The organism is Paenibacillus sp. PAMC 26794 (assembly GCF_000316035.1).
Classification (GTDB): Bacteria; Bacillota; Bacilli; order Paenibacillales; family Paenibacillaceae; genus Paenibacillus.
On record NZ_ANHX01000076.1, the window covers coordinates 57,672 to 115,342 of the forward strand.

The window sequence follows — 57,671 nt, forward strand, 5'->3', positions numbered from 1 at the left end:
TCATCATTATTAACCACCGTAACGGATACGAAACACTGTATGGTCATTTGAACAGCATTGGCGTTAAGGTTGGACAAGTGGTTGAAAAAGGTGAGAGTATCGGCGTTATGGGCAACACAGGTCGTTCGACCGGAACACATCTGCATTTTGAGATTATTAAGAATGGAACGGTAGAAAATCCGTTAACGTATTTGAACTAATATAGAGCTTAAGGAGAGCAAGGTTGGCTATAATGCTGGCCTTGTTTTTTGCTGCTGTAAAAAATTTTCAGATGAAAGACCTTTCAAGCCTCTGATCGGGATGTGACGGTGCTTCAGGTATGTTAAACTAGAGAGTATAAACAACAAACTAGAGAAACAAATCAAGCAGGCTTGGTACAAGCTAAACATAGAAGAGAGATATAAACGCTAACGCGGATTAAGCTGGATATAGGGGTGAACTTAGCCGATGCAGGGGAAGATTTTGGTGGTGGACGATGAACAGCCCATCGCGGACATTCTGAAGTTTAATTTGGAAAAAGAGGGGTACGAGGTCATCTGTGCATTTGATGGCATTCGTGCGGTTGAACTGGCGTTATCCGAGAAACCCGATCTGATGCTGCTGGATCTGATGCTCCCGGGCAAGGACGGTATGGATGTATGTCGTGAGGTGCGTGCTCATCTGGAGATGCCGATCATTATGCTTACCGCCAAGGATGGCGAGATCGACAAGGTGCTCGGATTGGAATTGGGTGCGGATGATTACGTGACGAAGCCATTCAGTACGCGTGAGCTGCTTGCACGGGTGAAGGCACAGATGCGCAGAAGGCAAAAGCTTGCGATTACGGCAGAAGCGCACGAAGACGAAGAGAAGCAGGTCATGCGTCTGTTTGATTTGGCTTTTGATATGGACATGTATACAGCTTATAAAGGCGGGGAACCTCTCGATCTGACTCACCGTGAGTACGAACTTCTCTATTATATGGCGAAGCATTCCGGCAAGGTTATGACACGGGAACATCTGCTGCAAGCGGTGTGGGGATATGAATATTTCGGCGATGTACGTACCGTGGATGTTACGATTCGTCGTCTGCGTGAGAAGATTGAGGAGAATCCGAGCAAACCGGAAACGATTCTGACACGCCGCGGGCTCGGTTATCTCGTGCGCAGTGCCAAAAGCGTGGGGATATAATGGGCCGATTCGCGCGATTCTCGTTCTTCCGAACGATTCAGGCGAAATTGATCATTATCTATGTACTGCTGATTCTGATTGCGATGCAATTAATCGGCGTTTATTTTGTGAGCGCGATGAAGAACTCGCTTACGAGCAACTTTACGGAAGATCTACAAGCTCGTGCGGAGATGCTGTCGGTTCTCGTGGGGGAGACGATGGCGGGTGGAGAAGCAGAGGCGGGCGAGGACAAAACGGAAAATCTGCGTGTGCTGGTAAACAACCTGTTCAACATTAACGGTGCCGAGATTCAGGTGTTGGATGCTAGCGGCAAAGTACTGACGACCTCGCTAAGTTCACATTCGGATTATGTCGGGCGCAAAAATACCCAAACCGTTGTCAGCCGTGCGCTGCAAGGCATTCGGGACAATGAGGAATATATCGTGGACGAGGATAATGTTCGCAAAAAGGTCGTCGCCAAGCCGGTGCTGTCCGGCGGCAAGATCATTGGTGCGGTCTACATCGCGGCATCCATGAACGAGCTGTATTCCACGATGGAGGGAATCAACAAAATCTTTATCTCCGGCATTTTGATTGCCTTGGTGCTAACGGCGGTACTTGGCGTGATCTTGTCCCATACGATAACGCAGCCGATTAAGGAAGTGACTCGGAGAGCGACAGCGGTCGCAGAAGGTAACTTCGATCAGCAGACACCTGTATTTGGCACGGATGAGATTGGTCAGCTCAGTCGGGCTTTTAACTATATGACCAGTAGGCTTCGGGACGCACTTTCACTGAATGAAGAGGAGAAGGAGAAGTTGACTTCCATTCTGACGAATATGAGTGATGGTGTGGTGGCTACGGATGAGTACGGTAAAGTCATTCTCGTAAACCGTCGTGCCAGCAGCATTCTGGGTATGCATCCTGCAGATATTGAAGGAAGACACTTCGCTATATTACTCGGTATTGATCCGGAGGATGCGGAAGCTCTCGCGAGTGGTTTCACAGGTTCAACGTTGTTGCAGATTGCACCCGCAGGACAAGAAGAACCTGTGGTCATTCGGATGACGTTCACACCAGTTCATCGACGTGAACGGGGGATCACGGGAACGATTGCCGTACTTCAGGATGTTACGGAGCAGGAAGAGCTTGAGGCATCCCGGCGTGAATTCGTAGCCAATGTATCCCATGAACTGCGTACACCACTGACCACGATCAAGAGTTACGCGGAAGCACTGGATGACGGTGCACTGGAAGATCCGCAGCTTGCCGGTCGTTTCGTGGGTGTTATTCAGAACGAGACGGAGCGAATGATACGACTGGTTACGGATCTGCTGCATTTATCGCGGCTTGATTCCAAAGAGGCCATGCTACGTAAACAGCCAACCGACATTCTGGAAATGCTGGAGGAAGTGACGGATCGATTCTCGTTCCAGATGCATCAGAAGGATATTCAGCCTGTGCTGTCTGTAGAGAATGATATTCCGGCTGTTCCACTGGATCGTGACCAGATTGATCAGGTCCTGGATAATGTCGTGTCCAATGCGCTGAAATATACATTGGAAGGCGGCACCATTACGATTGCGGCTAGACGCAGTGATGAACATGCACTTGCCATCTCGGTATCGGATACCGGAATGGGTATCCCACAGCGCGATCTGGATCGCATTTTTGAGCGGTTTTATCGGGTTGACAAGGCTCGTTCCCGCAGTATGGGAGGCACAGGGCTAGGACTGTCCATTGCCCGGGAAATTGTGAAGGCACATGATGGCAGCATCTCTCTGGAGTCTGAGGTAGATGTGGGCACGACAGTAACGTTCACACTGCCGATGCGTGAGAAAGGGGGTGAGCACCGTGAAGGAACGGATTAAATCCTTGGTGCTTGCTACTCTCGTCGTTGCCAGTCTGGTACAGAGTTATTTCCTGATCTACCGTTTGCCCGGAGGCGGGGATTCCATCGTGACGTCAGAGACGAACTATGTGAAGACGGAAAATATGGGTCAGGAACGCAATATTGAAGAATTGATCTTCCCCGATCAGATGATTATTCATTTGGGCGAGGATAAACATACGGTGTTTTACCCTGGCAATACGTTCTATCAGTTGATCTATTCACGGTTACAGGGGCGGGCGTTCGCTGATTTTCAGCGCCGCAGTGTGCAATCGGTGAACTGGGATCAGGTTCGTAAGGAGAATCCTGGGTTTGAGCTATCGTTCAAAGAGGGTATTCCCGTAGCATTGTTACAGCGGGTGATGAGGCTCGGGACGGATTCCTTATTCCAAGGGGAGACGATTAACCGAATCTCGATCTATACGTCCAAAAATGAAACGAAGGCCCACGCGCTGTTCTTCAGCGCCAAGGGAGACGTGGTATACGAAGCAACGCAGGCGGACCTGACAGTACAAGACGTGCAGCAGCATGTTGACTTTGGTACGAACTGGACGCCATATACCTTGATGGATGGTGGGTATTATATCCCGGCGGAAGCTCTGGAGACGATTGAGGCGGATGTGCCAACAGGACAGTTCACTGTGGAGCAGATGCAGCGCAGTCTGTTCTTCGATCCAAGCATGACCCGGAACATACGGGAAAAAGATGGGTCGGAGATTTACACGGATAGTAAACGTAGTCTGCAGGTAAAACAGGAACAGCGCTGGATCAGTTACACCGATCCGGCGGCACCGCCTGCGGGACAGATTGATCCTGCCAAGGATGCGTTGTCTGCAGTTGATTTTGTGAATCAGCATGGTGGCTGGAAAGGCAGGTCGCGCATGATGCTGGAGACCGCCGACAGCAAGACAAAGCTTGAATTCCAGCAGTACTACGGCAGCTATCCGATTATGGATTCCATGCAATTCCGCTTCGGCACGATTAGCATGGAGATGCAGCAGGAGACGGTATCCAGTTATGAACGATCACTGGAATACCTGAACGAAGGTGCAGAGACGAAGAAATCGGTAAAGTTGCCTGGCGGAGAAAAGCTGAAGGCTCTTATTAAAAAGGTCGCAGGTGAGAATCGCCAGGTCGTGGACGTGTACCCGGCATATCGTCCTTCTTCGATTGAGGACGGACTGAAGCTGATCCCGGTATGGGTGATCCGCTTTGGCAATGGTGAGGAAACTACCGTATCTTGATAGGTTATAGTCTTTGAACCAAAGAGTAGCTGTACTTTATCACTACGCGTGCAGAATAACCTTCCGGTCTATAGATGTAACTGCCCAAGTGGGATGATAGGTTCCCATGAGCAGCGGGCTAACGGCTAACGAATCTGACATGCCTTAAATGCCGAATTAGCCTAGAGTGCAAAATCTAACGAACCTCAGCGACGTTATTCCGGCAGAAAACGGGTAAAAATCGATAGAAAGCCTATAAATGATTGAAATAACTTCTCTCAGATTCGTTAGATTACAAACTTGCGGAAAATGGAGCAAATAAGACGTGTGGAGTTCGTTAGCGAGCAGGCTAACGTGGATAGAGATCAATTTTCCAAGAGTGTTTGAAAGTATTTTAGACAGTTAAGTGAGAGAGGTGAAAGTTTTGGATTGGGGACGGGCGAAAAATGTGTTGATCTATGCCTTTCTGCTGCTCAATCTGGTGCTGGGATACCAGATCTGGATGGATGCGCGAGAGACGGCCGGAGCCAATCTGGACTTCACCTCACTGGCAGATAATACACAGCAGGCGATGGAAGAGAAGGGCATTCAGGTGCTGGCTCCGATTCCGAATGAAACGCCAAAGCTGCCGAAGTTGTCGTATGAGTTCATTGAAGAGGACAAGGCTGGCGTAGATATGGAGCTGGAACAGCCTGTAGATAGCAAGTTGATCTTCTCGCAGAGTGAATTGGAAGATGCATTGCAGCGTGAGATTCCACAGATCGGGACATACCGGCTGGATCAGCTGATGGCCGAGGATGGGGCTTTTGTGCTTCACCCACTCGTGGATGGCAAATGGCCGCTCTTCAATGTGAGTCTGGAGCTATTCTACAGCGACCAGAAAATAACGGGTTACCGTCAAACTCCAGTGCGGATTACGACCGCAGAGGAGAGCGATCAGCAGGTGCTTCCGGCGTCGAAGGCGCTGGGAACGCTGATCGAGAACTTTTTGCCAAATGATGCAATTGTCAAAGATATTCAGCTGGGCTATTACGGCCAGTTGTTCAATTCAGATATACAGGTAGCGATGCCGGCATGGCGGTTCGTGCTAGAAAGTGGCGAAGTGTTGTACGTGCAGGGCATCAGTGGGGATGTATTCAGTCCCAAGACAGACAAACCAGGGGAGTAATGCGTTATGGGGATATATTTTACCGTGTTATCCAGCGGTTCGACAGGTAATGCCACAGTCATACAGCATGGGGGCACCTCTCTCATGATTGACGCGGGTCTTAGTGCGAAGCGATTGGATGCACTGTTTCAGGAAAGGGAGATTTCTGGGGCAGAACTGGACGGGATTCTGGTTACACATGAACATTCCGATCACATTAAAGGACTAGGCGCGATGTCTCGGAAATATAATTTACCAATCTACGCGAATCTGAATACGTGGGCGGCACTGGAGAAGTCGGTTGGGGCGATTCCAGAGGAAAACCGGAGGGTATTTGAGACGGGTGAAAAGCATGATTTTGGGTCACTGCGCGTGGAATCCTTCGGGATCTCGCATGATGCGGCTGAGCCGGTAGGGTACACATTCGATGATGGTACGGAGAAGCTGTCTGTTGCAACAGATCTCGGGTACATGAGCGACAAGGTTCGCGATGCGATCTCCGATTCTGACGTGCTGGTGCTGGAGGCGAATCATGATGTCGAATTGCTGCGTATGGGGCGTTATCCGTGGAACACCAAGCGCCGGATTTTGAGCGACATTGGGCATTTGTCGAACGAAGCGGCAGGGGCAGCGCTTAGTGAACTGATGAACGGACGCATCAAGCGCACGTATCTGGCACATCTTAGCCGAGATCATAATATGATGGACTTGGCGAAAATGACCGTGCGCGACGCGATGGAGAGCCGTGGTTGCTTTTATCAGGATCATGAGTTCAAGCTCTGTGATACGTATTACGACCGTCCTACGCCATGGGATAGGGTGGGTGAGCCATAAAGCTGTCCAGTTCGGCGGCTTTGCGCTCGACTTCCTCGCGGGTCAGGATGCCTTTATCAATAAGCAGTTCAATGATGGTGCTGAGTGCAAGGGTATTACGATAGTGTTCATCTTTGAGATCGGCCAGCTTGGCCGCCATATGAACTTCATCCATAGCTGTGAGTGTACGTGTGCGATCCATATATATCCTCCTCTATGAAGCTTCGAATTGTCTTTTACTATTATTGTAGTCAGGCTGGGTGGAAAACATTCCTCTTTTTGCCGCTAACATTTGTGTGATGAGACGTGTATGCTGAACCTGTGACTATGCAGGGGTGAAAAAGTTCTTCAAATTTGCCAAAATGGCGCTTAGCGGACCGGATTTTGTGGTGATAGATACTATGGACCTTTATTGTTAAACGCGTTATAGCGGAAATTTGCTTTAATTTTCGTAAATATGCAACTTTTTGTGATTTGACGTGTTTAGTATATGAGGAGCATTGTGATTTTGGCTGTTTTGCGTGTGAAATGGCATGTCATAGAATGCGAGAGCATGATTGATAGAGTCACTGACAGAATGGCGTGTCCGTTCTGTTGTACATAGACGCTGTATCTTGATTTGAACCCGGGATGCGGCGATATGCAAGACCATTTTATAAAAATGCAAAAAAGCATGGGAAACGAGAGGTTATTTACGGTACGCACGTAACGAAAGACACAGAACGAGGCTGGAGAAGCGAAGCGATCGCCTGAAAGCTTTCTGAAAGAAAGCTACTTCGGAAGCATATGCTATGAACAAATTTTACCTAGGAAAAAGAAATAAAAAAAATTTGTGAGTAACAGCGATCGGAAGCTCGGCTGTGGCTGGAGTGGGGTAACGTAAGAACACCATCGTTGAACCATGCGACAACTTAGGCGGCAGTCAGGGTCTTGATGCGTGACAACGAAGGGGAGAGGATCACGATGGGATTGTTTGGAGACGATTTTTATTCAACCAAAGTATCAAGACGCGCCGAACCTGAACAGAAAGGCAAACTTCAGATTATCCGCCCTGGAGGCAGAGCACGTGGACGTGACCGCTGGAGCAATCCGCGCAGATCGCGTACGGGAATCAGTTCCACAGTGAAGGTAGCTGTGATTAGCTCGGTGATCAGCTCCATCGTGACCGTCATGCTGTTTAGCTTCATCACACAGCCCGCTTCGTTACCGCTGGCTAATGCTACAGGTAATGGTGGTGGAGGCGGTGCACAGACAGCGCAGGCAGCTGATCCATACGACCGGATTATCCAGGCAGCAGCACACGTTCGTCCTTCCGTGGTGAGCATTGTGAACCATAAAACGGGTAGCAGTCTATCGATGGAAGATTCCGCGCTGGGCTCAGGGGTCATTTTCAAGAAGGAAGATGGCAAGGCCTACATCATGACCAACCACCACGTCGTGGAGGGTGCGAGTGATCTGGAGATTGTGACCGTAGATGGGAAGACACACAAAGCGAAGCTGGTCGGTAAAGACCGGGTAAGTGACATTGCGGTACTATCTGCAGAAGATAAAGGGCTAGGTGCAGTGGCGGAGATTGGTGATTCCAGCAAACTTCAACGCGGTCAAACGGTGTTGGCAATCGGGAACCCACTTGGTCTGGGCGGTACGCTGACATCCGGTATAGTCAGTTACACGGATCGTATTTTGCCTGTATCGATTAATCAGGACGGAGTGTACGACTGGGAGCAAAACGTGATCCAGACGGATGCGGCGATTAATGAAGGTAATAGCGGCGGTGCTTTGGTGGACTTGAACGGCAAAGTGGTCGGCATTAATACGATGAAGATCTCGGATACGGGCGTTGAAGGTCTTGGCTTCGCGATTCCGATGAACGAAGTGATGAAAACAGTAGATTCCCTGCTACTGAACGGCAAAGTATCTCGTCCATACCTGGGCGTGTACACGGTTGATCTGAGCAACCCTTATGCACCATTGGATGACGAGCAGCGCAAGGATCTGAAGCTGCCATCTCACGTGGATAGTGGCGTGGTTGTGCTGGAAGCATCGGGGCCGGCATCCGAAGCAGGTATGAAGCTGAATGATGTTATTACAGAGTTTGACGGGCAAAAAATTACCTCCACGCTGGATCTGCGGAAGTATCTGTACGATGAGAAGAAGATTGGGGACACGATTGAAGTGACCTTCTACCGGGATGGGAAAGCGGAGAAAGTATCGGTGAAGCTGACGGATAAACCAGAGTAAGGGGAGCCTAACGAGCCCATACTGTTGCACGGATTGAAATAGGGAATGCTAGAAGAGTGATCAGATCAACTGACCACTCTTTTTTAGTTATAATGGGTGGACGTGCTCATTCGACAGTAAATGAGTAGATCAACCATTTTTATATTCTCATGATCAGTTAGACCCGGAGCCAAAGGAGCAGATACATAAGACTAGGGCTGTGGTAAACTGTTGTCAATATGTTGGAGACGGTCGCTGATGCAATAACATCTGTATGTCGATCTGATTTTATTTCAGAATGGAAGGGGTATTTCTAATGAAACATTTGAAGAAAAAGATGCTTGGGGGAACGAGCTTGGCGCTGTCGCTGTTTGTGCTGTCGGCCTGTGGATCGGAGGTAGCTACGACAGGAGCATCTGTAGATACAAGTGCTCTGCAAGAGAAGATTGCAGGGCTTGAGAAGAAACTGGTGGAGCAGGGAGCCAAGAGCGTTGAGCAGGAGCAAAAGATCGCAGCACTTGAGACCAAGTTGAATGAGCTGAGTACAAATGTGATTGCGGTGGGTGAGGCTGGTGGTCAGACGCCTGTAGCATCGGGAAACAACGGATCGGCCGGGAAAGGCGATGGGGTACTGATTACCTTTGCCCAGTATGAGAAGCTTGAGGTTGGCATGTCGGTGGGAGATGTCATCGAGATCCTCGGCGGCGAAGGTGAAGCACTGAGTGAAGCGGAGAATATGGTGGTTTACAACTATAAAGGTACAGCTGGCAATGGTGCCAATGCGGTTATAGCTTTTCAAGGTGGGAAGCTGTTGACGAAGGCGCAATCGGGATTGAAGTGAAATTAGTAATGGATTTGAAGAGAAAATCTTTGGAATGAATTATACTCCATTGTTATATGAATTTAAATGGGAGCCAATCAGAAAATTCTGGTTGGTTTTTTTTGTTGTTTTTATAAAGTCTGTGAGTAGCGGGGAAGTTATTAGAAATAGATTTTTTTGAATAAATAACTTGACACACGCAGTTAGTTGTAACTATAATAATTACATCGTATAAGTTGTAACTAAAGTAGTTACATATAATGCTTTGAAGGGGGATTATGATATTAAAATAAATGTTAGTCGAAGCAATTGTACAACCAGACTATAGGGCGGTTTAATAAATCAACAAATTAGCTGCTAGATACATTGTTATGGATGAACGGCGGCGACATATAGAGAGGGAGATCAATTAAATGTTTACTAAAAAATCATCAATGGGCGTTATGCTCGTTCTATGTTTCATGTTAATTCTGAGTGCTTGTGCGGGTACAGCAAGTAAAACTGAAAATGCCGAAGACTCTTCATCCAATGCTGCTAGTGCTGGAAATACAAAGAGCGAGGAAACAAACACACCAGCGGTGGAGCTGAAAGTGACCACCTATAATCCTGGGGAAAACAGCATTTTTGGCGTTTCATCAAACCTGATTGAAGGTCCAACTGAAATCGTGCTCGTTGATGCGCAGTTCCAAAAGAATGATGCCGAGCAATTGGTCAAAATGATTAAAGATACGGGTAAAAAACTGACCACCGTATATATCAGTCACAAGGACCCGGACTATTACTTCGGTCTATCGGTAATTCGTGAGGCGTTCCCTGATGCGAAAATCGTTGCGACTCCAGCAACGGTGGAAGGAATCAAGGAAACAATTCAAGTGAAGAATGACTATTGGAATCCGATTCTGAAAGAAAATGCACCAACTGCACAGATTGTTCCGGACGTCCTTGAGGGTGCTCAATTGACTGTAGATGGAGAAGCCGTAGAGATTATGGGTCTAGATGGTTCCGATCCGTCCCATACATTCCTGTGGATTCCTTCCATTAAAACTGTTCTTGGTGGCGTTCCTGTCTACGAAAATTCGCACGTATGGATTGCAGATAACCAAACGCCAGAGAGCCGTGACTACTGGCGCCAACTGCTGGACCAAATTATTGCATTGAATCCAGAGCGAGTGATTCCAGGTCATTATCTGGGTACCAGTGCCGGGGATATATCCAGTGTTACGTTCACCCGTGATTATATTGCTAAGTTTGAAGCAGAGGCAGAGACAGCCAAAGATTCTAAAGAACTGATTGCAGCTATGGAAAAAGCATATCCGGACTTTACGAATACAGGCGATCTGGAGACGAGCGCTCAGGTAATTAAAGGCGAAATTTCTTGGCCTTAAGTATAACGATGGACTTTTGGAAACGGTATAAGTAAAGGGCGAACATCCTTATCCTGTTAAGTGGGAAGGATGTTTTTGCTGTCATTAGGCGTGTAGGGGTTTCTTTTCGGCGGCAGGTGTGATAGAACTGAGAAGTGGCTATCCTGTAATGGGATACGCGGTTGTGAATCGGGAACATAGCTGGTTACAGAAAGGATGCTTAACGGATGTACGTTGTATGCAAAGAACACGTGGACATTGCCATCGACATGTTTGTCGATGAGTATGAGGACGCTCCAGATATCGTTGATCTGAAGGAGACGGAATTTGCCGACTGGGACCCGCCTGCGAAATGCGCCGAGTGCGAACAGCACGCGGAATTCCTCGTCGTTTAGCGTACTGTAGGACTTAGATGGCCGGAGGCGTGACTTAAGGTGGCGCTTCGGGCTGACTTTCCATCCGGTATGAACATCACAGCAAGAAGCCAAGGAGAGCGTGATGAGCGCTCTTTTTGTCTTTGTGTGGGGAATTGGTGGTGGTTGTTAGGCAGCGTGGAGCTGGGCGGGGGTCTTAGGGGTTAACGTGGGAGTAGGCGAGAATAAGAGAAGATTAAGGTAGGTAGGTGCCGAGTTCCGAGTTGGGAGGGAGCTCAGGTTGTAGCAACCGGGGTGTGTAGGTAATAGAGATCGAAGTCGCTGGGGCATTGGGAAAGTGACGTTGGGTAACAGCGATGTGGGTAGGGACATGGGTTGTGGCGGGGCGGGACGGAGCGGAGTAACTCTAAAGAACCTGACGGATCTTATTCGTGGCAAATACCGCCTGGTTGAAATCTAACGAATCGTAGACCTAAGCTTGACCCACAATACTTTCCAGAAAAATGGAATATAGCTAAAAGTGTTCAAACCGAAATGAAGACGGTATGATGAGAGGAAACGAAACTAAGGGTAGGCGATTAGGCATGTCCACAACACGATTAACTTCCTCTTTACTCCAACCAAATTTTCAATTCTTTCGAAATATGCGCATCCGATGTGGAAGAACGTTAAATCGGTTCATCCGAACGATGCAGACGTTGTTTAGTCATCCAGAGGCATCCATTGCTGAAGCCAGTAAGAATGCAGCGGAAGCGAAAGCCATCTACCGTTTATTACAGAATCCGCAGTTGACCGAGGAAAACGTGCTGGAATCGTATCGGACAGAGACGCTACGTCAGATGAAACAAACGGAAGAGTCCGTGTTTTTGTGCGTCCAGGATACCACTGAAATTAAATACGGTAATCGAGAAAAAACGCCAGGACTTGGCGCCTACAATCGCAAGCAAACCAAAGGCTTGCTTGCGCATTCCGCATTGGTGCTTACCCCGTCCGGCCTCCCGCTTGGCCTCTTACATCAAAAAATTTGGGCACGGGATCTGGCGCTCAAAGCGGAACGGAAGGTCAGCCGCCCTTACGAACAGAAGGAAAGCTACAAGTGGACTGAGGCCGCAAAAGCCAGTGTGCTCGGCCTCCCAGCAGATATGAAGCTCATTCACATAGGGGACCGGGAAGCCGATTTCTTTGAATTTTTATACCACTTGCATGTTGATGAACAGTCCTATGTCGTAAGATCCATGCAAAATCGGATCACCGAAGCAGAAGGACTTTTCATGCAGGACGAAGTGCGTAAACAGCCTTCCTCCGGGCAGATTACCGTTTCCCTCCCGCGAGATACGCGAAGTAGTGAAGCCGCTCGGGATACGACGCTGGAGATTCGTTTTCTGACGGATACGGTACATGTACCGGCACACCTGAAACAAAAAGGGGCTGCGTATTCGCCTCTTCCCTGCACCCTGATTCATGCGTTGGAAACCACACCGCTGGAAGGCGAAACACCGATTGAATGGTTTCTGCTCACGAATCTTACCGTGGCTACGGTAGACGATGCTCGTGAAAAAGTGGCATGGTACGTCCAACGTTGGAAAATTGAGCGGTTCCATTACATTTTAAAAAGTGGTTGCGAGATCGAAAAATTACAGGAGCGTGACGGTGAACGATTGCGTAAACTCATCCTGTTCTATTCCATAATCGCTGTACAACTCCAACAGATGACCTATCTCGTTCGGCAAAAGCCTGACGCTCCATGTACTTCGTTCATGGGTGACGAGGAATGGAAGGTTCTTTACCGTGTGGCCAACAAAACGAAAACACTCCCGTCCAAACCACCTACCCTGCGAGAAAGTGTGATCGCACTCGCCAAACTCGGTGGCTTTTTTGGGACGCAAAAGTGATGGCGATCCAGGAGCGAAGGTTCTTTGGAGGGGCCTTCAGGCCTTCCGTACCATCTTGGATAACTATCTTTATTTACTGTAAATTATTCCCTTCGTTGTGGGTCAAGCTTAGATCGTAGACACGTTATATTGCTGAAATGGCCTCGAAAGTGGTGGGGAGTGCTCGGTGGGTGCGGAATAGCGTGTTTCAGATTCGTTAGATTTTAAAGTAGCCGAAATGGGGCTGAATAAGGTGTGTGGGATTCGTTAGAATTTGGAGAAATGTGTAGTATAGGTATAATACAGTTGGAACGAACGATGCTATGAAGCATCTTACTTATAGATGATGTCGCAAGACGATATAGAAGGAGTGTTCATTATGTTTATTCAGATTATTGGCGTAGGCAAATTGAAGGAAAAATATCTCACGCTGGGCATACAGGAATATGCCAAGCGGCTCGCCCCGTACATCAAGTTTCAGATGATCGAGGTCGCAGACGAAAAGGCGCCCGATACCCTGAGCGAAGCTGAGGTTCGGGCGGTAAAAGAGCGCGAGGGCGAACGCATCCTCGCGCATGTGAAGAGCGAGGCACATGTTGTCGCGCTCGCGTTGGATGGCCAGCTCTGGAGTTCCGAGGAGCTGGCATTGGAGATCGACAAGCTCGGCACGTATGGGACGAGCCATGTCGTGTTTGTCATTGGAGGAAGCCACGGGCTCTCCGATGAGGTGTTGCGCCGCGCGAAGCAGCGCTTGAGCTTCGGGCGCATGACCCTGCCGCATCAGCTTATGCGGCTGGTGCTGGTGGAGCAGATTTATCGTGCAGTGAAGATAAATCGGGGGGAACCTTACCACAAGTGATGGTAAAGGAAAAGTTTGAGATGACTATACCTTTTCGAATTGTATTACAATGGAAAGGTATATAGTGTTGCTTCCTCTTATAATATGAAAATATTTGAAAAAATTGTCCAAATAATTAGCTGGACTGTTTGGTTATATAAATCTTGTTACATTTCTTTTTAAAGCAACATCCGTCTAACAAACGGGTGTTACTTTTAGTTTATATTTTCTGCAATCGAACATTTATCGCCTTCCATGACTGAGTATTTTTCTTTTTATCAAACGAGCGTATACTATCAAATACTACAGTATCATTCTCCTTTATACTGGAAGGTAATTCTGATTTATAACAAAAAATAGCTTCGCTGTTCGGTAAATATATAAAACAAAAAGGTTTTTCATTTTTGCCAATCCGTACATTACCAATAAGATCTATTTTTTTAGGATTAGTAGGAATAGTATTATTTACAATTGAATTGCTACTAGAAGTAGAATTCCATACCTCTCTACATAATTTTAAAGCCTCGAATAGGCTCTTGGGCTTACTATCATTACCTATTTCCTTATTGAGGTCATTTATCTGAGAAAGTAATTCTTCTGTGATTTTCCATTCCTGTTTTTCTCTAACATAGAGAGTTAAATATAAATGATTTCTGGAATTTTCAAGGTTGTTGTTTTCTTTGGAAAGGGTACTTATGTCTAGAAAAAGTGTCACCATAGATTCAATTCTAGGGTTACTTGCAGCAGCTTGATACATTAATAACAATGCATTAGTTGAATTACCTGTATTTTTAAGTACTTTTGCATATTCATGTAATAGCCACCAATCGGTTTTGGGATGCTTACACAAATTGCTATAGATTATTTCTGCTTTATCATATTCTCCAATAAGATAGTAGGTTAGTGCTTCAAGTCTAATGAAGAATTTTTGTTGCCCACGTGGAATTTCCGGTAAAAGTAAATTTATTAATTCTATAGCTTGAGAATACTGACTTAATTTGATTAGTGCATTAATTTTATAGTTATACCAAAGTGTATAATAGCTCCAACCTTCTCGCTTATTCTCTAGTATTGGATTTTTACTTAATAATGAGGGGTCAACTTTAGATACCCATTCATTAATAATATCCCATTTGTTTGTTTTTTTTGCGAATTTCAATGTAGAAAAAACCACTTTCCTTAAAGCAATATCCTCAGGTTGTAAGCTTAAAATTTTAGTAGCCACTTGTAACACGTTATCTAAAGGCTCTTTTTCTCCGAACTGCTCTAGTTTGCCCTCTATATATGTCCAAATGATTTCAATTTTACACCAATTGAAATCTTTATATTTTAATAAAAGTTCATCCGCTAGAGGTAAAGCTTCATCAAATAACTTTAATTTTCTAAGACAGTGTAGAAAACCCGCGCCATCAAATTTGTCAGAGCTTTCTCCCCATAAGGTTCTATAGATATGAAGCGCATCTATTAAATTGCCCGATTTACGAAAATTATTTGCCTGTTGTTTAAGTTCACTCGTAGTAGTCATGTTTACTTAGCTCCAGTTCAAGTACTCAGTATTTTGGTTAATCTTGAAGCGCTATGACGACATTAATTATTTTGTTCTCTACAGACTTTTGGATTACAGCCAACTTTGAGTTTGAAACTGCGGCACCTAAACTATCTTGAATTCAATTAGTCAATTACAGTTTTTTTGTTTATGTATGGAAATATAGGCAGTTCGATTACATATCCACATATATCCAGTCTATCATAGATTGATAGTACTAAAGTAGTGTTGAGGGGATGAATTATGACTAAACTAGTCTTTACGCCATAATCGATAGATTGTAAACTAATAAACTTCCGAAAAGGTAAGTTCACTTTTTTTTAATTATGTACATAATTGCTAAATTTAAATAAATGTTCGACAATATTTGACAAATATAATTCAGTTTCTCTTATATAATATGTTTAGTCCAAATATGGTGGTGATCTATTATTGCAAAATACTATGCAGTGAGAAACGGGAAGAAAGCAGGCATTTATAATAGTTGGACCGAATGCAAAAAGCAGGTTGAAGGACATAGTAATGCTGAATATAAGGGGTTTTCAACGCTTGAGGAAGCTAACGAATATTTAGGGTTTTCAACTAGTGCCGGTGAATCGGTATCGGTAAAAGAAGATGCCGACGTAAATGTAACTAAAACATTAAGGGCATATGTCGATGGAAGTTATTCAAAAGAAAATTCCCTATACTCTTATGGCTGTATAATGATTGACGGAGATAAAATCGAAAAATTTTCCGATGTAGGAAATGATGTTGATTTAATCGAGTTATGGAATGTAGCGGGTGAGTTAACAGGTGCTATGAAAGCTATTGAATGGGCTAGTAATAATAATCATAAGAATATTACAATTTACCATGATTATGAAGGTATTGCTAAATGGGCTAGTGGGGATTGGAGGGCAAATAAGAAAGGTACTAAGGGATATATTGAATTTATAAAAAAGTATAGACAAGGTATCAAAATTGAATTTGTGAAAGTGGCAGCACATACTGGTGTTCGTTACAATGAAGAAGCGGATGTATTGGCTAAAAGTGCTATTCAAAAATATATAAATAACAATTCAGTAGTATCTAGTATGGGTATTTCTCAAAAGACCAAGGAATTAGAACTTTTTTATTCAATTATGGCAGAGAACGATAACCTGAAGAATAAGTTTTCTTTTATTTACAATGGGGTAGAAATAACTGAAGGTAAGCTAAGAAAGTTTGCAAAGAACATCTGGAGAGAAACCGGTCATAAAATAAACGAAATTGAGGATCTGGAAATACAGTTAGAATGGGAAAATTGGGATCTCAAAATAACTATGAACATAAAAGTTAAAAACGGTGACAGTCAGAAATTGATATTATATGTCAGTAAATCAGGAGGAAATTATATTGTTTAGGAATCTCAACTTAAATAGAGATAAAATACATTGTTCTATTGATAAGTTCTTGAGGGTAAAAGGTTTGATTTGTACCCTTGCACCTTTCGAATCTTTTGGTGGAACGAGAAGACGACTATATATTAGTGGAGAGTGCGATACATATATTGATTTTCAATTTCTAAGTAAAGGAGGTACTTCTATTGATTTATCAAGTGGTAAATCTAATGAATTTAAAGAAGAATTAGCTAATTTTATTAAAGAAGACCCGGAATGTTCAATGGGAACTTCTAATAACCAGTGGTTTGTTGTGAAAAACATTGAAGAGGATGATTTTTTAGCTGTTATTGAATTACTAAAGATAAGTGAGTATACCAGAGATTATTGTAATCATACAGATGGTAGCTTTCGCTTTACTGGAATATATGATGAAAACTTGGTCATTCATCGTTATCAAACTAAGACCGTAATGATACAAGGTAGACCACTTTTATTATATAACGAGGCAGTCGTATGTATAACTGAACTTATTGATTTAGATGAATTACCAAAGACCTTTAATGATAACTATAAAGTTGATGTAAAAAAGTCAGATGTTGAAGCACAATATGAGTACTATTTCCCATTGTCATATGATAAACATGGTAATAAGTTTAAAAAGATTCTCCATCAAGGGATATATAATTTACAGCTGCATGGGGATATGTTTGAATATTCACACCTTTTATTTCCAGCACTTAGGGCAGTTGAAGGTCACTTAAAAATTGCATTGTATTCTTATAATATTCCTTTAGGCCCCAACAGTAGCTTCAATATGTTTAAACGTGACCCTACTAGGGGAAGATATAGATTAGATGAGGATTATTCTAATCAAATAAATAACACGCATAAGGTAGGAAATCTTGAAGATGCTTATAATTTTTACCAAAACCAACGCCATAAATTATTTCATTGGGCAGATCAAAATATACATTATGACGATACCAGAATAATTGAAAATTTAGGGGAAGCAAAAGGACTCATAAAAGACGCATTTTCCATTATTGACCTATACTATACTGTATAGCGTATATTTTGAAAATAAACTGTGTTATAATAATTTGATTACCCGGTAAGGAGGGGATAATGATGAAAGGTTACGAATTATTACAGTTGGGTTGTGATGACTATGAATATCTCGTACTTTCCACATCATTTGAAACGCCACTTACACATTTAATGGATATTACCACTGAGTTAAATTCAAAATCTAACATGAATAATTTTAAGGTTGTTTTTGATTTGCTTTTGAATATGGGTAATAATTCGGAGCGTTTCATCGAAGCATGCTATGATGGCGAGCAAAAAAGTATCTATTTATTTAATGTCTTGAAAATAGATAAAAAAAATAATTTAAGGAAAATCTCATGTGAGTATCTAAAACAAAATAATGTCTTCTTAGATAATTCGGTATTAAATTCCCAACAAAAGAAAATGATTAGCATGGGAATTCCAATTTAATGTATTGACTCGCTTGTTGAGTCACACAATAGGACGCTAGGCATTATGTCTGACGGCGAGCAAGGATTGTGTAAAAAATTTAAATGTATCAAAAAGAGTCATTTCCCTTCAAACTTACAAAACTTAGATTATATATAATAAAGCACTTGAACACAGTTTTTGTGTATTCAGGTGCTTTTTTTGTGAAGCGCGTTAAGGGGGGGACTTATTTTAATGATTTTTTGCAGATTGTTATTAGGTGCATCATCGTTATGCAAAAAATAAAATCTGGGGTTTACAGTAACAGGTAATTGACTGTAAACTATAAACGTAAACTTATAAACCTTACAAAACCTTCAAACTTGTAGCCTTTTCCACTTGCGGAAATGGCTATTTTTATTTTCTAAGAGAGGGTGCGGAATGTTATGACGAAGAAGTAAGTTAGTGAAGTTGTGAGTCGAATCAAACAGGAAGAATTGAAACTCAAGGAGATTGAAGAACGAATTCAATTTTTTTCAGCAAGGGCACGAGACTGCCGAGACATATAGGGAATAAATGTAATGGCAGAGATAGGAAGGCAGATGTTAGGCTAAATTGGTATTGCTAAAAGCTAAACCACATCCACTACCCTATGAGGTTGTGTTTTTTGCTTTTTGAGGTCTTTTAGCTATTGTTAAAAGCTATGACTAGCCATGCTTTTTTCATATAACAAGCATTCCTTTCCATCATGCTATACTCATTAGACTAAAAAGTTAGAAGGAGAAATAAATATGATACCTTTTCGTAATGATCATGTAGGTAGCTTTCTACGTCCTGCAGATTTAAGTCAGGCACGTGAACAATATAAATCAGGCAACATCACATATGAAGAATTAAGAGCCGTGGAAGATAAAGAGATTATTCGAATTATTGATAAGCAAAAAGAAAATGGCGTTTTGGCAGTTACGGATGGTGAATTCCGCAGAAGCTGGTGGCATTTTGATTTTCTGGGCGGCTTGGATGGCGTAGAGTTGTATGAGCAAATAGACGGACCAAAATTCCATAACATGCAGACTCGCAAGGGTGGGATTCGTGTTGTTGGTAAAGTTGATTTCTCGAGTCATCCCTTTGTTCAGGATTTTGAGTTTTTGAAAAAGCATGCAGGTGACGCTGTGGCGAAACAGACCATTCCAAGTCCCAACATGCTTCTATATCGATTGGAGAATGACGCCAATATATATACGGACAGAGAGCAATTCCTTCAGGATACGATTGCGGCGTATCAAAAAGCCATTCAAGCCTTCTATGATGCAGGATGTCGATACCTGCAATTAGATGATACAGCTTGGGCAGACCTGTTCTCAGACGCTGGTCACGATAAGCTACGTGCTAAAGGTCTGGAGCCAGCGGAAGAATTGAAAACGATGCAGCGCATGATTAATGAATCCTTGGCTCATAAACCGGCAGATTTAGTTGTGACGATGCATATTTGTCGTGGTAACTATAAATCGAACTATTTCTCAACGGGTGGTTATGATTACGCTTCTGAAGTTATCTTTGGAGGCTTAAACGTAGATGGATTATTTTTAGAGTTTGATGATGAGCGCTCAGGTGGTTTCGAGCCATTAAAGTATGTGAATCGAAAAGATTTGAAAATCGTGCTTGGTTTACTCACATCGAAAACAGGCGAGTTAGAGGATGCAGAACACATTAAAGCTCGGATTGCAGAGGCGGCAACCTATGTACCACTTGAGCAACTATGTTTGAGCCCGCAATGTGGCTTTTCATCTACAGAAGAAGGCAATATTTTAACGGAAGAACAACAATGGCGTAAACTTCGTTATGTTAAGGAAATTGCAGAAGAAGTTTGGAATTAATCCATTTAAATAACGGAGGGATGTAAAATGACAATTCAAGCAGACCAAGAGACAATTATAGTTGAAGCGTTCATTAATGGTCAGAATGTAAAATCCCTTTCGCAGGTAGCAAAAGAGAATCCGACAAACCCAACTGAGATCGTAGGTTATTTCCCTGTCACTACGAAAGAACAAGCGGTTGAAGCGATTGAAGCGGCGGCAGGGGCTTTTAAAACATGGAAGCAGACCCCCATTGATGAACGCATTATGATGATGCGCAAGGCGATCGAGAAGATTAGAGCAGCTGAGAATGAAATTGTACATTTGCTGTCTAGAGAGCATGGCAAGCCCCTGTATGATGCACACGGTGAAATTTATGTTTCGTTAATGTGGATGGAGTTTGCTTGTAATGAAGCCAAATCTGCTCTACAGGAAGAGATCAAAGAGCATGAGAATGGTAAAACGATTCTTTCCTATGATCCAATTGGTGTGGTGGCAGCAATTAGTCCATGGAACTATCCCATTGCTTTATCTACGATTAAGATCGCTCCTGCCTTACTTGCGGGCAACACCATTGTGCTTAAACCAAGTCCATATGCGCCACTGGCGGCAGCGAAAGTGGCAGAGATTATTGCGAGTGAGTTCCCGGCTGGTGTAATCAACGTCGTTCATGGTGATGCGGATGTGGGCGTTGAACTGACTAGTAATCCTCTTGTTACTAAAATCGCTTTTACAGGTGGAACCGCGACAGCTAAGCATATTATTAAAGCGGCTTCGGAAACGATTAAGGATATGACGCTTGAGCTTGGTGGTAATGATGCGGCTATCTTCTTGGAGAGCTTTGATGTTCATGATGAGCGAGCAATGCGCCGGATTGTCATTTCTAATTTCTTGACTGCAGGCCAGATCTGTATGATCGCCAAACGTGTGTATGTACACCGTTCTATTTATGATGAGTTTGTGGAAAAATATATAAAGGCGGCTAATCGCTGGATTCGAATTGGTGATCCATTTGATTCGAATACGACAGTAGGTCCGGTTAATAATCTGAAGCAGAAAAATTACGTGCTTGGTTTGGTTGAAGATGCGCAAAAGCGTGGGGCTAAGGTCATCCCTCTCGGTCAAATTCTGGATCAGAAGCTGTTTGACCAAGGTTACTACCTACAACCTACGCTTGTTTTAGGTTGCGATGTTCATGATCCGATTGTAGTGGAGGAACAGTTTGGTCCTACGGTTCCAATTCTTCCATTTGACGATGAAGAGCAGGTTATCAATCTACACAATGAAAGCATATATGGATTGACGAGTTCTGTGTGGGGGAAAGAAGAGGATGCCATCTCCGTCGCACGTCAACTCGAAGCTGGAACGACGATGATCAATACAGCTGCTGTGCAGGGGCTCGACGTTCGGTTCCCTTTCGGTGGGGTTAAGCAATCTGGTATTGGCCGTGAATACGGCGTGGAAGGTATCCGCACTTATACAGAAAAGCATGTCATCAACGTTCCGAAGACACAGGATCTTCCTTATATACCAGAGTAAATCTTATAGTACACAACTTCTCATCGTACAGGAATGTACATGTGAAATTGAATGTAGGCTCTAACTTTGCGCTTTGTTTACTGATCTTTAAGAATCAGTAGACAGGGCGTTTTTTAGTCAGATCAGTTTGACAGGGGTGACTTTTTTAGAGAGAAAATACCCCCACATCTGGTGGAGGTGACGCTGAAGAAATAGATAAGCCACTCCATGATGGAGTAGCTTATTATTCAGCTATTATACGGTGAACGGCGGCTATTTTCTACCTAGTGTCTCCCAAATTCCATGGAGCCAGGAATCGAACTCAGCATCTTTGTCGCCCTCGTAAGTATCATAAATATCCAGACGTGTTTTTTGCAGTTTTTCCTTGAATTGCTCGAATGTGTGACCTTCAGGAAGGCTTTTTTTAATCCGCAGCAAAATTTTGTTAGTACCTTTAAACAGCTCACCTTTGTTTTTGGCAGGCATTTGTACATCTTCATCCAACTGCTTGAGCTTTTGATATGCGGCTTCGCGCACTTGAAACACTTGATCATTTTTCAAAACATGCTGCAGCAATTTAATGGTAGGGGCTGTATTCCAGTTCCCTAATTCGTTCACCGCATTTAGTCTTTCTCTCCAGCTTGACGTCCGGTTAGCTGCTCGTTTGAGCTCTTCAAAGTTCTCCGGTAGTTCGTTAACTGCTCCAATATCATGGTTGTTCGTCAAAATTCAATCTCCTTAATCATCGCCATCTCGGCAGAATGATGAATGTTATTTATGTGATCACTATTATAGCACGAACCTGGCTAAACTACTCCTATGAAGCCGATTGACATCCTAAACATCACATTCACCAATTCATGTTTTGTATGTGACGGTTTGTCAAGTCAAGTGCGACAGTTCCTCTGTGAAAGATTCGTGAGCGGTTTTCCACCCCAAGCATTTTCGGGGTCTGTTATTGATTAAATCTAGGGAGTGGACGAGATCTTCATCTTCCACTTGAGCGAAATCAGTGCCCTTGGGGTGGAACTCTCGAAGTAATCCATTCCCATTTTCGTTGGAACCGCGTTGCCAGGATGAATAGGGGTCAGCAAAATAAACATGCAGGCCATGGGTCGTTTCCAGGTTGGCATAGCAAGCAAACTCCTTGCCCCGGTCAGCTGTAGTCGTGAGGAACGTCCCTGTGGGGTACTGTGAGATGGCTACACCAAGCGCGATTTCCATGGACAATGCGGTACGATCTGGCATGAGAATCGCGGTATACAGACGCGTTTTACGTTCAATGAGTGTGGCCACACAGCCTTTACTTTTCCCTCGACCCGATACGACGGTATCCAGTTCCCAGTGTCCAAACGTCTTACGAGAACGGACCTCTTTCGGACGTTCTGAAATGGTTCTGCCTATGGCGAATTTACCGCGGGTTTCTGCGGGCTTCTGGCGCTTCCCTTTATGACGTAAGACCTGTAATGTGCCTTGAACCAGACGTCCTGCGTAGATCCAGCGATAGATGGTTTTAAAGGAGACCACCGGCAGACCATCGACGCGGAAACGTTCCGTGATTTGTTCAGGAGACCATGTGGCGTCGAGTTTTTCCTCAAGCGAAGCAGCCAGTGTATCGGACCATTTACCGTTGGATATCGAGGCTTTACGACGTTCCTGATAAGCATGTTGAGCTTGTTCCGCTTCATAGGATTCGGATGAAGCTGTACGCTCTAATTCACGGCAAATGGTCGAAGGGTGTCTGCCCAGCTCCTTTTGCGATCGCTCGTGAGCTTTTGCCCTGCTGGTGGAGGATTTCTAGCTTGCTGCGTTCAATTATGCTAAGATGTGTGTAGCTCATGGTGGATTCTCCTTGTGTGAATGGGGTGTGAGAACTTTCATTCTACACGAATCCGGCCATGGGCCCTTTTTTATTTATTTCCAGTAGGTGTCGCACTTCATATTACAATCCGTCATGTAATTATGCATAAAGATGTATCAACCTATCTATTCTCCCTGATAAGTTTTTTTTCCTTAATGAAGTCCACCATATACACCCAACCAATTAGTCCACATAAGACAAAACCAAACGCATGCAGAGATCCGTATATGGGAATGAAATCGAGTATGGTTAAGGAGTACATATTTTTTAGTAACGGATAGAAAATAGAAAGGACAACAACCGCATAAAAGGCTAGACAAGAAAGGCCTAAAAAGAAGGTTGCCTTATTATCCAAATAGTTCTTCCTCAAGTAAGAAAGGAGATAAGTGGTGTAAACCACAATATTACAGGCGAACAAAGTGACACCAATGTATTCAATTGGCTTGGAGAAAATCATACCAATAGCAATCAAGATTGGTCCGATGATATCGATGGCAACAACCCAGGGATACCAACTTTTCTTCGTCATGATGCGTCCCAGTGCACCAATAAAAATCGGAACGATCGCAGATGAGAAATGAAAGTGGAGCGAGCTTAACGCGTGCGTTGAAGGATTAGCTTGGAACAGGTTCAATTGGTATTGATATAAGGTAAACCAAATGCCCCCGATAAAAAAATAAACGAGCCCCGCGCCAATCGCTATTTCAGCTGCTTTTCCTTTAGAGATCACAATCGTGGTCAAGCCATAGATGCCAAGCAGCAGTGTGAAAAGTAGCCACCCAAGGGACAGATTCCCCGGTATTACCGTGCTTTCTAACCCCCACATCTTATTACTCATTACCGAGGCCAGGGTAAGAAGCGCAGCGGGAAATTGAAGCCATTTCATAGCAGCATAAATCATTCGTTGATGTTTATTCTTTTCATCATGGTTCAAAAGTAAAATGACAAGAGGTACAATGACAAAAGCCGCAAAAAGCAGAAATTTTTCAACAAGTTCGAATTGGAAGTAATCAAGGGAAAATATCAGAATGGCTATGATTCCACCGGGAAACACGGGTGCTAATAATGATTTCATTCGTTGTTTCAAGGAACTATCCATGGGGTTTCCTTTCTAACTACGTTTATCGTAATAACTGTCTGCATCCAGTTGTGTAGCGTCTTTAATATAGATCGGCGATTCTTCTTTTAGTAGTCTAACACATTTATTTGTCGATATATGAAAATAAGCTTATCTTACTGCGAGAAGGATCGATATGGGAGAATATCAGTCAGATCAGTACTATGATTTTCCCCAAGAAAACGAAAAATCTCTTTATGGATTGCATTCGCTCATCCTTCCATCGTAATTAAAGATTTGCTTTATGATATTTATGAATGAGAAATCATCATTAAATCCGTTTTTTTTGTGTGTTGTCCTCGCTAACGGATGCCCATTCCCACGGGGGCCATAAAAGTGGAAAACGTAACGGTAAGCTAATCGGAAGATTAATTCAATAGTGGATCTATCACCTGCACTTGCCCTAGGTTATAATTGGAAAAACACAATTCCGGGATGCATATAACACACATAACGGCAAATGTATTGGAGTTGGACGGACCTTTTCGACCATTATGGAAAACGCAATAATTGAACTGGGAATTCGATGTTTTGTTGTAATATATCACCTATTGAAGGCTTTAAAAGAGTTTGATTTTAGTTTATCAGTTCAATATTGCAAACTAAGAGAGGCAGAGTGGTAGAGTGATGGAAAAAGACCCTTTCGTACAACTTATTATTTGGCATCAAGAAGATGAACATGAAAAAATAGTAGATAGAATTATGGAAATTCCTCAATCAGAAAGAGACTATAATACGGTCAGTTTGTTGGCAAGAGCTATGAATAATCTAGAACGCTACGATGAAGCACTTCAACAGCTTTTGACTACTAGTTAAAGTTGTTGAATTTTTGGAGCAAGGAAACCAAGATATCGAAGAAATCCAAGCAAAGCTTAATTTCGCCATTAACGCAATCAATGATATTGCAGAAGAATTTGATGAAAATGATAGCGAAATTGAAACAGTTGCGAGAGAATCAATTGCACAAACTGTCGAAGATATTTTAGCCTTTTATTGTATCGAAATAGATACAGAAGTAGCCATTCAAGAACGGGACTGGTAGTCAAGACTAGGGATCCAAAGGTAGCAATCATTACCTGATTAAAGTTAGAGGAGAGAATGCAAAGATGGATAAGGATCTATTGAAACAACTCACTCTGTGGCATAACAAAAACCAGCACGACAAAATCATTAACAAAATTATGGAGATACCCGAAGCAGACAAGGACTATGACTTAGTTTGCCTTTTGGCAAGAGCATTGAATAATCAAGAAAATTATAAGGAAGCAATCAAATATTTTTTATCTGTGCAAAAGCAAGGCCAGCATGATCCTCTTTGGCATTTTCGATTAGGATACGCTTATTATTACCTTAAACAGTATAAGGAAGCGATAGCTACTTTTGAACAAGTTGTAGCACTAGACCCTGAAGATGCGCATGGCAGGAGGTTTTTAGAAATGAGCCGCAACGCCGCTGGCAGGGCAGGAAATGAAATGGTTCATATCGCTAGCGTTGAACAGGATGAGGGTTTGTTAGAAGCTAATGAAGAAATAAATCCATTCGGGCTAGTTTCACATAATAATGGAAGCATATCCATGATTTTAGGTGTTGGCGAATATAAGCATGAAATTTTCCAAACACGATCCGAAGAGGGGTTTGAGGGCAATGGCTATGATTGGGGTTCATTAGCAGCCGTGTTTCTTAAAGAACGAATGCCACATTTAGTTCATATCGTGCGGTTTGATCCTGAAGCTGATATGTTCGTTGCCTATTCCGACGTTAGAGAAGCAATACTTAGTTTTGCAACAGCCTTTAAGGGCGCATGTGAAGATGATTTTTTAATAAAAGACCTATTCTCGCGAGCTGAATTAGATTGATTGGAAATCAAGGTACAATAATTCTCTGTTGCATGAAGAATTGAAAAAGTTTTCTCGCATTCCACTGTCCTACGATTTAGCCAAGTTTATTCCGACCGATGATATGAGGGATCTTGTACCGTACTCCGTTATATTTAAGAGGTCAGCCGACTATCACCGGTTGGCCTCTTTTAGATAAGGGATGAATTTATCTTCCTTTGAAAACAAAAAAAAGAGCCGCGCATCATGCGGCTCTCCATCTAATTTTAACGCCCGCCCGTATTGGAAGCCCAGACAGGAATCCAGCTATTCGGATAATAGTCATTGGTCAGGGTTGTGTTGTAGAGAACTAAATTCCCATCACTTTGCATGACCAGTGTATCACCTGTTGTGTTAGCCGGTAAGCTGCTCCCGTGATGACCTGGAATCCATGAGGTGGTATTGGGAGACCAAGCAGCTATCTGTACAGAAGTATCAATCATCAAAACTTTATCCCATCCCCAACCTGTATAAAATTCGAATTTACCTGTGGCGGGGTTGAATCCAAAACGATTAGCATATTGGTATACATCTTGATATTTCATGCCGTATTTATAGATGACAGGTTTCCCGTATTGTGGTTCGAATTTGAACGAAAGAGCCCCACTGTTATTAGTTCCGCTACTCCAGAGAGAAGAACCGTTTTGATAGATAACAAAGTTCCCGTCATTTTGCCAAATGGCTGAGAACCTGCCATCTTGGGAGGTGAGATAGTCACCCTTTTCCATGTTTTGTCCGATCGTGAGCTTATCTCCAAGATAGCCAGCAGAAGCCGTTGCTGGTACGGCAAATGCAAGAATCAACAAGCAAGCCATAAGAATTCGAAAAGATCTGGGAAAAAGTTGTTTGTTCATTGGACACGCTCCTATGTTCTTTATAATGGTTAACGCTAGCCTCAATTGGTGTAAAACGGGAACTAAGATCTAAAATGCTCCCAACGGTCACCTCCTTTAATAGAAAGTGTGAAAATCTTTGATACATATTATGTAATGGGATGTGTGTTTTTTAGGAGATGGAAGCTAAGTGTTCTTTAGTAGAGGAGCAGCATCATCAGGCGAAAATACATACTTTATTTTCCATTATAGCAACCAAAAAATATAAAATCCATATTTTTCTATGTGAAATTCTGAATCTATCATTTACGTCCAATGGGTCATAACTTCTCGTCTCCTGAGCTAGAAAAAAACCTATTATTCGCTTGAATCAATTGAAGCTAAACACTAACTTTGGTGCAACTCGAGACATAGATATTCATCTCCTCTATCAATCTTCCGAAATTTTTACATCAATTTTATATTTTTTATGATTTTTATGAATTGAACTATGGTAAAATATCTCAGGATCTAAAATTGGAGAGGGGTTTTTTCATTCATGTTTTGGAAAAAAGTTTTGGGTAAAAGTACACTGCGTGTAGCTACTGCTGCACTATTACTCACGCAACTATTGGGCGCAGCAGGTTCTGTCTCCGCCGCGGGTAAAGATGTAGAAGTACACTTGATTGGAATCAATGATTTCCACGGTCAGTTAGATACCACATCAATCGTGGGTGATAAGAAGGCAGGAACGGCTCCAATTCTAGCAACCTATCTCAAAGAAGCTCAAGCCAAATATGAACATTCCCTACTCTTCCATAATGGAGACTCTGTTGGTGCGTCTGCTCCAGCCTCATCTCTGGATCGTGACGAGCCTACCATGGAATGGATGAATATGATGGGATTTGATGTAGGCTCCTTGGGTAATCATGAATTTGACCAAGGTGTCGCTGCTTTAAAGGCACAGATCTTTGGTGGCCTTGATCCAAAAGAAGGCAAAGTAACGCATGCTGGTGCAAAATTTGATTACGTCAATGCAAACGTCATTGAAACTGCCACAGGAAAAACATTGATTAAGCCGTATGTAATTAAAGAAGTGGGCGGAGTCAAAATTGGATTTATCGGACTAGTGACGAAGTCTACACCTGCCAAAGTATCTCCATCTGGGACAGCTGGCGTACGTTTCTTAAGCGCAGAAGAAGAAGTTCAAGCCGTTAATAAATATGCCAAAGAATTGCAAGACCAAGGTGTAGAAACGATCATTGTTTTGGCGCATGATCCAGCAACAACCAAAGAAGACGTAACCACTGGAGAAGCAGCTGATTTGGCAAAAGCTTTACCAGCAGATTCCCCTGTTGACGTTATCGTTGCAGGTGACAATCATGCTTTGGCTAACGGTGAAGTGAATGGAAAGTTGATCGTGCAAGCTTATTCCTATGGTACGGCGTTTGAAGATATCAAGCTGATGATTGACCCTGCCACCGGGGATGTAACTGAAAAATCAGCGACTGTTACAACGACTTTCCAAGAGGGTGTAAAAGAAGACCCTGAATCTTTAGCTATTATTAAAAAATCATTGGACAAGCATCCTGAACTGACGAAGCCAGTAGGTACAACGGATGGTTCTGTTACCCGTACAGATGCTTATAATAACGAAGCCCCTCTAGGCAATCTCATTGCAGATTCAATGCGTGAAGCAGACTTTGGGGATAAGGCAAGTGCTGCTGACTTTGCATTTATGAATCCAGGCGGTATTCGTGCTGATCTGCCACAAGGCGATGTGACCTTTGCTGATCTTGCCAAAATCCAACCGTTTGGCAATACATTAGTGAAACTGGAACTGACTGGCGAACAGGTTAAAACCTTGTTGCAGCAGCAATGGGGTACCAATGCTGATGGTACACCTAATACCAAAACGCTCCAAATCTCTGGTTTGAAATACACTGCAGATTTCAATAAGCCAGTCGCAGAACGTATTACTGGTCTTAGTCTGGAAGATGGAACAACGATTGATCCTGCAAAAACATATACGGCTGTAGTTAACAACTTTATGGCTGCAGGTGGAGATAACTATAAAGTGTTGCTCGATGCTAAATCATCCCTGGCAGGTCCTATCGATCTGGATGTATTCTACCAGTACATCGTAGATACGTATAAAGGCGGTAGCATCGAAGCTAAAAATGAAGGACGTATCACAAACCTGGCGGCATCTACCGAGCCAACAGAAACACCTGTAACAACAGAAGTCATTTCTCGTGCTGAATTTGTAAGTGCTCTGGTTGACATGTTGAAACTTAACGAAGTAGCTACAGCACCTGCATTCAAGGATGTTGCGGCTAATGCTGCATATGCAGATGCGATTGCTGAAGCTACGCATGCTGGATTCATTCAAGGTTATGGTGGGAACTTCTATCCTGATCGGGATATCACGCGTGAAGAAGCTGCTACCATTCTTGCTAAATTGGTAAAAGATCAAGCGACTGATAAAGACGCTGCTACTATTATTGCTAGTTTCGAAGATGGTAAATCTGTGTCTGCCTATGCAATTAAGCCTATGGCAAAACTGATTGACAAAGGTATTTTTGCTGGAACAGATAAAAAATCGCTTCAACCTAAACAAGGTCTGACTACTAACGATGCAAAAGCATTAATTGAAAAAGCTGTTGCAGCAAAAGCTTCATAATGTAGAACTTATTCAAACTTTATATTCAAACAGAGAAACACATCCTATCGGGCGAATGAGCATTCCTCTACGGATAAACCCCTCTCATCAAGTAATTCTTTAATTGGTGAAAAGGGTTTATCCAAGAGAATGCCATATTCCAATTTAGGATGTTTTTTTATGCTTAAAATCCACGATTCTATGGAGAAATCCATGTCTGAATTGGCTCTATGCTCTGGTTACCGCTTAGTGTTCAGAATTTGGTGAGGGCTCTAAAGTAAAATGGTAAGGCAAGCCATATGAACTTGATGAATTTTATCATTTTCTGTTGTAGGGATGGAATGGCCAAAGGAAAGGGAAAAAGTTTCTGGTTGCTGCAAAAATTTTAGAAGTGGAGGAGATTTTCGTTTGAAACAAAAACGCAATATAGGTAAACCGTTATTGTCTTTATTTCTGGCAATGTTGCTCGTCTTGCAGACAGTGATATACTCCACCGCCGCATATGCGGAGAGTGTGCCAACCGATTCCGGAATGGAAGCGGTCAGTGAATCTGACTCACCGAGTGCCGACGAACCGCTTTCGGTACCTGAGGCAGTGCAAGAGGAACCGCTTTCGGTACCCGAGGCAATGTACAAAGCACCGAACAATTTCGTAGCGATGGCGGCAGTCCCAACGGACAAAACAGCGGTATTTATGGAATCTAATTCAACCTTTCCGCTGGAAGTGACGCAGGGGAATGCTGTTATTAATCCAAACGGTATTATTCAGGGTAGACAGCCCTTTACGCTCAAATCGGAAGGTCTCAAGATACCAGTGAATGGTGATGACCCAAATCCAACTAATGCAGATCCTGAGAAATACATGCAAAAGGGTGACTGGATCGAGCTAAAAAGAGAAGATTACTTCAAGGAAGTGATGCTGCCAACAGCTACTAAAACCTTGAATGCACAGACGGAATCAGGTACAAAACAGCTGGGTACCGCCTATTTCACTCCAAATAGCATCAAGATTGTATTTAACGGTGATGATAATTTTTTCAATGGAGTTGGACGAGGTATTGCCTTCAGCTTTGAATCTACTGCCAATGCAGATATAACGGGACTAGCGTATGGCGATAAAAAGCCAATCAACATCTTTGGTGGTGCATATCAGCTAGAGAACCCAGATGTTACAGCAGAGTATAACATTACTTTAAGCTCGCCTGGAATGATCAGGTGGGATCAGTATGGTTACCGCGGGATTCAGCCAGCGCAATTGGTTGAAGGTGCAATTACTTGGGAGTCAAACGTCTCTGCATTCGATCAGTTTGATAAAACAGTCAAATTGCCGTTAGACGGGAAGACATTCTATACGAATCCGACCACTTATAATACGGGTTTTGGAAATGTCCGTGGTATCTATATGGAGGGTTCATTCAAAGTAAACGGCCAAAATGTAACGCCAGTCATTGGGGCCGACGGATCGCTGACTTACATATTTCCGCAGGAAACAGGTCTAGATCCAAAGGTTGAATATAAAACATGGATTCCAAAGGAAGCTTATTATTACGAACATCGGAATCCGCCAAACAATCTTGGTCGCAGCTACCGGGACATGAATGGCAAAGTGGAACTGAGACAGGACAACAACATGTTGGTACAGGCAGGTCAGGAGATTTCTTTTGCTCCCGACTGGATTCAAGCCAGCGCTTCGTATGACCATGCGAATGAAACCATTACATGGAAAGTCACAGTTAACCAATATAACAAAAAAGGATTAAAGAACTTTACGATCACCAATGTACTGCCTGCTGGGCTGGAATTTGAATCGGCTGCATGGCAGACGTGGGTAGATGGCGTTGTATCTGGGGAAACGCCAATTACACCAGATTCGAACGGCGTTTATTCCTTCGGGGATATTAACGGAAAAGTCGAATTGTTGATTAAAAGCAAGGCAATAAGTGGTTCCAGCTTCCAAATTGACCCTCGTGCCAACTGGAATTTGGATACACCAGGGGTTATACAGAACAACGATGTAATGACGGGTAAAAGACCAATTGCTGTGACGGATGAGGCGAGCGTCAGCATTGGCGCACACACGTTTACAAAAACAGGCGCAGTATCAACCGAGGATTATAACCTGGGAAGTATCACGTGGACCGTTAATCTAGCACCACAGTATGCCTTACCTAACGCGGCAATATACGATGTCCTTGTGCATGGCGGTGACTTGAACGTCTTGGACAACGCTGTAGATGAAACCAGCGAGGTGAGTGCGGAGACAATTGCGAAAATTAAAGCAAATATCACTTCTGCGCAGCTTTGGAAGCAGTACAAAGCGGGAACTCTGAAGTCGAATGCAACCGGATTGACTATGAAAGCTATTCCATTAACCGTTGACGGTAAAGTGGTGGCGGATTTGATCAAGGTGACCGGATACACCGAAGAAGCTGCATCCTTCAGCTTCCGTGCACTTGAGACCAACCCGAACATTCTCTTCAGACAGGATATTAACGCAGGGAAAGCTGTTTGGAATCGGGCTTTGCTCATTGATGGCGAAACCGTAAAAAAAGCAGATAACAGCGCCAACCTACACCTGCGTATGTTGAACAAGGATATGCTCTTTGTTTCGAAGCCATTAAAAGTAGATGGTACTTTTGACAATGTGACGCCGAATAACGTTAGCAGTTACATTAGAAATGATAACAATGAAGCATGGACGATTTCTAGCTATGACAGGACAACCAAAACGGTCACATTCCGTTTAGGGGTTAATATGCCTGGATATAACACAGAAGAAATGGCTAAGGATGGCGGTAATCGAGTCATTAGTAATATTAAGCTAGTAGATACACTTCCCGAAGGCTGGGAATTCGTTCCTTTCTCTGAAACTAAGGACTTTGAGCTTTGGAAAGGATTTTCGGACAATGGTGCAGGAACAGAATATGGTGTTAGAAACGATGCTAGAGCTCTAATAGAACCAGGTACTAGTTCTCATGTAGTCCATTTTTCACACATTGGAAACGAGGGTACTTTCACCTTCTCCAAGTTGGAGAGTCCTTATATCATTCTGGTGAAGGCAAGACCTTCCAACGATGCTCTGCAGAAGTATTTAGAGGAATACACCATCAACGGTACAGACAAACAGGTGCTGTATAACAAAGCCGACCTTCATATGACATGGGGTGGAGTGGAGAAGGTTGTCACCGAACAGCGCAAAGTTATTGTACCTATTCAGACCCTTGGAAAGTCGGTAACTAAGCCAGTTCCAGGAGTGCTGGAATGGACGGTGAACTATACCCCGCCATTTAACATGAAGCCGGGTGTTTATTTGCAGGATACCCTGGGTGCAGGCATGAATTTGCGTTATGAAGAAAACGGAAAGCTTGTGCTGACATCACCTAGTATGGCAGTCTATCCTGCTAAATTGACCGCAAGCGGCACTCTTGAACGAGAGGGCGCAGCACTGGACCTCAGCGACCCGAATGCTGAAGTTCAAGTAGAAGCTGCACCAGGCACGGGTGGCGCTACGGTTCTAACATTTAAAATGGACGACCCTAATCAGCTTTACCAGTTTGTGTACCAAACAGAAGTTGATCCATCTAAAGCGAAAGCTGGAGACACAATGGGCAACGAGGTAAAACTGGAGGGCGATGACAATCTGAAATCTGTCAGTGCCAGAAGCGAAAGCACGCTGGACAGTTCGGACGTAGCCGGCAGTTCAAGTTCCAATGCTCTGTTGCCTCTGAAAAAGGTCGATCCCAATGGCAATCCGCTAAAAGACGTAGAGTTTACACTCTATAAGAAAGACGGCGGAACTATAATCACCAAAGGAAAAACCGATAGCGGGGGGAAACTTAATCTGCTATTCCCTGATCCAGGGTATTATGAGCTGAAAGAAACTTATATTGACACCAATACTTGGCTGCCAACTACAAGAGTATACCAAGTATATGTAGGGAATACGCCAGGGAAGCCCATCTGGGTAGACGGGGTGAAATTAACCTCTGATCATCCGCTGATCGTGCCTACTCCGGCCCAAGGCAAGCTGACCATTACCAGTAAGGTGGAAGGCAACGGCAGTGATCCGGACAAAGAGTTCGAGTACACTGTGACCATCACCGGGGAAGGTAAGGACAGAGAGTATACCTATAAAAAGTCGGATGATACGTTTGACACGATTAAGAGCGGAGACAAGATTGCCCTCAAGCACGGGGAATCTGTGACGTTCCCAGCATTGCCTGCGGATCTGGTCTATACCGTAACCGAGGCTGATTATACATCCGTTGACGGTTATACGACGATACCGGGTACGAGAGAGCTGTCTGGCTCAATCGTGAATAAAGGTGATCACAAGGCGGACTTCATCAATGGACGGACCGTTAACAAGCTGACCATCAGCAATACGGTCATGGGCAACGGCGGCGATAAGACGAAGGAGTTCGAGTACACCGTCAACTTTGAGGGTGCAGGCAAAGAGGCAAGCTACTCTTACTTGAAGACGGACGGCAGCACAGGTTCGATCAAGTCCGGCGGTACCTTCCGCCTCAAGGATGGAGAGACACTGGATATTTTGGGCCTGCCTAAGAATCTGAAATACACAGTTACCCAACAAGATTACACAACCGATGAATACATGACTACTCCTGAGGAACGGTACTATACCGGAGTCATGAAAGGCATTGATGAAGATGCCCCATTCACGAACGTGCGAGTTTTGAAGGGCGGCCTATTAATCAGCAACACAGTTAAAGGCAAAGATGAAGACAAGAAGAAGCTGTTTAAGTACACGGTTGCCTTCACAGGCGAGGGATCGGACGAATCCTACGTCTATGAGAAGTCAGACGGCAGCAAGGGCATGATTAAGAGCGGTGAGAGCTTCGAGCTTACAGATGGCCAGACGCTCATTGTCCAAGGGCTTCCAACCAATCTTCAGTACAAAGTGACCCAAGATGACTATACGGAAGATGGCTATGTGACTGATCCAGAGAGTCTCATTCACATTGGCACTATTCCAGAGAAAAAATTGTCTGAAGCACACTTTGCCAATACCCGACCGTATCTGGAAGGCGTGCTGCGTAACAATAACACAGGAGAAGTCATTCCGAATGCACCGATTACGGTAACCGATCTGAAGACAGGCGAAGAGATTCAGACGCAGACGAATGAGAAGGGTGAATATTCAATTCCAGCCGTAGCGGATACCGACTATACGATCAGATATACGAAGTTGTATCGGGTAGGCGGTAAGGATGTACCTGTTGAGTTTACGCAGAAAGCAAATGTGAACAACAGTGTAACGGACGAGACTGTTCCAGCGGACATTACGGCCGTGGGGATCATTCTGTTCAAACAACTGGATGGAACAACAGTGCTATTCAACGATTTGTTGACTAGCCAGATGCATATCTATTTGAAAGACAAGGATGGCATTTATATTAAGGAAAACGGCCAACCTAAAGCATTTCCTATGGCGTCGAATGGAACTTTCTCTGTGGAAGGGCTAAGCGAGCAGAGGTACACAATGGAAGTTCGCTATCAAGTTGAGACAGGCGAGGAATTGCTCCTCAAAGTGGCGCAACTTGACGTTAAAGCTAATGGAGAGCTGAATATTTCAGAGGAATTAGTTGACCCTTACGGTACGGTCTATGATGAAACGACAGGAGATGCCGTCACTGGCAAGAAAATTGATGGAGCCAAAGTTACACTGTATTATGCGGATACGCAGCGGAATAGAGATAAAGGTCGTATTCCGGGTACAAAAGTAACGCTTCCTGCGGTTCCAAATTTCCCGCCGCACGACAATAAGAGCCCAGAGCAAGATAGCGATGCAAATGGCTTTTATGCGTACATGGTTTTCCCTGAAGCGGATTACTATCTGATCGTAACGAAGGACGGATACGAAACGCACACAAGTGGTACCATTTCAGTCGATTTTGACATTGTTAGGTATGATGTGCCAATGAAGCCAATTAGTTCTGGTGGCGGCCCTGGCGGCAATGGTAACAACGAAGGCGGCACCGTAACGCCTGGTCCAGGCACGGTAACGCCTGATCCAGGCACGGTAACGCCTGATCCAGGCACGGTAACGCCTGATCCAGGCACGGTAACGCCTGATCCAGGCACGGTAACGCCTGATCCAGGCACGGTAACGCCTAATCCAGGCACGGTAACGCCAGATCCGGGCACGGTAACGCCAGATCCGGGCACGGTAACGCCAGATCCAGGCACGGTAACGCCTGATCCAGGAACTGTAACGCCTGAACCAGGCAATGGAACGTCCGAGCCAGGCAATGGTAACGATCAGCTTAAGAACGATAGCAACGAGTTGGACGATGCTCCGAAAACTGGAGACAACAGCGTAACGCCAATGATTTACGTGGCTTTGGCTCTGATGTCCTTGATGACGATTGTGCTCTGCCTATTCGGTAACAAGAAGAACAAGCATATTCAATGACTGGAAAGGCGGTAAGAGCATGAGCAAAACAAAAAAAATTCTTATCGCCGTTTCTTTCCTTGTGTTGGTCTTTTCTCTCGTCAATATGACGAGGATTTTTCTGAGAGATTATGCCGAGCAGCAGAAAATCTCAGAGTTGACCAAGGTTTGGAGGGATAGTTCGGGTAAAGGCGGAGGGGATACATTCCCCTCACTTTTGTTTAATAAGGCGAATGAGCCGGTCATACTTCCTGAATTCCGAGAGCTTTACGAGAGGAATCCGGACATTGTTGGATGGCTCAAGATTGATGGCACTCGAATTGAGTACCCCGTTATGCAGAATCCCCAGGATGCAGAGTACTATCTCGATCATGATTTTGATAAAAAAGAAAACCATGGTGGCCTCCCTTTTTTGGATAAGCATAGTCAGACCCACAGTTCGGACATTTTGCTGATTCATGGACATCACATGAAAAGCGGCTGGATGTTTAAAGATTTAATGAAGTACAAGAACAAAAGCTTTTATCAAGAACATGCTACGTTCCAGTTTAGTACGCTTTACGAAAAGGAAGAGTATGAGATTGTTGCCGTTATTCTGTCAAAAGTTTATCGCAAATCGGACGACGTGTTTAAATACTACCAGATTGAGAATGTAAGTACGCCCGTCGAGTTCGATTCATATGTTCAGAATATCAAAAAACTCTCTCTTTATGACACAGGTGTAACAGCACAGTATGGTGACAAGCTTATTGTGCTGTCCACATGCGAGTATTCGACCGAAAACGGTAGGCTGGCGGTGGTGACCCGAAAGCGTTAATTGACGATGCTGAAACACAAAATCAATCTGCTTTATTTCGCGTTCTCTACTTAGAGGACGCGATTTTTCTTGTCCCCGAAATAAGGTGCTCATGGACATGTGGCTTGAGGAATTGCGCAGATCGATAAATTCTGACGAATCCAACGAGTATCGAGGATGTATACATTTGAGATGAGGACATGAAGGCCTGTTGCAGTCGTCAAAATGGGATATGGCGGGTTAAATCGACAAATCTATGTTTCTATGATAGGGTTGAAGCATCCCATAGGCATTCTACTCTTCGGAGTAGAGTGCCTTCATGTATATTATGGGAGCTTACATTAAATGTATTTTAAAATCAATTGGATCGTATATGGAGGTGGTGATGCTATGTTTCTCTCTTTAGCCCCATTAGGGGATGGTTGGATGGTTATAAAAAATGTGAAAATATTGTTTAATAAAGAGGAGCGAACATAGCATGACTACTAGTTTTCAGGCGGAGACCCGCATTCCATTAAATACATCCCGACTTCGGGATCTACGTAAATCCGGGCGTTTGCCAGGTATTGTTTTTGGCAGAAATACGGAGAATGAGATGATTCATATTCCAACAATAGAATTTCATAAATGGTTGAAGCAAGGAGCGTCTGGTTTTATTGAATTGCAGTTTGAAGAGAAAGGCTCATTGACCGTATTATTAGAAGACCTTCAACGGGATTCGGTTACACGAGATTTGATTCATGTGGATTTTCAACAGGTGCAGACCAATGAGATTATGCGCACTAAAATTCCTGTCAAGTTCAATGGCACACCGATTGGCACAAAACAGGGCGGAGTCGTGCAAGTTCAATTAGCTTCCATTGAAGTGGAGGCATTGCCGAGACACTTGCCAACGTCGATTGAATTTGACATTAGTGCTATGGAACTTGGAGAAACGTTACATGTAAGTGATGCTACGTTTGCACCAGATGTGACGGTTATCTCTGAGGGGAATGAGTCTCTTCTCTCTGTAGTTAAACCTTAACAATTCCAAATTCGCAAAGCTGAATAAGTCAAAATTAACCGTACGGGTGATCATCCGTACGGTTAATTTGTGCTGATTACGAGATGTTGGCGTGCTCCCATCCTCACAAGGCGGGTAGTCTGGAATTCACCCCACGTATGTCTTTTGCTCGCGTACAGGCGCAATGATCCTGATATTTGGCTACCCTTTCAAAGTTCATTCGCAAAATTCAGGTGTACGAGGCGTATCAGACGTTCTATCAGTATTATGTGGCAGGAGAAAAGAGAGATGACGTCTATCCCTTCTTTGTATACTCCATTTCTATTGTTTCAGATCAAGAAAGTTCAGGATTTTTTGTGAAAAATGAAGGTGTTTCTTATCCATATCACGGACAGTGGGCAGAGGATGAACTGTCCTGTATCTTGATTTCATTTCCAAAAGGTTTTCAAGTTAATTCGGAAGATGAAAAAGGAAAGTACTATATTTATGAGGATATCCGGGGCCATAAGCCGCTGACCTATGCGTTTTTCGATGAAATAAGAGACTCTATCAAAAAAATGACTAAACCGCTTCGCTTCTCAGCCCATGATGCCAATGCGATGAAGGAACAGAAACCCTCTGTGCGTATAAGCCATGATGCAATGCACGACTTGAGCCAATCGTGGATATTCGATAAATATGGACTTGTAATTCATGGCAAATAGGAGGGGGCCGAAATGATGTTCGCCCTAAAGATGATCTGTACCTGGGTACTGCTCGCTGCCTCATGTTCCGCAGTATGGTGGAGCTTCAGAACAGAAAAGCTTATAACCATCTCATGGCTGGCGTTTCTGCTACCGGCTGTCTTCCAGCTAGCGACCGCCTTCCGAATCGGTCCAAGCCAAGCAAAGTCACTCATTGGTTCGGCTGCATCAATCTAGTGTCCGCTGCCCTTGTGGGTGCGGGTGTCTGGTATCTAGTCCAAATAGCCAATTCATATCGAAGGGGCAAATGATCAACGAATGGAAAGGGGAACTCTAATCATGAAGCCAATGCAAGAAATAGAGACACTGGCCATAGAGATCGCCGCTGCCGCCAGAACGTCTTTGTGCGCTCTTTTTGAAAAAGCGGAGTAGATCATGGTGTTGGGAAGGATACTGAGTATACTTCTAGAATTAATGTTTTGGAAGGCAGTTTATCAATTTTGATGTTGAAAGGGTATGGCAAATGACTGAATACAGAATGGCAACTCCAGATGAGCGTGAAGAATGTATCGATTTAGCCAACTATGCTTTTCACTTGGATTTTGAAACCCTGATACCCAAAGGGTATGGGAAGAACGTAGATTCCTCTGCCATGCATAAGGTTGCTGTGGATGAGAAAGGCAGGCTGCGCGCGCAGGTAGCTGTTTTTCCAGAGCCTCTGACGGTATGTGGCTATACCCTGCGAACCGGCTATTTGGGTACTGTATCGGTCCATCCACGGGCTCGTGGTGAAGGACATATGAAGGTGCTCATGGACATGTGGCTTGAGGAATTACGCAATACTTGTGATATGGTTGTATTATACGGTCAGCGGCAGAGATATGAGTATTTTGGCTTCACGCTTGGCGGTGTAAAGCTCAAGTATTTCGTAGGAGAGGCCAATGTGCGCCATGGCTTAAAACATGTGAACGACACAGGAATATCCTTCAGGCCGTTCTTCGAGATTGAAGGAGCAGAGTCCTTTGCACATAACATCAACACCTCGCGGCTTGCTTATGTTGAACGTACAGTGCAGCAATTGCCGCTTATTTTCGGCAGCCTCCATCAAAAAGCGCTGGGCGTTCTGGATCAAGGTAAACTGATCGGTTATCTAATTGTAAACGAAACAGGCGATGAAATATCTGAATTTGCGTTGGAACATGCGGCAGATATTTCGCGGACGATTAAGGCTTATATGGTGCATAGCAGAACGGATCGTATATCTATATATACGCCCGAATATGACATTCCACTGAATAGGACGCTTGGTAACATTGCGGAAGACTATTTAATTGAAACATCGGATATGTATCATATTCTGGACTTTGCCAATGTATTGGAGGCATATCTGACACTCAAATTCAAGACCACAGGGATAGTAGAGGGAGAATTCTCCGCAGTCATGGACGGTCAGCCGATTACTGCGCGAGTGGATGCGAGTGGGGTGACTGTGGATCGGTCTGCTAAGCCTGATGCAGTTGTCCTTGATAAGCAGCAAGCTCAGGCGCTTCTACTTACACAACATGGCCGTTATATGGCAGTTGCTGCGCCCGTGGGATGGTTTCCGCTACCTATATTCTGGTATAAGGTTGATAAATTCTGATAATTCCAACGAAACACGATAACTTCAAAGAAGATAATAAACCAAGTCCGAGGCAAAATTTAATGAGATGCCTAGATTGATATAAAATCAAAAAACAGCCTTTGGAATAACTCCAGAGGCTGTTTAATATTTGTATGGCTATTTTATCTGCCAAATAGAGCAACACGAGACCAGACTGGAATTTCATACAATGTACTTTAAAGCCCGAGAACGATTCCCTTAAGCTCATGTTAAGTACTTGCGGTATAAACATCTGCAACAAAGGATAACCCGGCAGGGTTGGGATAGGACATGTATTGAAGATAGTTTACAACTGTAAAGGAAACGATCACTTTATATTCGCCAGCAGGGATCGGCCCAGTGGGGATAGAATAAAAGCGTATATTTTGCCAATTGAAGGGGAAATCGAGAACGACAGGTGTGGGGTCCATGCTTCCATCTAATAGTAAGACACCTAATGGTGGTGTCGATATAATGGTATTCGTTGTTGCGTCCACCAGATCGATCTGTGCCTCCATGGCATTATCGGCGAATGCCGTTAAATTAATTAAGACCTCCCCTGCGGCAGCTAGCGTAAAGGAATCTGTGGCTGCGGCAAAGCCAAACACTTGTCCCGGAGCTGTCGTTGCATCCCATACTATAACTGGATTGGGAACGCCTCCGAATACAGGGTTATTGTCATTATTAAATTCCGTTAAGATGCTCCAAAGCGAAAATTGGGGCACCTCTACAGCCAGCGTACCGATTCCCAAATTAGCAGCGGCTACGGCTGTATCACGGTCTGCCGCTACATATACATTCGTTGCACTGCTGCTTAGTCTCTGGACAGGGGTGATAAGTGAAGTTGGGACAAACGGGTTTTCAACAAGAAATGGAATATACAGAGTTACCAAGTCTGGATCGATGATTGCTTGACCCGTACCTGGTCCCCCACCGTTGACGTTGGGTCCACTCGGATCGCCCCACCAGTTATTCGTGGCATCGAGATTCAAATTCGGTGCTGTATTATTGTAACTTCCTGTAGCTACAGTTAAGCCAGCCACCGTATTCCCTACGATACTGTTATGTTTGGCACGGATATTAGAATTGAGGACAGCGGTAAAATCCAGTTGAACGTTAATTGCGTTGCCCGTATTAAATTGCAAGATATTGTTCAAGATCGTAATTCGGTCATTTCCACCCGATAAAAAAATGCCGTCAGACGTATTGTTACTAATCGTATTATTTAGAATACTGATGTTTTGACAAGTAAGCATAAAAATCCCGCCATCCGTAATAATCTCATTGTTAGAAATGATAACATTCTCGAAGGCCGTAGTTTCACCACCTAATAAGGTCATCGTCCCCTGATTATTAGTAAATTTATTATTGTCGATGAGAGCATTGGAAAATCCTTGATCGGAGTAAATACCGTTTCCTCCCCCGGGTCCTGCCTGATTGTTGTTGTTAATAAGATTTTGTTGCACCAAGCATTCGATGGAACCGTTCGAGTTTAAGTATAAGCCGATGGTATTGTTCTGAATGATGTTATTGAGGAACCAGAACCCCGACTGGGCTCCATTGGCGTTGATTCCGGTACCTAACGTATTGTTTTGTATTGTGAACCCGTCGATGACCACACTACTGCTGTCAATGCTGGAAATAAGGAAGAAAATGCCTGAATCTGTACTGCTTTGTACCACAGATTCTTCTGCAGGATTACCTGAGCGGGTACGCGCGTCAACCCCATATTGAGCACCATGCAGTTGAAGTGGCTTATCGATATCAACGGATTCATTATAGACTCCAGCCGCTACCTGTACGGTTCCTTGGGGAGCTACTGCGGCTACGCCTTCTGTAATTGTACCGAATGCATTAGTTCCAATGATCATTCCCGGACCTACCACGGTCCCAACCGGCAGTCCGATCCATGCGCTATTAACAAAAACCTCCTGAGGCATTCCTGTGCACTCCTCTCATGACTACCGTTTTGTATAAAATTGATCTGAAATACAGATTGAATAGATGAAAATTCAAAATACCAGTTTATTCATTTTATGAAAAGATAAATGAAAGAATGCATCATATTTATGGCCATAACAACGAACGGACAGCAACATCCTGTAGTCCTATTCCTAGTATTTTTCGCCTATACAATAACACGAATGTGTATACAACTTTTTTACCAAAAGATATACAAGTTGTTCATTTACTGTATAACAATTCGGTGTTATACTCACAATATTCAAAAAGAATTTGTGAAAATATGTCGAATTGAGGCTTAATCGGATGATTATAGATAAAACTGAAGACAGCAAAACGATCATCCTTATTCCATCGCTTGAGCCAGATGAGAGACTTCTAGCCTATGTAAGGCAATTGCGAGAATATGGCTTGACCAATATTGTCATTGTAGACGACGGATCTGGTGAGGCGTATCAGTCGATTTTCGAGGAGCTTCGTGAGAATGGTTGTGCTCTGCTAACACATGCGGAGAATCAGGGGAAGGGTGCGGCACTCAAGACCGGATTTCAGTATATTGGTCAGCAATATGATGCATCTTCCTTCGTTGTAACCGCTGATTCAGACGGACAACACGCAGCTGAGGATGTATACCGCATAGCCCAAGAAGCAAGGATTTATCCGGACTCATTGGTGCTCGGGGTAAGGAACTTCAGCGAGGGGAATATACCCCCAAAGTCCCTGTTAGGCAATCGGATGACCTCCTTTATTTTTGCCATGCTCTATGGTAAAAAACTGTCAGATACCCAGACTGGGCTTCGTGCCTTCGGTCCAGGGTTACTTTCGTTTATGCAGGATGTTCGCGGCACTCGATTTGAATATGAGCTGCAGATGCTTATTTCGTGCATTCAGTCTGGCATACCGATTCATACCATGCCGATTCAAGTCATTTATGAGAATGGCAATGCAGGCACTCATTTTAAAGCGATCCAGGATAGTGCTCGGGTCATGGGGGTGTTGTTCTCCAATTTCCTGCGGTTCATTTCATCATCGGTGGCCAGTTCTGTTGTGGATTTGGGCATCGCCTGGTTTTTGATCGACGCATTGCGGCCCATGTTGGGTGAGCAGCACTATTTAAGAATTCTGCTCGCAACCGTAATTGCGAGAGTGATTTCCATTGTGGTCAACTATGTACTGAACAGACATTTTGTATTCCGCAAGGAGGATAGCCAGGGCAGTCTATGGCGCTATCTGACGTTATGCGGAGTGGTGATCTTGCTTTCCAGTACCGGCGTATATATGTTCCATACCATTCTCTTCGTAGATGAGAAATTGGCGAAATTCGTCTGTGATGCCTTGCTGTTCCTGCTCAGTTTCCAATTGCAGCGAAGATGGGTATTTGCAGCAAGGAGGAAGCAGCTGTAGTGCAAAACGAAAAAAGGCAGAATATCTTTTTTATCATCACGATGATCCTGATGTCGATTTATTTGGTATGGCGTATGTTCTTTACGTTGCCATGGGGTGAAGGCATGCTGAACGTCATTTTCGGTATGCTGCTGATTGTGGCTGAAACGGTCACCGTACTGACAACCTTTGAATTATTCTTTCAAAAGATGCAAAAAGAACGTACACAGCTCGACTTTCCAATCGTTCCGCCGGAGTATTATCCGGATGTGGATGTATTTATCGCTACGCATAACGAACCTGTCGATCTGTTATATAAAACCGTTAATGCCTGTATGTTCATGGATTACCCGGACAAGCAGAAGGTTCATATTTATCTCTGTGACGATGGAGCAAGACCCGAGGTGGAGGAGCTTGCCAGACAATTTGGTGTGGGATATCTGGGGTTCCCCGGAAACAAGGATGCCAAGTCTGGTAATCTGAACAATGCACTGAGCAAAAGCTCTTCTCCGCTCATTGCAACGTTTGATGCGGATATGATTCCGCAGCATACCTTTTTGATGAAAACGGTCCCTTATTTCCTGCTCTCCACGTTTATTAAGGAGAATGAGGAATGGCGTCTTCGCCGCGAGGATGAGATGGACCCTAATAAGTTCAAGCTTGGGCTGGTACAGACCCCGCAGAGTTTCTACAATCCGGATCTATTCCAGTTTAACCTGTATGCAGAGCAAGGCATTCCGAATGAACAGGATTTTTTCTCCAGAGAAGTGAACATCCTGCGTAATGCCTCCAATGCGGTGGCCTATACAGGAAGTAATACGGTCATTTCCAGGCAAGGAATGGAAGACATCGGAGGTTTTCCGCTGAATACCATCACCGAGGACTTTGAGACAAGCATCCGCTTGCAGCAGGAAGGTTACATTACCTATGCGACTCAAGAGGTTCAAGCTGCCGGGCAGACGACAACAACAGTCAAGAGCATGATTAAACAGCGGATTCGCTGGGCAAGGGGTATCCTTCAGAGCCTGCAGAATACGCGTGCACCCATATCTGGAAAGCTCCCTTTCTGGACGAGAGTGACCTACTTAAGCAGTTTCTTATACTGGTGGTCCTTCTTTAACCGGTTGATTTTCATTTTGGCACCTATTTTATTTGCGTTATTCGACTTCCAGATTGTGAATACAACCTTCTGGCAAATCCTAATATTCTGGCTTCCATCTTATTTCTTCTACAGTGTATCGATGCGATATCTATCCAGTAATATTCGGAATCAGCGATGGAGTCAGGTTATCGATACCATATTTATGCCTTACTTGATCTGGCCGGTTCTCTTGGAGACGCTGGGTATTCGTGAGAAAAAATTCAAGGTTACCAACAAAAGCAGAGCAAGCGGTCGACAATGGATGTCTGCTCTGTTATATGCACTTCCGCATATCTTCTTGCTGTTGCTTTCCATTGCAGCCGTGATTCGGTATGTCAATGGCAAGTACGGCATTGCGCTGTTCTTCAGCAGTATCATTATTTTCTGGCTGATTCATAACATGATCGCGCTGTGCTACGCCCTGTTCTTCATGATCGGCCGCCGTGCGTATCGGGAGACAGAACGGATTCGGGCGCAGGAGGATGTCACGATCTACGACCAAGCTAACAATCTGCGATATCAGGCCAAAACGGTTGATGTATCCGAACAAGGTATTGCCTTCTATGTCCCTTATCCCATTTACTTGGCTGAACAGAAGATCATCTCTCTGGTTGTCAAAACCGACCGGTATGAGGCCAATCTCGATGCAGTCATCGTGTATGTGAAACAGGATGGAGAGGGCTGGCGTTACTCCGCAACGGTCCAGCCGATTGATGAGAATGATAACCGCCAATACATGCAAATCATCTATGACCGTAAACACTCATTGCCAGAGCAGATGAATCTGTGGGATACGGCTTATGACGATATGTTACGTAATGTGAAAAAACGGATTGTTCAACCTAGATCGGATCAGCGAAAAATGCCGAGGCTTTCCCTTCAACTTCCAATTCATTTCACCAATGATGCTAGCTGTACGCTGCGCAGCTTCAATTATCGTTTCTTCTCCGCGACGGGTTTCCGTGGTGATATTGCGGCAGGAGCGGTCGTTACTTTTTATACGAAGAGTAATATTGAAGTCATTTTGCAACATACGGGAAAAAAGACAGCCCGTGAGCGCGAAGTGCTTCTCTCGGTGGAGAATATCGATGATATTGTGGAGAAGGGCCTGATCGACCAATTGCTGAATGATTTGACTCAGCCACATTCCGATCGTTCCACCAGAGAGGGTTAGGAGAGATAGAGATGCTCATTGTGCTTCATTTTGTGATGGGAGTTTTATTGATATTCTCCTTTCTTGGTTATATGCAGTTTGTACGGAAGGCACTTTCACTACGTTGGGAGTTCATCCCCTTGTTTGTGTTTTCCTCGATTGCCTGCCTTGTTTTTCTGAGTGGTTTGGCAGGGCAGCTCTTTACGGGCAGCCTTGTCATCCTGATTGCAGGTTTGCTTTTGTATGGGGCGATGTTGTTTCTCAGGCTGCGCCGAGGGGCATCATTGCGTATGTCCTTTTCCATATTCCAATTTTCATTCCTGGCAGGGACTTTTGTTTTCTTGCTGGTGCTCTTTCAGAACCAATTAACACATTACGATAATTTCTCCCATTGGGCTATCGTATTGAAGCAGATGCTGAGTACAGATGCCTTTCCGACGCCAGACTCCAACCTGATTGATTTTAAAAACTATCCGCTGGGGACTTCGTCATTTATTTATTATGTCTGTCGCTTCATGGGGCATTCCCAGTCCGTAATGCTTTTGGCACAAGGTTTGCTTATCTTTTCCTGTTTTTATGCCATGTTCGGCATTGTTTCGGAGAAGAAACGCTTTCTTCTGTACGCTTTTCTCGGACTCGGGTTATCTACGCTTTCTTTTTTCAATCTTACGATTCGAATCACCAATCTGCTCGTGGATTTCTTACTTCCGATCTACGCGCTCGCAATCCTGGCGGTGATCTACCAATATCGTAATGAGATCAAAAAGGCATGTATTGTTGTTCTTCCGCTTGCGGGATTGCTGACCATCATCAAAAGCACAGGGATTATTTTCGCCGCGATCGGCCTGATCTTCCTGGTGTATACATGGTTAAAACATAAGCAAAAGTTCAATTGGAAAACAGCGCTCGCTGTAGTGGGTACGATCTGCGGTGCGCTAATTCCCTACTTCGGCTGGAGCTGGCGAATGGCGACGGTGTTCCAAGGCATTGATAACAAGTTCGATGTGGCTACTTCGGGGATTCAGGCCGGCAAAACGCCGGAGCAAATGCAGGAGATTCTGTGGACTTTCCTGAAGGCCAGTACGGATCTGACGACACGACCCGTGATCGGGATTGTTATTTTCCAGCTTATCGCAATCGCAGCTTCTGTATTTGCCATCGTTGTGCTTAAGAAGAAGTGGAACTTGTGGAAAGCATTAATTGCTTTGGACGTTGTTCTGTTACTGTACTATGCGGGTATTCTGGCGTTGTATCTCTTCTCCATGCCGTTGGATGAAGCAATTGTCCTGGCTGGATTTGAGCGTTATGCGTCCAGTATCGTGGTGCTGTTCGCCGGTGGGCTGGTGTTGTGCGCTGCGATCGACCTGGAGCGATCATTCCACTATCGGATTGGTGAAGTACCTGATTATCAGTCCTTTAAGACGGTTGAGACGAAGGGGCATTATCAAAAAGGTATTATCGGCTGTATGGCGGTTGCGGCCACCATCCTTTTGTCCGAATACAATGGTATCGTGTCTATCGCCCAAAGCTATGATACAACGCTCCCTTACAAGATTCATGCGGTTACTGGTGATCGGTGGTACTCAGGTGGGCAAGAGGATAATAACAGATATCTCTTCTACGCCTCAGACAGGGACCAACAGGTCACGAACTATTACATGCAATATGTAGGGAAGTATTTCTTGTATGCTCCTCATGTGGACGGAATCGTGTTGTTCTATGAGGACAATATGGACAACCTTCTGAGCGGCTACGATTATCTAGTGGTCGTCGAGACCGATCTCAACGCCAAGTGGTTGCTGAAAAAGCATTATGGCATCGACATGCAAGAAGGTATCTACAAAATCACCCGTTCCGGGGATCAGATCGTTCTTACACTGACCTGAAGGAAGGCATAGCAAAGGCTCCGCTCATCGATTGGTGAGAGGAGCCTTTGCTATGTTACACAACGACCGTATGAGGTATCAAATGTTATTGCAGCTTTCTCATAAATGCCTCGATATTGTCTGTGAGCAGCTTCGTGTTTGCCAATCCTGTATGGGTGATTATGTCCTTGATTTCGTTGACAAACGAAGTCAAACTGGTCGTAGAGGCCTTCTCGAATCTGTTCTGGGCGGGCAGGTTGCCGACCGACTTGGCTTCGTCCTCTCTGTATGCCTTCAACCAATCCTGATTTGTCGATACTTTCTTTGCGAAGCTTTGCAGAATGCTGTTCCAGTCTCCCCCGTTTGCAATCGCATCTTGCAGCTTACCTGACGTTTGGGGCTCGAATTTTTGCATCATATAATTCAGGTCGATATAATCATCTGGCGCCCCAACGGGCCTTTGCGGTGGTGTGGCATACTGGATTAGCTTCGTATCCGGGTCTACCGTTCTGGTCGTGGAGATGGCCCCGATCTGGCGGATGGTATTCATGAATTCTGCAGCTTGGTCGCCCTTCAGATGATTGTCCGCAATGTACTTCGCTTGAGTGAGGCCCAGCTCCAATAATGCTGCTCGGTCTTCTTCTCCGGTTAAATCCGTAATGAAATTGGATTGAATGATGCCGTAAACCGCTTCCTTCACCTCAGAGGACTGATCCTTGAGCAGGCGTTCCAGCGACTCGTTGATCTGTACGGTTCCGAAGTAGGTAGCCGATTGGTTCACAATATCGGATGAGGCAAGCTGCCTGGAGGCTGAACTGATCTCCACTGTGTCGGTGTTATGTGAGAGTTCGGGTATTGTGCCTGTGACCAAAGATGGTTGAACCACGCGTTGTTTTGAATGGATGTAGGCATTGAAGTCAAACTGGGTCGAGCTTTGAACCTTCATAATTAAAAACACCCCTATTCGTTTGTGATGTATTCCAATAATTCACTTCTCTACATACTATCGGAATATTATTCCATTTCTTTAATATGATTGGACAAAAAAAGCAATGGGCGTTTGAATAAACGACCCATTGCTTGGTTTCCATTCGATCAGCCGCCGTAAATACTGTAGGCAAAGTGATACACAATATCCGTATCATTTGCACTCGGACGACTCGTTACCCTTGCCAGCACACCACAAATATCATAATAGTGCGTGAAGCCTATGGCTCCAGGCAAGTATTGACTGATGCTCCCGGTGGAAGGAGGCAGGGATAACGTAGCGGTGAACTGACCGCTGCTGTTGGTCATAACCTTGGCACTCCGGTAGCGGTTGTTGCTGCCTTCGGACCAATAATCATTCTCCCAAATGACCTCGACCTCCGCATTAGCTACGGCATAGTTATCTGATGTCGCCGCAACGCCGGTCACGGTAAAGCTTGTTCCTGTAATGCGGTAGTAGCGTCCATAGGCGTAAGTGGGGTAATCATTCGAACCGCCATTGGAATTGTAGCCTGTGATTACCACTTTATCCGCTCTCAACACAGGTTGGAGATGTAGTGAATAGTTGTTATCTGAATAGGTGCTGGTTGTATACACTCGCAAATAATACGTGCCTGTGCCTAATGATACGTTGCCAGTGGTGGAAGGTATCAAGGCCATCCGGTTGTTGCTTAATGCGCCGTACAATTCGGCCTTGTACCCATTGCCTGCAGAGGCTTGGTCTAGATTGATATGCATAGCGTCATAGTTTCTGCTTTCGGGAACCGTAATTTTGTACCAATCCTGATCGATCTCCGAATTGACCGAGCGGCTTGCAAGTGTAGAGCCACCGACTGCAACGGTGAAAGGGTAGGCGCGAAGCGCATTCTCATCTGTCTCGTAGGTATCGTACGTTGAACTTGTGGAGACGGTTAGCGTGAACGGTTCGCTGATACTGCCTCCGACTTTGCCATAGGCCTCAATAAAGTAGGCTTTGGCGCCGGAGGTGCTGTTCTTCGTGCCCACATTTTCGGATAAGGTTCCGGACCCATTAGCGTAATTATTCAAATAAGTTCCATATATTGAATAATCAATCGGAGTTGGATTCAAGTCACCGGTGGCCATATCGAATTCATACAGATAAAGATCGTAATCGAGTTGCGCCGATGCTGGATTATCCATTTGTACTTGCAGTATGTGCCCTGACTGTACATAAATCGGGTATAAATAGGTGGACGTACCTTCCTGTTCAATGTAGCCCGTATATGTAGTAGTCTCCGCTGCGGCTGTTGCGTTCACCGATTGTGGAGCCGATAGCAGTCCTTGTTGTTTATGCATCTCAGAGGTTGTGGAAGCCGATTTCAAGTTGGCGGGCAATTTGACCTGATGTTCCTTTAATTTGGAAGTATCCAAATCAGTGGTGGCCTGTGTAAGCTCAGATATAATCTCCCCACTTGGCTGCACGACCTGTTCTGAGGCAAGCGCATCAGGTGGCCCTCCTGTTTCAACGTCATTGTTAGCCGATGCGTGAAGACCAAAGGCAAAGCTAAAAATCAGATTCATGACGATAACAATTGAGAGTGTCTTCTTCAAGATGATAAACTCCTCTCTACTTATAATTTTTTGATACAATTCTATAATATACCAGTTCAAGTGGTTTGTTAAGTGATTAAATTCCTTGTTTTAAACAATATATGCATACTATTTCTGTTGTTTGCTGATCTGCCATGTATCACTCAACGACCAAATAAGCGGCAATGAAAACAAAGGATTTTTGTTTTCATTGCCGCTTTTCGATTGTGCCCAAAGGATAGAGAGGGTAGTGTATTATTCCACTACGATCTCCTTCACCGTCTCTCCCTCAACCAGTACCGGCTGATAGTAGGTGTTTGTTGGCAGATCCTTTTTGCCTTGCAGATTCTTGATCACCCAGTCGGCAGCATCACGGCCCATTTGCTCTTGGGGATGGGTTAGCGTTGTTAGCCTGATGTTGGCGTTCTTGGCGATGTACGAATTGTCCTGTCCAATGATGGATAACTCATCCGGGATCGAGATGCCCAGTTGCCTGCAGGCGTGCACGACCTCCAGTCCCACCTCATCGTTATAACAGACGATCGCGGTGAGCGAATCTCTGTTTTCGTCCAGATACGTGGCTACACTAGAAGATAACTCTGGTTTCGATGCGGTATCAAAGGAAAGCACTTGCTCAGGATGGAACCGTAACTTCGCTTCACCCAGCGCTTTGATGTATCCCTTCATCCGGTACTTGCCTTGTAGATCATCCATCTTCGCAATTATGCCGATCTGGGTATGGCCTTTCGCAATCAATTCCCGTGTAGCAAGATAACTGGATTGCACGTCATCCAGACAGAAGAACGGAACCTCCAGCTCCTCATAGAACGCATTAATCATCGTAAACGGCACATCCTGCTCTTTGAAGGACAGGTAGTACGCAATATTGGGATTGTACAGATTACTTTTGGTTGGTTCGACGATCAGGCCATCCACGCCGTAGGAGAGCATCATTTCTAGGGCTTTTTTCTCCTGTGCTACATCATTATTAGTACTGGCCAGCAGTAACGAGTAGTTGTCCTCATTCAGACGACTCTCAATACCGCGGATGATGGACGGAAAGATGTAATCCGAGATGTATGTCGTGATCACACCGATCGTTTTCTTCGATGTGTTGCCGCCTGATCGAGAGCGATACTGATTGCTAACGTAGGTCCCTGACCCCTTTTCGCTTCGTAAAAACCCTTCGTTTGATAACTCCAAAATAGCCTTCCGCACGGTCTGGCGACTTACGGTGTAGCTTTCCTGTAATGCCAACTCGGTGGGGATCTGTTCGCCTATGCTATATGTCCCCGAGAGGATATGACTCTTTATATCATCAATGATGACCTGGTATTTTGGCTTCACGTAGTCCACTTCTTTCATCGTTACTCATCTATATTAACGTTGTTGTTCAAATAGTTGTACGTACATATTTTAGCATGATTCAGATAGGATGAAAATAAAACCGAACATTTTTCAAAATAAACCGTACATATCCAGCCTTTTTGGATGGAGGTGTACCTTACAGCATAGCCATTTAATAGCCATACAAGACCTTTGAATGGTTAAATAGACCACAATATGTGTCCTTTGTAAGTATAACTATTATATATTATTGACAAATGTACGTACAAAAAATATACTAAGGCTGTCAGAAAAGGAAAGCGCATTCTTTGAAAACACAGACTTTTTGAACCACCTCTTATACAAAATTCATTATTAGCTATTGTCATAAGTAGAAGCTTCACCTTATATATGCATCCTTTGGGATGTGAAATCGCGACCGGAGAGGGGATACACGTGATTATGAGTCAACTGGACTTGAAAGAAGCCATTACCAAGGGCGCTACTTCGCTCGGTATTGAATTTGGATCAACGCGGATTAAGGCGGTGTTGATTGACGAGCGTTTTGAGACCATCGCGTCAGGCAGTTATGAATGGGAGAACCTTCTGAAAGATGGATATTGGACGTACAACCAGGAGGATATCATCACAGGTCTGCAAACGGCTTATCGTGAGATGAAGCAAGATGTGGAACAGAAATACGGAATCACGCTGCGTACGGTCGGTTCTATTGGATTCTCGGCCATGATGCACGGATATATCGCTTTGGATAGCGCGGGCGAAATGCTGGTACCTTTCCGCACCTGGCGTAATGCTACTACAGGAGCAGCTGCAAGAGAGCTAACGGAACTTCTGCAATTCAATATTCCGGAACGCTGGAGCATAGCCCACTTGTATCAAGCGATTTTGAACGAAGAGGTGCATGTGCCACAGATCGATCACCTGACAACTTTGGCTGGATACATCCACTGGTTGCTGACGGGCAATAAGGCGATTGGGATCGGCGATGCATCAGGCATTTTCCCAATTGACGAGTCTACACATAACTATCACCCATCCATGATCCAACAGTTCGACGAACAGATCGCAGGCAAAGGTTATCCGTGGAAAGTCGAGGACCTTCTGCCCAAGGTATATCTCGCTGGTGAGAATGCAGGTGTATTGACGGAAGCGGGAGCCAAGTTGCTCGACCCTTCGCAAGATCTGCAAGCAGGCATTCCGCTCTGCCCGCCAGAAGGCGATGCGGGAACGGGTATGGTGGCAACAAATAGCGTGAGAAAACGTACGGGCAACATCTCCGTTGGCACATCCGTATTTGCGATGATCGTACTGGAGAAGGAATTGTCCAAAGTGTATCCCGAGATCGATATGGTCACCACGCCGGATGGCAGTCCAGTAGGGATGGTGCATGCCAACAACTGTTCCAGTGATATCAACGCATGGGTTGGACTGTTCCGTGAATTCTCTCAAGCAATGGGATATGAAGTGGATAACGCCAAGTTGTTTAGCGTGTTGTTTAACAAGGCTTTGGAGGCAGACCCTGATGGTGGCGGCTTGCTCAGCTACGGTTACTACTCAGGTGAGAACATTACGGGACTTGAGAAAGGCCGTCCATTGTTCGTCCGCTCCCCGGAAAGCAACTTCAATCTGGCAAATTTCATGCGGACACATCTGTTCAGTGCTTTCGGTGCACTCAAGCTGGGTATGGACATTTTGACGGAAGAAGAGAATGTAGCGATTGACAGTATTTTGGCTCACGGTGGCCTATTCAAGACCCCTGTCGTCGGACAACGGATTGTAGCCGCTGCGATGAACGTACCGGTGTCAGTGATGTCTACCGCTGGTGAAGGCGGCGCATGGGGCATGGCGCTTCTGGCTTCGTACATCATCAACAAGGATCAAGAGGAGAGCCTGGATGTGTTCCTGGAGCAGAAGGTCTTTAACGATGTTGAGGGAGTCGAAGTGGCGCCGGATGCATCGGATGTGAAAGGGTTTGAAGCATTTATCGAACGCTACCGGAATGGGCTCACAATTGAGCAGGCAGCTGTAGATCATCTGGTAGAGAACGGGAGGGAATAACATGTTAGAACAACTGAAAGAAGAGGTATTCCAGGCGAATCTGGAACTGCCAAAGCATGGACTTGTGAAATTCACATGGGGTAACGTCAGCGCAATCGATCGGGAAAGCGGTCTGTTCGTGATCAAACCAAGTGGCATCAGCTACGATACGATGAAAGCAAGCGACATGGTTGTGGTTGATCTGGACGGTAACGTGGTGGAGGGTGAGATGAGACCTTCCTCGGATACCGCAACACATGCCGTATTATATAAGCATTACTCGGAGATTGGCGGCATCGTGCACACACACTCCACGTGGGCGACCATCTGGGCACAAGCCGGATTGGACGTACCTGTTATGGGAACAACACATGCCGACACGTTCTATGGGGCGGTGCCTTGTGCACGTTTCCTGAACCAGGACGAGGTTGATCGTGGATACGAAGCGGAGACAGGACGCGTCATTATTGAAACGTTTGAACAGCGTGGGATTGATGTTATGGCAGTTCCGGCAGTGTTGCTCCATGGTCACGCACCGTTTACGTGGGGGAAAGATGCCAAGTCTGCGGTGGTGAACAGTGTCGTGCTGGAAGAGGTATGCAAAATGAACCTGTACGCGCGGCAATTGAATAACTTTGCCAAAGAACTGCCACAAGGCATTTTGGATAAACACTATCTGCGAAAACACGGAAAAGACGCGTATTACGGACAAAAGTAATTAGGTTATAACAGTGACTGGAAGCATGTTCTGGCTTACAAGTGGTTTAGTCTGGGAATGATTTGTTCAACTATACTTTTTACACGATAACGGAGAAGACAGAAGAAAGCTGGAGAAGCGGAGCGTTCGCCTTTATCACAGGATTTTCCCTTTGCAAAAAGGGAATCAAAAAAATCCGGGGATAACTAGCGATCGAAAGATTATTCTGGCTGCGCAGTGTGCTAGTGTAAATCCATATGTTCAACTATAAAAATGAAATGAGGATGATTATATGTCAGCAGCAAAAGAATTCTGGTTTGTGGTCGGTTCACAGCACTTGTACGGAGAAGAAGCACTGGGCGAAGTAAAAGCCAACGCACAGAAAATTACGGATGCCCTTAATGCAAGCGGCGTACTGCCGTACCCGCTCGTATTGCAGGATCTGGCGGTAAGCGCAGATAAAATCACGAGCACGATGAAAGAAGTGAACTATCGTGACGAAGTAGCGGGCGTCATCACATGGATGCATACATTCTCCCCGGCGAAAATGTGGATTCGTGGTACGAAATTGCTGCAAAAACCTTTGCTACACTTGGCAACTCAATTTAACGAAAGCATTCCATGGGCAACCATCGATATGGACTTCATGAACTTGAACCAAGCGGCACATGGTGACCGCGAATATGGCTTCATTAATGCCCGTCTAAGAAAACAAAATAAAATCGTTGTTGGATACTGGGAGCGCCCAGAAGTGCAACAGCAGGTTGCAGACTGGATGGACGTAGCGGTAGCTTATAATGAAAGCTTTAACATCAAAGTAGCTCGCTTCGGTGATAACATGCGCAACGTGGGCGTAACCGAAGGTGATAAAGTGGAAGCACAGATCCAATTCGGATGGACGGTTGATTACTTCGGCATTGGCGACCTCGTGCAATACGTGAACGCCGTAACAGAGCAGGAAATCGATGATTTGATCGCTCAGTACGGAGACCTCTACGAATTCGATTACGGCACGAACAGCAAGGAAGCTTGGGAAGCCAGCGTACGTGTGCAAGCGAGTTATGAGATTGCCATTAAACGTTTCCTGGACGAGGGTGGTTACAGTGCCTTCACTACAAACTTCGAAGATCTGCATGGTATGAAACAGCTTCCGGGTCTGGCAGTACAACGCCTGATGGCTCAAGGGTACGGATTTGCCGGTGAGGGTGATTGGAAAACAGCTGCGCTGGATCGCTTGCTGAAAATCATGGCTCATAACGAGAACACAGGCTTCATGGAAGACTACACATACGAGATGGCCGCTGGACAGGAAGCGATCCTGCAATCTCACATGCTTGAAGTAGATCCGACACTTGCCAGCACGAAACCAAGAATCATCGTGTCCCCACTGGGCATTGGCGATCGTGAAGATCCGGCACGTCTCGTATTCGACGGCAAAGCAGGCGAAGGTGTCGTGGTATCCATGGCAGACTTCGGTACACATTACAAACTGTTGATCAATGAAGTATCTGCATTTGAGCCAACCGTTCCAGCACCTAACCTGCCGGTAGCACGTGTTCTGTGGAGCGTGAAGCCGAACTTCCAAGATGGAGTGAAAGCATGGATCGAAAATGGTGGTGGTCACCATACGGTTGTATCCTTGAACCTGACGACAGACCAGATCGTGACGTATGCGAAGCTGGTGAATCTGGAGTACGTTATTATTAAGTAAAAGTTGAGTGGTAGCTAATGCCTGAACTCATACAAATTCTTTCTCTGTGGCCGGGGGTTAACCCTCGGCCATTTGTTTGTTATGCTGAGAAGCATGATGTGAAGCTGAGCAAGGATTTGCTTTTTCATCGAAAAGGGATAAGAAATGAAGGAGGAAGGACATGTACACAAAAGAAAGCTTGATACAGCAACTAGAGCAGCTTGGTATGGATAGGCAAGGCACGTTGCTCATTCACTCTTCAATGAAAAGTATAGGCGAGGTTGAAGGTGGAGCAGACACGGTGTTGGATGCCTTTAGCGACTATATGAAAGAGGGATTGTTGGTGCTTCCCACGCATACGTGGTCTACCATTAATGCGGATAACCCAGTGTTCCGCATGGAAACTTCTTCCTGTTGTGTGGGTATTCTTCCTGAAATATTCCGTAAACGTCCGGGCGTGGTTCGTTCGTGGCACCCTACACACTCGGTAGCGGCACTGGGAAGGGATGCAGAGGCATTTACAAAGGACGATCATCTCTTCGACACACCGTGTGCGAGAGGCTCAGCATGGGGGAAACTGTTAGATCGGAAAGCGACGATCTTGTTAGTGGGCGTTGATTTGAAGCGAAATACATTTGTCCATGGGGTCGAAGAGTGGGTGGACATACCTGGCAGAATGACAGACGAGCATGAGATGCTTTATACGGTTTTACCGGATGGAAGTCAGATTTCAGTACCATCCCGCAGACATTGTGGGTTGCCATGGTCGGAGCATTTCTGGAAAGTAGATGAGGTACTGGTTCGCGAAGGTGCGATGCGTAAAGGAAAGCTCGGCGATGCGGTCGTAAGAGTGTGTGATGCGACTAAGACAGCAGAGGTAATTACGGAGATGCTGAAGGAAAATCCGGACTTGTTTTCGGACAACGAACCATTCCATTCACCTAATTATGAAGTAGATCTAGTTGGGATGAGTCATGAAGCATATCTCAGAAACGAGGCGCGTTATAAGTTGCAATCGGAGCTGTTGGTCGCAGAGGAACAGGTCGCTGAAGGTAAACAGTTACTTGATCATGGGCAAGTCATATCCAACATACGAGAAGAGTAGATGAAGCCTGATCAGTAGTTGAAGTACTACTGCCGGAGAGGTTAACTCCGCGAATGGTTTGGATCATTTGAATAAAACAAGTTGCTGGCTGGCCGCTCAGTTGGATATGGGCGGTTTTTTTGTGGAACAGTCAGATTCCTTCACAAAAGCGCAAAATAGATCAGAATTTCGATCAGAGGTTGGTCGGACTTCCAGTGTATGGGCTACTCACCCTTAGGGTGGTGTGATAAGATATGGTTAAATTAACCAATAAGTCTGGCGTAGCAATATCGTATAGGTGTTTATTGAAGTTTTATATACGTATCACATAGAATCATGAACAACCACGTTGTCATTGTAGCATCTAAGAAGGAGAAGATTCGTGAACCCTTTAGTATGGTATGATCTCTTTTTATTTGTCCTTTTGTTTGGTGTAGGTGTATATGTTTTTGCTACGG

The 57,671-nt window shown here is 44.6% G+C and carries 43 protein-coding genes and 2 pseudogenes (2 of these 45 cut by a window edge); 35 read left to right on the forward strand and 10 right to left on the reverse strand.

Translation table 11 applies throughout. The features are described from left to right. The 6 genes from D829_RS0123975 to D829_RS0124000 all read left to right on the forward strand — a co-directional run. On the forward strand, nt 1–200 hold the 3' portion of the coding sequence (locus tag D829_RS0123975) for a peptidoglycan DD-metalloendopeptidase family protein (protein WP_017691452.1). 1,333 nt of this gene lie to the left of the window's left edge; only the last 200 of its 1,533 coding nucleotides appear in the window; its start codon lies beyond the left edge, outside the window; its stop codon occupies nt 198–200. Between the two features lie 247 nt (nt 201–447). Next, entirely contained in the window at nt 448–1,170 is a 723-nt protein-coding gene (gene yycF / locus D829_RS0123980; RefSeq protein WP_017691453.1) for a response regulator YycF, read from the forward strand. After that, nucleotides 1,170–3,020 (forward strand): cell wall metabolism sensor histidine kinase WalK, encoded by a 1,851-nt coding sequence (gene walK, locus D829_RS0123985; RefSeq protein ID WP_017691454.1) that lies wholly within the window; start codon nt 1,170–1,172, stop codon nt 3,018–3,020. Before yycF ends, walK begins: the two co-directional genes overlap by 1 nt. Continuing rightward, nucleotides 3,004–4,284, forward strand: coding sequence for a two-component system activity regulator YycH (gene yycH / locus D829_RS0123990; protein ID WP_017691455.1), 1,281 nt, complete (start codon nt 3,004–3,006; stop codon nt 4,282–4,284). Before walK ends, yycH begins: the two co-directional genes overlap by 17 nt. Nucleotides 4,285–4,687: 403 nt before the next feature. Then, nucleotides 4,688–5,431 carry a two-component system regulatory protein YycI gene (gene yycI / locus D829_RS0123995; RefSeq protein ID WP_017691456.1) on the forward strand — a complete coding sequence of 248 codons (744 nt, stop codon included), beginning with the start codon at nt 4,688–4,690 and terminating at the stop codon, nt 5,429–5,431. Between the two features lie 6 nt (nt 5,432–5,437). Further along, nucleotides 5,438–6,244: an MBL fold metallo-hydrolase gene (locus D829_RS0124000; RefSeq protein WP_017691457.1), complete on the forward strand. Its 807-nt coding sequence runs from the start codon at nt 5,438–5,440 to the stop codon at nt 6,242–6,244. Here the strand turns inward: D829_RS0124000 and D829_RS0124005 are convergent. Continuing rightward, complete coding sequence (locus D829_RS0124005; protein WP_017691458.1) at nt 6,213–6,425, reverse strand: hypothetical protein; 213 nt, start codon at nt 6,423–6,425, stop codon at nt 6,213–6,215. The two genes, D829_RS0124000 and D829_RS0124005, sit on opposite strands and share 32 nt — an antisense overlap. 761 nt (nt 6,426–7,186) lie before the next feature. Here D829_RS0124005 and D829_RS0124010 point away from each other — a divergent pair. The 6 genes from D829_RS0124010 to rlmH all read left to right on the forward strand — a co-directional run bounded on the left by D829_RS0124010 (nt 7,187) and on the right by rlmH (nt 13,731). Then, on the forward strand, nt 7,187–8,464 hold the full coding sequence (locus D829_RS0124010; RefSeq protein WP_017691459.1) for a trypsin-like peptidase domain-containing protein: 1,278 nt from the start codon (nt 7,187–7,189) through the stop codon (nt 8,462–8,464). A 295-nt stretch (nt 8,465–8,759) separates the two neighbouring features. Further along, entirely contained in the window at nt 8,760–9,284 is a 525-nt protein-coding gene (locus tag D829_RS34140) for a hypothetical protein (protein ID WP_017691460.1), read from the forward strand. A gap of 392 nt (nt 9,285–9,676) precedes the next feature. Next, complete coding sequence (locus D829_RS0124020; protein WP_017691461.1) at nt 9,677–10,648, forward strand: MBL fold metallo-hydrolase; 972 nt, start codon at nt 9,677–9,679, stop codon at nt 10,646–10,648. Between the two features lie 206 nt (nt 10,649–10,854). Continuing rightward, the gene (locus D829_RS33075) at nt 10,855–11,022 is read left to right on the forward strand and encodes a CxxH/CxxC protein (RefSeq protein ID WP_017691462.1); all 168 of its coding nucleotides are present in this window, start codon (nt 10,855–10,857) and stop codon (nt 11,020–11,022) included. A gap of 623 nt (nt 11,023–11,645) precedes the next feature. Beyond that, entirely contained in the window at nt 11,646–12,893 is a 1,248-nt protein-coding gene (locus D829_RS0124030) for an IS4 family transposase (RefSeq protein WP_081594918.1), read from the forward strand. Nucleotides 12,894–13,251: 358 nt separating this feature from the next. After that, nucleotides 13,252–13,731: a 23S rRNA (pseudouridine(1915)-N(3))-methyltransferase RlmH gene (rlmH, locus tag D829_RS0124035; protein ID WP_017691463.1), complete on the forward strand. Its 480-nt coding sequence runs from the start codon at nt 13,252–13,254 to the stop codon at nt 13,729–13,731. A 199-nt stretch (nt 13,732–13,930) separates the two neighbouring features. Here rlmH and D829_RS0124040 read toward each other — a convergent pair whose 3' ends face one another. Further along, nucleotides 13,931–15,235 carry a hypothetical protein gene (locus D829_RS0124040; protein ID WP_017691464.1) on the reverse strand — a complete coding sequence of 435 codons (1,305 nt, stop codon included), beginning with the start codon at nt 15,233–15,235 and terminating at the stop codon, nt 13,931–13,933. A gap of 470 nt (nt 15,236–15,705) precedes the next feature. Between D829_RS0124040 and D829_RS32630 the strand changes: the two genes are divergently transcribed. From D829_RS32630 to D829_RS0124065, 5 genes are all read left to right on the forward strand, one after another. Continuing rightward, complete coding sequence (locus D829_RS32630) at nt 15,706–16,641, forward strand: ribonuclease H family protein (protein ID WP_017691465.1); 936 nt, start codon at nt 15,706–15,708, stop codon at nt 16,639–16,641. Next, on the forward strand, nt 16,634–17,686 hold the full coding sequence (locus tag D829_RS0124050) for a type II toxin-antitoxin system RnlA family toxin (RefSeq protein WP_017691466.1): 1,053 nt from the start codon (nt 16,634–16,636) through the stop codon (nt 17,684–17,686). The genes D829_RS32630 and D829_RS0124050 overlap by 8 nt, the downstream gene beginning before the upstream one ends. A gap of 59 nt (nt 17,687–17,745) precedes the next feature. Next, a complete protein-coding gene (locus D829_RS0124055; protein WP_081595079.1) occupies nt 17,746–18,120 on the forward strand; it encodes a type II toxin-antitoxin system RnlB family antitoxin in 375 nt (124 codons plus the stop codon). Nucleotides 18,121–18,869: 749 nt separating this feature from the next. Beyond that, on the forward strand, nt 18,870–19,955 hold the full coding sequence (locus D829_RS0124060; protein ID WP_017691468.1) for a 5-methyltetrahydropteroyltriglutamate--homocysteine S-methyltransferase: 1,086 nt from the start codon (nt 18,870–18,872) through the stop codon (nt 19,953–19,955). A gap of 27 nt (nt 19,956–19,982) precedes the next feature. Continuing rightward, nucleotides 19,983–21,473, forward strand: a complete 1,491-nt coding sequence (locus D829_RS0124065) for an aldehyde dehydrogenase family protein (protein ID WP_017691469.1) — start codon at nt 19,983–19,985, stop codon at nt 21,471–21,473. Between the two features lie 252 nt (nt 21,474–21,725). Here the strand turns inward: D829_RS0124065 and D829_RS0124070 are convergent, their stop codons facing one another. From D829_RS0124070 to D829_RS0124080, 3 genes and pseudogenes are all read right to left on the reverse strand, one after another. Continuing rightward, on the reverse strand, nt 21,726–22,178 hold the full coding sequence (locus D829_RS0124070; RefSeq protein WP_017691470.1) for a HEAT repeat domain-containing protein: 453 nt from the start codon (nt 22,176–22,178) through the stop codon (nt 21,726–21,728). A 156-nt stretch (nt 22,179–22,334) separates the two neighbouring features. Next, nucleotides 22,335–23,292, reverse strand: a pseudogene (locus D829_RS31770) (IS30 family transposase). Between the two features lie 142 nt (nt 23,293–23,434). Further along, nucleotides 23,435–24,412 (reverse strand): YndJ family transporter, encoded by a 978-nt coding sequence (locus D829_RS0124080; RefSeq protein WP_017691471.1) that lies wholly within the window; start codon nt 24,410–24,412, stop codon nt 23,435–23,437. A 645-nt stretch (nt 24,413–25,057) separates the two neighbouring features. Between D829_RS0124080 and D829_RS0124085 the strand changes: the two genes are divergently transcribed. The 3 genes from D829_RS0124085 to D829_RS33080 all read left to right on the forward strand — a co-directional run bounded on the left by D829_RS0124085 (nt 25,058) and on the right by D829_RS33080 (nt 26,286). Further along, on the forward strand, nt 25,058–25,246 hold the full coding sequence (locus tag D829_RS0124085; RefSeq protein WP_017691472.1) for a hypothetical protein: 189 nt from the start codon (nt 25,058–25,060) through the stop codon (nt 25,244–25,246). A gap of 13 nt (nt 25,247–25,259) precedes the next feature. Continuing rightward, a complete protein-coding gene (locus D829_RS31775) occupies nt 25,260–25,472 on the forward strand; it encodes a DUF5713 family protein (RefSeq protein ID WP_017691473.1) in 213 nt (70 codons plus the stop codon). 64 nt (nt 25,473–25,536) lie between these two features. Beyond that, the gene (locus D829_RS33080) at nt 25,537–26,286 is read left to right on the forward strand and encodes an Imm51 family immunity protein (RefSeq protein WP_017691474.1); all 750 of its coding nucleotides are present in this window, start codon (nt 25,537–25,539) and stop codon (nt 26,284–26,286) included. A 245-nt stretch (nt 26,287–26,531) separates the two neighbouring features. Here the strand turns inward: D829_RS33080 and D829_RS32635 are convergent, their stop codons facing one another. Further along, a complete protein-coding gene (locus D829_RS32635; protein ID WP_017691475.1) occupies nt 26,532–27,158 on the reverse strand; it encodes a hypothetical protein in 627 nt (208 codons plus the stop codon). Nucleotides 27,159–27,675: 517 nt separating this feature from the next. Between D829_RS32635 and D829_RS0124105 the strand changes: the two genes are divergently transcribed. The 7 genes from D829_RS0124105 to D829_RS0124145 all read left to right on the forward strand — a co-directional run bounded on the left by D829_RS0124105 (nt 27,676) and on the right by D829_RS0124145 (nt 40,316). Further along, nucleotides 27,676–29,799, forward strand: coding sequence for a 5'-nucleotidase C-terminal domain-containing protein (locus tag D829_RS0124105; protein ID WP_017691476.1), 2,124 nt, complete (start codon nt 27,676–27,678; stop codon nt 29,797–29,799). 387 nt (nt 29,800–30,186) lie between these two features. Beyond that, on the forward strand, nt 30,187–36,213 hold the full coding sequence (locus D829_RS0124110) for a carboxypeptidase regulatory-like domain-containing protein (RefSeq protein ID WP_017691477.1): 6,027 nt from the start codon (nt 30,187–30,189) through the stop codon (nt 36,211–36,213). Between the two features lie 19 nt (nt 36,214–36,232). Further along, nucleotides 36,233–37,009 (forward strand): class B sortase, encoded by a 777-nt coding sequence (gene srtB, locus D829_RS0124115; protein ID WP_017691478.1) that lies wholly within the window; start codon nt 36,233–36,235, stop codon nt 37,007–37,009. A gap of 457 nt (nt 37,010–37,466) precedes the next feature. Then, on the forward strand, nt 37,467–38,012 hold the full coding sequence (locus D829_RS0124125) for a 50S ribosomal protein L25 (RefSeq protein ID WP_017691480.1): 546 nt from the start codon (nt 37,467–37,469) through the stop codon (nt 38,010–38,012). A 248-nt stretch (nt 38,013–38,260) separates the two neighbouring features. Continuing rightward, nucleotides 38,261–38,695 carry a hypothetical protein gene (locus tag D829_RS0124130; RefSeq protein ID WP_241230810.1) on the forward strand — a complete coding sequence of 145 codons (435 nt, stop codon included), beginning with the start codon at nt 38,261–38,263 and terminating at the stop codon, nt 38,693–38,695. A gap of 12 nt (nt 38,696–38,707) precedes the next feature. Then, complete coding sequence (locus tag D829_RS0124135) at nt 38,708–38,911, forward strand: hypothetical protein (RefSeq protein ID WP_017691482.1); 204 nt, start codon at nt 38,708–38,710, stop codon at nt 38,909–38,911. Nucleotides 38,912–39,197: 286 nt separating this feature from the next. Then, on the forward strand, nt 39,198–40,316 hold the full coding sequence (locus D829_RS0124145; protein ID WP_017691484.1) for a GNAT family N-acetyltransferase: 1,119 nt from the start codon (nt 39,198–39,200) through the stop codon (nt 40,314–40,316). Nucleotides 40,317–40,546: 230 nt separating this feature from the next. On the opposite strand, the gene D829_RS32640 is transcribed toward D829_RS0124145, so the two are convergent. Then, nucleotides 40,547–42,256, reverse strand: a complete 1,710-nt coding sequence (locus D829_RS32640; protein WP_017691485.1) for a right-handed parallel beta-helix repeat-containing protein — start codon at nt 42,254–42,256, stop codon at nt 40,547–40,549. Nucleotides 42,257–42,584: 328 nt separating this feature from the next. On the opposite strand from D829_RS32640, the gene D829_RS0124155 reads away from it, so the two are divergent. The 3 genes from D829_RS0124155 to D829_RS0124165 all read left to right on the forward strand — a co-directional run bounded on the left by D829_RS0124155 (nt 42,585) and on the right by D829_RS0124165 (nt 47,841). Continuing rightward, complete coding sequence (locus D829_RS0124155) at nt 42,585–43,682, forward strand: bifunctional glycosyltransferase family 2/GtrA family protein (protein ID WP_017691486.1); 1,098 nt, start codon at nt 42,585–42,587, stop codon at nt 43,680–43,682. Next, entirely contained in the window at nt 43,682–45,976 is a 2,295-nt protein-coding gene (locus D829_RS0124160; protein WP_017691487.1) for a glycosyltransferase family 2 protein, read from the forward strand. The genes D829_RS0124155 and D829_RS0124160 overlap by 1 nt, the downstream gene beginning before the upstream one ends. Before the next feature lie 119 nt (nt 45,977–46,095). Then, a complete protein-coding gene (locus D829_RS0124165; protein ID WP_206537066.1) occupies nt 46,096–47,841 on the forward strand; it encodes a hypothetical protein in 1,746 nt (581 codons plus the stop codon). An 85-nt stretch (nt 47,842–47,926) separates the two neighbouring features. On the opposite strand, the gene D829_RS0124170 is transcribed toward D829_RS0124165, so the two are convergent. From D829_RS0124170 to D829_RS0124180, 3 genes are all read right to left on the reverse strand, one after another. Further along, nucleotides 47,927–48,766, reverse strand: coding sequence for a hypothetical protein (locus D829_RS0124170; RefSeq protein ID WP_017691489.1), 840 nt, complete (start codon nt 48,764–48,766; stop codon nt 47,927–47,929). Between the two features lie 149 nt (nt 48,767–48,915). After that, a complete protein-coding gene (locus tag D829_RS0124175) occupies nt 48,916–50,379 on the reverse strand; it encodes a hypothetical protein (RefSeq protein WP_017691490.1) in 1,464 nt (487 codons plus the stop codon). 234 nt (nt 50,380–50,613) lie between these two features. Continuing rightward, nucleotides 50,614–51,705, reverse strand: coding sequence for a GntR family transcriptional regulator (locus D829_RS0124180; protein ID WP_026081384.1), 1,092 nt, complete (start codon nt 51,703–51,705; stop codon nt 50,614–50,616). Nucleotides 51,706–52,146: 441 nt separating this feature from the next. Here D829_RS0124180 and D829_RS0124185 point away from each other — a divergent pair, with 441 nt between their 5' ends. From D829_RS0124185 to D829_RS0124205, 5 genes and pseudogenes are all read left to right on the forward strand, one after another. Next, nucleotides 52,147–53,763 (forward strand): FGGY-family carbohydrate kinase, encoded by a 1,617-nt coding sequence (locus D829_RS0124185; protein ID WP_017691492.1) that lies wholly within the window; start codon nt 52,147–52,149, stop codon nt 53,761–53,763. Nucleotide 53,764: 1 nt separating this feature from the next. Next, on the forward strand, nt 53,765–54,460 hold the full coding sequence (locus tag D829_RS0124190) for an L-ribulose-5-phosphate 4-epimerase (protein WP_017691493.1): 696 nt from the start codon (nt 53,765–53,767) through the stop codon (nt 54,458–54,460). A gap of 271 nt (nt 54,461–54,731) precedes the next feature. Continuing rightward, complete coding sequence (gene araA, locus D829_RS0124195) at nt 54,732–56,150, forward strand: L-arabinose isomerase (RefSeq protein ID WP_017691494.1); 1,419 nt, start codon at nt 54,732–54,734, stop codon at nt 56,148–56,150. Between the two features lie 160 nt (nt 56,151–56,310). Continuing rightward, nucleotides 56,311–57,060 (forward strand): annotated as a pseudogene (locus D829_RS0124200) (AAC(3) family N-acetyltransferase); the annotation flags it as partial. Between the two features lie 535 nt (nt 57,061–57,595). Then, nucleotides 57,596–57,671: the 5' end (the start) of a diguanylate cyclase gene (locus D829_RS0124205; protein WP_017691496.1), read on the forward strand. The gene runs 1,634 nt beyond the window's last position; only the first 76 of its 1,710 coding nucleotides appear in the window; the start codon lies at nt 57,596–57,598; its stop codon lies beyond the right edge, outside the window.

Excerpts from the sequence above, each read along its gene's own strand:
- D829_RS0124055 (WP_081595079.1), top strand. The coding sequence starts at position 17,746 with ATGATGAAAGGTTACGAATTATTACAGTTGGGTTGTGATGACTATGAA.
- D829_RS0124030 (WP_081594918.1), top strand. The coding sequence starts at position 11,646 with ATGCGCATCCGATGTGGAAGAACGTTAAATCGGTTCATCCGAACGATG.
- D829_RS0124080 (WP_017691471.1), bottom strand. The coding sequence starts at position 24,412 with ATGGATAGTTCCTTGAAACAACGAATGAAATCATTATTAGCACCCGTG.
- D829_RS33080 (WP_017691474.1), top strand. The coding sequence starts at position 25,537 with ATGGATAAGGATCTATTGAAACAACTCACTCTGTGGCATAACAAAAAC.
- araA (WP_017691494.1), top strand. The coding sequence starts at position 54,732 with ATGTCAGCAGCAAAAGAATTCTGGTTTGTGGTCGGTTCACAGCACTTG.
- D829_RS33075 (WP_017691462.1), top strand. The coding sequence starts at position 10,855 with ATGTACGTTGTATGCAAAGAACACGTGGACATTGCCATCGACATGTTT.
- D829_RS32635 (WP_017691475.1), bottom strand. The coding sequence starts at position 27,158 with ATGAACAAACAACTTTTTCCCAGATCTTTTCGAATTCTTATGGCTTGC.
- srtB (WP_017691478.1), top strand. The coding sequence starts at position 36,233 with ATGAGCAAAACAAAAAAAATTCTTATCGCCGTTTCTTTCCTTGTGTTG.
- D829_RS0124060 (WP_017691468.1), top strand. The coding sequence starts at position 18,870 with ATGATACCTTTTCGTAATGATCATGTAGGTAGCTTTCTACGTCCTGCA.
- D829_RS0124040 (WP_017691464.1), bottom strand. The coding sequence starts at position 15,235 with ATGACTACTACGAGTGAACTTAAACAACAGGCAAATAATTTTCGTAAA.
- D829_RS0124020 (WP_017691461.1), top strand. The coding sequence starts at position 9,677 with ATGTTTACTAAAAAATCATCAATGGGCGTTATGCTCGTTCTATGTTTC.
- D829_RS0124125 (WP_017691480.1), top strand. The coding sequence starts at position 37,467 with ATGACTACTAGTTTTCAGGCGGAGACCCGCATTCCATTAAATACATCC.
- D829_RS0124145 (WP_017691484.1), top strand. The coding sequence starts at position 39,198 with ATGACTGAATACAGAATGGCAACTCCAGATGAGCGTGAAGAATGTATC.
- walK (WP_017691454.1), top strand. The coding sequence starts at position 1,170 with ATGGGCCGATTCGCGCGATTCTCGTTCTTCCGAACGATTCAGGCGAAA.
- D829_RS34140 (WP_017691460.1), top strand. The coding sequence starts at position 8,760 with ATGAAACATTTGAAGAAAAAGATGCTTGGGGGAACGAGCTTGGCGCTG.
- D829_RS0124155 (WP_017691486.1), top strand. The coding sequence starts at position 42,585 with ATGATTATAGATAAAACTGAAGACAGCAAAACGATCATCCTTATTCCA.
- rlmH (WP_017691463.1), top strand. The coding sequence starts at position 13,252 with ATGTTTATTCAGATTATTGGCGTAGGCAAATTGAAGGAAAAATATCTC.
- D829_RS32640 (WP_017691485.1), bottom strand. The coding sequence starts at position 42,256 with ATGCCTCAGGAGGTTTTTGTTAATAGCGCATGGATCGGACTGCCGGTT.
- D829_RS0124000 (WP_017691457.1), top strand. The coding sequence starts at position 5,438 with ATGGGGATATATTTTACCGTGTTATCCAGCGGTTCGACAGGTAATGCC.
- D829_RS0124065 (WP_017691469.1), top strand. The coding sequence starts at position 19,983 with ATGACAATTCAAGCAGACCAAGAGACAATTATAGTTGAAGCGTTCATT.
- D829_RS0124135 (WP_017691482.1), top strand. The coding sequence starts at position 38,708 with ATGATGTTCGCCCTAAAGATGATCTGTACCTGGGTACTGCTCGCTGCC.
- yycF (WP_017691453.1), top strand. The coding sequence starts at position 448 with ATGCAGGGGAAGATTTTGGTGGTGGACGATGAACAGCCCATCGCGGAC.
- D829_RS0124005 (WP_017691458.1), bottom strand. The coding sequence starts at position 6,425 with ATGGATCGCACACGTACACTCACAGCTATGGATGAAGTTCATATGGCG.
- D829_RS0124185 (WP_017691492.1), top strand. The coding sequence starts at position 52,147 with ATGAGTCAACTGGACTTGAAAGAAGCCATTACCAAGGGCGCTACTTCG.
- D829_RS0124085 (WP_017691472.1), top strand. The coding sequence starts at position 25,058 with ATGGAAAAAGACCCTTTCGTACAACTTATTATTTGGCATCAAGAAGAT.
- D829_RS0124010 (WP_017691459.1), top strand. The coding sequence starts at position 7,187 with ATGGGATTGTTTGGAGACGATTTTTATTCAACCAAAGTATCAAGACGC.
- D829_RS0124190 (WP_017691493.1), top strand. The coding sequence starts at position 53,765 with ATGTTAGAACAACTGAAAGAAGAGGTATTCCAGGCGAATCTGGAACTG.
- D829_RS0124105 (WP_017691476.1), top strand. The coding sequence starts at position 27,676 with ATGTTTTGGAAAAAAGTTTTGGGTAAAAGTACACTGCGTGTAGCTACT.
- D829_RS0124170 (WP_017691489.1), bottom strand. The coding sequence starts at position 48,766 with ATGAAGGTTCAAAGCTCGACCCAGTTTGACTTCAATGCCTACATCCAT.